The sequence below is a fragment of the Actinosynnema sp. NPDC020468 genome, from assembly GCF_040642015.1.
GTDB lineage: Bacteria > Actinomycetota > Actinomycetes > Mycobacteriales > Pseudonocardiaceae > Actinosynnema.
The window spans coordinates 126,025-171,158 of record NZ_JBFAEO010000009.1; the positions used below are offsets into that span (position 1 = coordinate 126,025).

The window sequence follows — 45,134 nt, forward strand, 5'->3', positions numbered from 1 at the left end:
AGCACGAGGGGGCGCAGGTCCCGGTAGGCCCACTTGACCGGCACGGACCGCGGTTGCGGGTACCAGGGCTCGATCTTGTTCGCGATGGTCCACAGCGCGCCCGCGTCGAGCCGTTCCAGCTTCTCGTAGTAGGCGCGGAGGTCCGCGGTGTCGGTCACGCGAGCCCGGCCGAGCACGTCGTCGCGGTTGGTCATGGCAGCACCTCAGCCACTCGGAGCGATATCTCGTCAGCTTGACGGACGTCACCATGGCGCAATATCGTTCGCGGTGTCAAGAGGCCTGGAGGAGTAGCGATGGCGACACCGGAATCCCGTCCGGAGGTGACGATCGAGCGCCGCGTCGAGTGGCACGACACGGACGCCGCCGGTCACCAGCACCACTCCGCGGTCCTGCGCTGGGTGGAGTCCGCCGAGGCGGAACTCCTGCGCGGCCTCGGTCTCGCCCACCTGTTCGGGCACGCGCCGAGGGTGCGGCACGAGGTGGACTACCGCGCCCGGCTGTGGTTCGGCGAGGTGGTCCGCACCCGGTTGTGGATCGCCCGGGTCGGGCGCTCCTCGCTGCGCTACGAGTTCACCGTGCGCGGCGAGTCGGGCGTGGCGGCGGAGGGCGCGCTGGTGATCGCCCACGTCGAGCCCGGCGCGCCCGGCGCGACGCCGTGGCCCGAGGACGTGCGGTCCACAGTGGCCGGACTCGTGGGGGTGGTCGACCGATGAGGGTCGCGGTGGTCGGCGGCGGGCCCGGCGGGTTGTACTTCGCCGCGCTGGCCAAGCGGCTCGACCCGGCGCGGGAGATCACCGTGTGGGAGCGCAACGCTGCCGACGACACGTTCGGCTTCGGCGTGGTGTTCTCCGACGAGACGCTGGACGCCATCGCGGACGCCGACCCGGTGGTCGCCGCCGCCATGGAGGCCGGTTTCGCGCGCTGGAGCGACATCGACATCCACTACCGCGGCGTGGTGCAGACCTCCGGCGGTCACGGGTTCGCCGCGATCGAGCGCAAGCGGCTGCTGCAACTGCTCCGCGACCGGTGCGCCGGGCTCGGCGTCGACGTCCGGTTCTCCACACCCGCGCCGGAGGTCGGCGAGCTGCGCCGCGAGTACGACCTGGTGGTGGCCGCGGACGGGGTGAACTCGGCGGTCCGCGCCGCGTACGCCGAGGTGTTCCGGCCCGCGCTGGACGAGCGGAGCTGCCGGTACATGTGGCTCGCGACCGACCGCGCGCTGGACGCCTTCACGTTCGTGGTGCGGGAAACCGGGTTCGGTCCGGTCCAGGTGCACGCGTACCCGTTCGACTCCGGCCGCAGCACGTTCATCGTGGAGCTGCCCGAGGAGACGTGGCGCGCCGGCGGGTTCCGCGAGTCGGGCGATCTGCCGCCGGGGCGCAGCGACGAGGAGGGCGTGGCCCGGTGCGCCGCGCTGCTGGAGGACTTCCTCGACGGGCACCGGTTGCTCACCAACAACTCCCGGTGGGTCCGGTTCACCACCGTGCGCAACGCGACGTGGCGGCACGGCAACGTGGTGCTGCTCGGCGACGCCGCGCACACCGCGCACTTCTCCATCGGCTCCGGCACCAAGCTCGCGATGGAGGACGCGCAGGCGCTGGCCGCCGCGCTGGAGACGGGCGAGGTCGAGCAGGCCCTGGCCCGGTACGAGGCCGAACGCCGTCCGGTGGTCGAGTCCACCCAGCGGGCCGCGCAGGCGAGCCTCGAGTGGTTCGAGACGATCGGGCACGCGGTCGGCCAGGAGCCGGAGCAGTTCGCGTTCAACCTGCTCACCCGCAGCCGCCGGGTGACCTACGACAACCTGCGGCTGCGCGACCCGGGTTACGTCGCCGGGCTCGACCGGTGGTTCGGCGGGCAGGACGCGCCGCCGCTGTTCCAGCCGTTCCGGCTGGGGGAGTCGGTGCTGCGCAACCGGGTGGTGTCCGCGCCGATCGCGCTCTACCGCGCCGAGGACGGTGTGGTGGGTGCCGCGGAACTCGTGCACCTGGCCGGGAAGGCGTTGGGCGGCAGCGGACTCGTGCTCGCCGGGATGACGGCGGTCAGCGCGACCGGCCGGGTGACGCGGGCGTGCGCGGGCCTCTACGCGGACGAGCACGTGGCGGCGTGGCGGCGGGTCACGGACGCCGTGCACGAGCACAGCGGGGCGCTGATCGGCGTGCAGCTCAACCACTCCGGCCGCAAGGGCGCCACGGAGGTGCCCTCGACCGGTTCGCTGGGCGGGCCGCTGCCCGACGGGTGGCCCGCGGTGGCGCCGTCGCCGCTCGCCTACGCCGGCCTGCCCGTGCCGCGGGAGTTGACCGAGCGGGACCTCGGCGTGCTGGTCGAGGAGTTCGCCGCGGCGGCCTCGCGCGCCGACGCGGCCGGGTTCGACGTGCTGGAGTTGCAGGCGGGGCACGGTTTCCTGCTGTCCACCTTCCTGTCCCCGCTGACCAACCACCGCGCGGACCGGTTCGGCGGCGACCTGGAGGGGCGGCTGAGCTTTCCCCTGGCGGTGCTGGACGCGGTACGGGCGGTGTGGCGGAAACCGTTGCTGGTCAGGGTGTCCGCGGTCGACTGGGCACCCGGTGGCACCACGCCGGAGGACGCGGTCCGGATCGCCGCCGCGTTCGCCGAGCACGGCGCGGACGGGATCGACGTGTCCAGCGGCGAGGTCGTGCCGCACGAGCGCCCGGCGTACGGCCGCGGCTACCAAACCCCGTTCGCGGCCCGGATCCGTGCCGCGACCGGCGTGCCGACGATCGCGGTGGGCGGCATCTCGGGCTACGACGACGCCAACTCGGTGCTGCTGGCGGGCCGAGCGGACCTGGTCGGAGTCGGCCGGGCACACCTGTACGACCCGTCGTGGACCCTGCACGCCGCCGCCGACCTCGACTACACGGGCCCGGGCGCCCCCTGGCCCGCGATCCACGCCGCAGGCAGTACGAAACCACCCACCGCGAGCCGGAACGGGTCGAGGCCGGGGGAGCACGCGCGCCGTGGCCGCTCGCCGGGGAGGTAGCGGCCCGGCCTGGGGAACGCGCCCAGGGAACGCGCCCAGGGAACGCGTCCGGGGAACGCGCCCGGGGAACGCGCCTGGGGAACGCGTCCGGCACCACCCGGAGGGCACGCCCGGCGTGCCGGTGGCGGTCCCGGGAAGCACGCCCGGCGGCTTCGGCCGGGAGCCTGAGGTTGCGGTGGTGGCTCGGCGGAGCGTGTGGGGTCACCCCGCTCGGGGGAGTGGGCCGGGGGAGTATGCCTGGCGGCTTCGGCCGAGGGGTGGTGGTCCGAGGGAGTGTGCCGGGTTGTGCCTCCTCCGGGAGGAGTGGGCCGGGGGAGCGCGTCGGCGGCTTCGCCGGGGGCGGCCTGGGGTTCCGGTGGTGGCCCAAGGGAGTGTGCCGGCGGAGTGCGCCGGCGGAGTGTGCCGGGACGCCATCGCGCGGGAGGGAGTGCCCGGGGTTGGTTTGGGGCAGCGTGCCAGGTGCCCTCGCCCAGGTGGTGGCTCGGGGTTCCGGTGGCGTCCGGCGAGTGCGCCCGGCGCCGGTGCCCCGGGAGGTGGCGGATCCGGGGTTCCGGTGTCCCTTGGAAGTCCGGGCGAGTCCGTCCGGCTCCGAATGCCGTGCGAAGTGCTGTGTGAAGTGCTGTGCGAGTGCCGTGCGAAGTCAGGAGGATCATGGACGAGTTCCCGCGGTTCACCGCCGCCGCCGTGCAGGCGTCGCCGGTGTACCTGGATCCGGCGGCGACCGTGGCCAAGGCGGCGTCGATCATCCACGAGGCGGCCGGGCGTGGTGCGTCGTTGGTGGTGTTCCCCGAGGTGTTCGTGGCCGGTTACCCGTACTGGAACTGGACCATGAACCCCGTCGACGGCTCGCCGCTGTACGAACGGCTCTACCGGGCGTCGATCGACGTGCCGGGTCCGCACGTGGACGTGGTGCGCGCCGCCGCCGCGGCTACCGGGACGACCGTCGTCATCGGGGTCAACGAGCGCGGCAGGCACAGCCTCGGCGTGCTGTACAACAGCGTGCTGACCATCGGTCCCGACGGCACGCTGATCGGTCGGCACCGCAAGCTCGTGCCGACGTGGGCGGAGAAGTTGACCTGGACGCCCGGTGACGGCAGCACGGTCGTGGTGCACCGCACCCCGATCGGCCCGCTCGGGGTGCTGGCGTGCGGCGAGAACACCAACACGTTGGCCCGGTTCTCCCTGCTGGCGCAAGGGGAACTGGTGCACGCGGCGAACTACATCGCGCTGCCCGTCGCGCCGGCCGACTACGACATGGCCGGCGCCATCGCGATCCGCACCGCCGCGCACGCGTTCGAGGGCAAGCTGTTCTCCATCGTCGCCTGCTCCACCATCACCGAGGAGATGATCGAGATCGCGGCCGCCGGCGACGAGACCACCGCCGCCCGCATGCGCCGCCCGAACAGCGCCCTGTCCGGCGTGTTCGGCCCGGACGGCAACCCGGTCACCGAACCCCTGGTGGACGAGGAGGGCGTCGTCTACGCGGAGATCGACCTGGCCCGCTGCATCCAGCCCAAGCAGATGCACGACATCATCGGCCACTACAACCGCTTCGACGTGTTCCGCCTGCACCACAACACCGCCGAAACCAGCCCACTGGCCCGGGAGCCGATCGCGCCGGGCCCGTTGACGGGTCCGTGGTCGGACGAGCCCTAGCCCAGTGCCGGCGCGACGGTCGCGGTGAGGTCGGTGAGCAGTCGGACGTTCTCCCGCACCCCGAACGCGGGCGGAAGGAAGAGGACGATCTCGTCGGCGGCGGCCAGGCCCGGGTCGGCCCGCACCGACGCGATCACCTCGTCGGGCGTGCCGTGGAACACCGGGCTGATCCGCGTGCCCGCCGGCAGGTCGGCCGTCACGACGGGGCTCAGCGCGCCCTTCGGGCGGGACGCGGCCATGCCCTCGGTCCGGCGCTGGAGGTCGTAGGCGGCGTAGGTGTCGGCCAGCGCGGACGTCGTGGCGGGCAGGATCGAGGCGGCCACGGCCACCGCCGGCGGCTCGGTGTGGTGCCTGTCCCGCCACGCCGAGCGGTAAGCCTCGATGAGGCGGGCCTGGTAGGCGCCGAACGACTCGCCCTCGGCCAGGTCGTGCAGCACGGTACCGGTGATCAGCCCGATGCCGAGTTCGGCCGCGCGCAGCGCCGAGTCGAGGCTCGCCGCGCCCTGCCGGACCCGGGACCGCAGTCCGGGGCTGTGCGGCGTGACCTTCAGCTCGGTGCCGACCGGCGCGCCCTGACCCGGTCCGTCCACGACGTGCAGCGCCTCGCCGCCGACCGCCGCGAGGAACCGCTCCTGCCGGCGCTCGGCCTCGGTCCGCGCGTCGGTGTCCACGCCGCCGAACACCGCGTCGAACGCGGCGTTGGCGCCGGTCGCGACGGCGAGTTCCAACCGTCCGCCCACCAGCAGGTCCGCGGTGCCCGCGGCCTCGGCCAGCAGGATCGGCTCCTGGTAGCGCATCGGCAGCACCGCCGTGCCGAGCGCGATGCGCCGGGTGTGCTGCCCGACGGCGGCCAGGAACGGCAGCGGCGAGGAGAGGTAGTGGTCGAAGTGCCGCTGGTAGACCCAGCCGGACTCGAACCCCAGCTCCTCGGCCGCGGCGAACAGCGCGATGCCGTCGCGGAGGCCGCGCTCCGGGCCGTGGTCGTCGCTGAACGACACCCGCGTGTTGAACCCGAACCGCTTCTTCGGGCGGAAATCGGCGGTCATGGACGTCCTTCCGCGACGGCGGCCCCGGCCGGGACCGACTCGACGAGCGTGCGGGTGTAGGGATCCCGCGGATGGTCGAACACCGCGCCGACCGGGCCGCTCTCCACGATCCGCCCGCGGCGCATGACCGACACGGTGTGCGCGAGCTGGCGCACCAGGGCCAGGTCGTGCGAGACGAACACGTAGGTGAGGCCCAGTTCGGCCTGGAGCGAGAGCAGCACCTCCACGATGCCCGCCTGCACGCTCACGTCCAGCGCCGAGGTCGGCTCGTCCAGCACGATCACGTCCGGGCGCAGCACCAGCGACCGGGCGATCGCGACCCGCTGCCGCTGACCGCCGGAGAGCGCGCCCGGCCGGCGGGACAGCAGGTCCTCGCCCAACCCCACCGAGCGCAGCGCCTCGCGCACCCGCTCCGCCCGCTCGCGCCGGGTGCCGACGCGGTACCGGTCCAGCGACTCGCCGACCAGCCGACCCACCGTCCACAGTGAATCCAACGAGGTGAACGGGTTCTGGTAGACCAGTTGCAGGTGCCGGCGAACGGCCCGGAGCGAGGCGTGCGACCGCCCGGTCACCTCCTCGCCCGCGACCTCGATGCGGCCGCGGTCGGGATCCTCCAGGCCGAGCAGCAGCCGGATGGTGGTGGTTTTGCCCGAGCCGGACTCGCCGACCAGCGCGTGCGTGGCACCGGTCGGCACGCTGAACGACACGTCGTCCACGGCGGTCAGCGGCCGGCCGTCGACCAGGAACGTCTTGGTCACCCCGGACACCTCGATCCGGGGCGGCCCGTCGGGGCGGTCGGCGTCGCGCAGGTGCGCGAACCGGTCCGGGTTGAGCGCCGGCACGTCGGCGTGCAGCCGCCGGGCGTAGTCCGACGCGGGCGTGGCGAACACCGTCGCGGTGTCACCCGCCTCCTGCACCACGCCGTCCTTGAGCACCACCAGGGAGTCCGCGCGCTCGGCGGCGATGGCCAGGTCGTGGGTGATCAGCAGCAGGCTGATGTCGAGGTCCTGCCGCAACCGCGACAGCAGGTCCAGGATCCGCTTCTGGATGGTGACGTCGAGCGCCGAGGTCGGCTCGTCCGCGACGATCAGCGCCGGCCGCGGCAGCACGGTCAACCCGATCAGCACCCGCTGGAGCATCCCGCCGGAGAGCTGGTGCGGGTACGAGTCGTAAACCCGCCGCGGGTCGTCCAACCCGACCTGGGCGAAGGTGTCCAGGACCAGGTCGCGGCGGCCGGCGGGCGACTCCTCGAGCAGCGCCGCGGCCTCCTTCGCCTGCGAGCCCACCGTGCGCACCGGGTTGAGCGCGTTGCCCGGGTCCTGCGGCACGAACCCGATGCGCCGGCCGCGCAACGACCGGAACCGGCGCTCGGGCAGCGACAGCACGTCCTGACCGTCGAACTCGACCACGCCCCTGGCCCGCCCGCCGGCGGGCAGCAGCCGCAGTACGGACCGGGCGATGGTCGACTTGCCCGAGCCGGACTCGCCGATCAGCGCCAGGCTCCCGCCGCGCGGCAACTCGAAGCCCACGTCGGTGACGACCTGGTGGTCCCCGTAGGCGACGGACAGTCCCGCCACCCGCAGCAGCGCCGCCGGGGTGGGCGTGCCGACGCGGTCGAGCGTCAGTCGGTCTTGCGTAGCCATCGGCTGATCCTGTTCACCGAGAGGACGGTCGTGATCGTGACGAGCGCGGGCGCGTAGATCAGCCACGGCGCCAACGGGTAGTCCTTGCCCACCGCGATGAGCAGGCCCCAGTCCGACGCCGGCGGCGGGTCGCCGTACCCGAGGAACGCCAGGCCCGCGATCAGCAGGATCGACAGCCCGAACTGGAGCACCGCGAGCGTCAGCACCGACTTGGAGGCGTTGGGCAGCACGTGCCGCAGCAGGATGTGCCACCGCGACCCGCCCTGGAGGTACGAGGCCTCCACGAACACCGCGCGGCGGATCTTGAGCACCTCCGACCGCATGACCCGGGCGAACACGCCCACCGCCGAGACACCGGTGGCGATGGCGGCGTTCACCGTCTCGAACCCGAGCGCGCTGACCACCACCACCGCGAGCAGGAACGACGGGATCGCCAGCAGCACGTCGACCAGCCTGGCCAGCACGACGTCGACCCAGCGGCCGATGAACCCGGCGAGCAACCCGGCCAGGCCGCCGACCACCACCCCGATGCCCACCGCGATCAGCGCGCTCGTCACCGACGACGCGGCGCCGTGCACGACCCGGGCGAACACGTCGCGACCCAGGTGGTCGGTGCCGAACCAGTGCGCGGCGCCCGGCGGGAGGAACTTGTCGGTCGGCACGCCGGCGGCCGGATCCTGACCGGAGAACAACCCGGGGAACAGCGACCACGCCACCACGACCGTCACCACGGCGAACGACACGACGACCGTCGGCGGCAGCGCGACCCGCCGGCGGCGGGCGAGAGGACGGGTGGACACGATGGCGGACACGCTCACGTCGTCACCTCCGCCCGCTCGCGCGGCCTGCCGTCACCGAGCCGGACCCGGGGGTCCAGCAGCGGGTACACCAGGTCGGCGAGCAGGTTCACCAGGACGAACACGACCGCGGCCAGCGTCACGACCGCTTGCAGCACCGGGAGGTCCTGCGTCGTCACGGACCGCTCCACGAGGCTGCCGATGCCGGTGCGCCCGAAGATCTGCTCGGTGATCACCGCGCCGCCGAGCAGTTCCCCGACGGTCAGCGCGATCACCGTGACGACCGGCAGCGCGGAGGGCTTGAGCAGGTGCCGCAGGAACAACCGGGTGCGGCCGAGCCCCCGGGAGAGCGCGACGGAGGCGTACTCCTGGCTGCCCTCGTGGTCGAGGTTGGCCACCAGCACCTCGGCGACCTGCGCGGACACCGGGATGCCCAGCGCGACGGCGGCGAAGAACGTCGCCGCGCCGCCCTCCGCGTCGATCACCTGGAACAGTCCCACCTGGAAGGCGAAGACGTTGATCAGCGCCAGGCCGATCACGAAGTTCGGCAGCGACAGGAACAGCGACGGGAACGCCCGCAGCACGCCCTGACCGCGGTTGCGCGGCAGGTGCCGCACGCCGAACCCGACGCCGAACGCCAGCAGCAGCGCCACCGCCAGTGCCGACGTCGCGAGCAGCACCGTCGACCCCAGCACCTCGCCGATCATGCGGGACACCGGGAGGCCGGACCTCAGCGAGACGCCGAGGTCGCCCGTCACGAACCGGGACAGCGATTCCCAGAGCTGCTCGTACACCGGTCGGTCGAGCCCGTAGTAGGACACGATCCGGTTGATCTCCTCCTCGGTGAACCCGTTGGACGGGTTGCGCAGCGTGGTGGTCACGGGGTCGCCGGGCAGCACGCTGATCACCACGAACGTGAACACGTACGCCAGCAGGATCACGACGAGCGCCTGGAGGACGCGCCGCAGCGCGTACTTCGCGTAGTCCCGGTTCATGCCGCGGCCGTCAGCCGAGCCAGGCGGTGTAGTAGTTCGCGTACGCCAGGCCGTTGTAGGTGACGTCGTGCAGCTTGGGCGACTGGAGGTAGACGCGCTGCACGATCTGGGTCAGCGGGACGAAGTAGCCCTGCTGGAGGACGTAACCCTGCAACTCGTCCAGCACGGGCTTGCGCTCGTCCACGCTCGCCGCCTTGGCCACCCGGCCCGCCAGGTCCACCAGCTTCTGGTCGCTCTGGCCGAGCCCGAACCAGTTCTCGCCCTTGTTGGCGTCGGTGAGCACGCCCGCCACCGTGCCCGCGTCGATGAAGCTCCGGGTGACCTCGTAGGCGACCACGCTCGGGCTGTTGACCTTGACCCGCTCGCCGAAGGTCACCACGTCGAACGCCTGGATGTCGACCTTGAACCCGATCTTCCCGAGCTGCTGCGCGACCAGTTCGTCCACCGACTTGGACGTCGCGAGGTACGGGTTCGCGTACAGGGTCAGCGTCAACTGCTTGCCGCCCTTGGCCCGCACGCCGTCGGCGCCCTTGGCCCAGCCCGCCTCGTCGAGCAGCTTGTTCGCCTTGTCGGCGTCGTAGGCGAAGTCCGCGCTGCGGTCGGTGGAGCCGGGAACGTTGCTCTGGAACAACGACTGCGCGGGCAGCCAGTCCGGGGTGTAGACGGTGGAGATGATCTCCTTGCGGTCGATGCCGTGCTGGAGCGCCTGCCGCACCTTCACGTCGTCGTACGGCGCGACCTTCGTGTTCAGCGCGTACCCGTTGACGAAGCCGAGGTAGCGCGGCGTCGCGGTGGTGAAACCCTGGTCCTTGAACGACTGGAGCTCCTGCGGCGACGGGTTGTAGGCCACGTCGGCCTGCCCGGACCGGACCGCGGAGGTGCGCAGCGACGGCTGGGCGACCTGCTTGTAGGTGATGGTGTCCAACCGCGCCGGACCCTGGTGCTTCAGCGCCGCGGGCGCCCAGTTGTAGTCGTCGCGCTTCTTGAGCACGACGCTGTCGCCCTGCTTCCACGACGACACCACGAACGGGCCGCTGCCGATGTCGTTGGCGAGGTCGGCCTGCTGTGCCGCGGGCAGCGCGATCGTCTTCGGCGAGATCAGGATCGAGCCGTGGTAGCCCAACGTCGGGACGAAGCCCAGCGTCGGCGCCTTGAACGTCACCTTCACCGTGGCCGGGTCGACCGCCTCGGCGTGGTCGTAGGTCTTCGGGAACAGGCCGATCGGGTTGATGCCCCGCGCCGGGTCGCCCTTGGACCAGATGTCCAGGTTGGCCACCACGGCGGCGGCGTCGACGGGCGTCTTGTCCGAGAACGTGACGCCCTTGCGCAGGTGCAGGGTGAACACCGTGGCGTCGGTGTTCTGCTCCCAGCTCTCCGCGACCCACGGGCTGACCTCGCCCTTGTCGTCCACGTAGACGAGCTTGTCGGTGACGTGGCCCCAGATGTGGCCCTGGAAGCTGGAAATGGCGCTGTTGTTGGGAATCCACGTGTCGCCGAGCGAGTCGATGAGGAACGTGACGGCGCCGCCCGACTTCGGCTCGGCGGAACCTCCCTGCTGCGCCGCGACCCCGGGTCCGCACGCGGCGAGGCCGACGACGGTGGCGAGGCCGACGATCATCCGCAGGGTGCGGCCGGGCGGGCGGACGCGGCGTGCCGCGCGGGAGGTCTTCACGGGCTTTCTCCTCGGGACGGGTGCGAGCCACCGGGACGGGCTCGCCACGAACCTAGGAGCGGGCCGACATCGGGGTCCAAGACGAAATGGGGATCGAATCCCATCGAGGAGTCTTATCGACGCGGACCGCCGCCCGGGCGGGCCCGTGGCTAGCATCGGTGTGGTGAGCCGGGAGACGAGTGCGCACTGGGGTACCTACCTGGTGGACGTGTCCGCCGACGGCCGGGAGGTCGTGGCGGCGCGGCCGCACGCGGACGACCCGGACGCCTCGCCCGCGATCGGCAACGTGGTCGACGCCCACCGGCACCGCTCGCGGGTCGCGAAACCGAGCGTGCGTCGCGGGTGGCTCGACCGCGGCCCCGGTCCGGACACCCGGCGCGGCGACCCGGACGAGGCCTACGTGGAGGTCGACTGGGACACCGCGCTCGACCTGCTCGCCGGCGAGCTCGACCGGGTGCGGTCCGAGTTCGGCAACGCGGCGATCTTCGGCGGCTCCTACGGCTGGGGCAGCGCGGGCCGGCTGCACCACGCGCAGGGCCAGCTGCACCGGTTCCTCAACGCGATCGGCGGGTACACCCGCTCGGTCAACGACTACAGCCGCGGCGCGAGCACGGTGCTGCTGCCGCACCTGATCGGGCCGCGCGCCGCGCTCGACCTGCGGAGCAAACCCGCCTCCTGGACCGACATCGCCGAGCACACCGACCTGCTCGTCAGCTTCGGCGGCGTGCGGCGGTCCAACACGTGGGTGGTGCCCGGTGGGCACGCCCGGCACGTCGGGTCCGAACTCGCCCGCGAGGTGGGCCGCACGACGCGGGTGGTGACGCTGTCCGCGCAGCGCGACGACGCGTTCGCCGACCTGGGCGCCGAGTGGGTGGGCGTCATGCCCGCGACCGACACCGCCGTGATGCTCGCGCTGATCCACGTGCTGGTGGTGGACGGGCTGGCCGACGAGGCGTTCCTGGCCGCCCACGCGGTGGGCGCGGACGAGGTGCGCCGGTACGTGCTGGGCGAGGCGGACGGGGTGCCCAAAACCCCCGAGTGGGCCGCGCGGCTCAGCCTGGTGCCGGCCGAGGTGATCCGGGACCTGGCGCACCGGATGGCGGCGGGGCGCACGCTGGTGAACGTCGTCTACGCGTTGCAGCGCGGCGAACGCGGTGAGCAGGCGATCTTCGCGGGGCTCACGCTGGCCGCGTTCCTCGGTCAGCTCGGCCTGCCCGGCGGCGGTTTCGCGCACGGCTTCGGCTCGATGGGCGACTACGGCGTGGGTGTCGCCGGCCCGCCGCTGCCGACGTTCCCGCAGGGCCGCAACCCGGTGCCGGACTTCATCCCGTGCGCCCGGATCACCGACCTGCTGCTGCGTCCCGGCGAGGAGATCCCCTACGACGGCGGTCGACTGCGGTTCCCGGACACCCGGCTCGCCTACTGGGCGGGCGGCAACCCGTTCCACCACCACCAGGACCTGCGCCGGCTGCGGCGGGGGTTGGCCCGGCTGGACACGTTCGTGGTGCACGAGACGCACTGGACGCCGACCGCCCGGCACGCCGACGTGGTGCTGCCGGTCGCGAGCACGCTCGAGCGCGAGGACGTGGCGGCGGGCGCGGGTGACAGCCGGTTGCGGGCCATGCCCCGGGTCGTGCCGCCGCACGGCGAGGCGCGCGAGGAGCTGTGGATCTACTCGGGGTTGGCGCGGCGGCTGGGCGTGGACTTCGCCGAGGGCCTGGACTCGCGGCGGTGGCTGGAGCGGATCTACGAGACGTGGCGCGCCGCGCCCTCGTCACCGCCCGCGCCGCCGTTCGCCGAGTTCTGGCGCGACGGTGGCGTCGACCTGCCCGGGATTCCCTACCGGGACACGGTGTTCGCCGCGTTCCGGGCCGATCCGGTCGGGCACCCGCTGGACACGCCGAGCGGTCGGGTCGAGCTGTTCTCGCCGACGCTGGCCGGTTTCGGGCTGCCGGACGTGGCGGGGCACGCGCAGTGGCGCGAGCCGACGCAGTGGTGGGGTTCGCCGCAGGCCGCGGAGTTCGACCTGCACCTGCTGTGCAACCAGCCGACGCACCGGTTGCACAGCCAGCTGGACATGGGCGCGGCCAGCCGCTCGACCAAGGTGGCCGGCCGCGAACCGGTGCGCCTGCACCCGACCGACGCCGCCGCGCGCGGGGTGGCCGACGGCGACGTCGTGCTGGTGCGCAGCGCGCAGGGGAGCCTGCTCGCGGGCGTGGTCGTCACCGACGCGCTGCTGCCGGGCGTGGCGTCGATGCACACCGGCGCGTGGTTCGACCCGAGCGCGCCGGAGATCGCCGACTGCGTCAACGGCAACGTCAACGTGCTCACCCGCGACGTGGGCACCTCGACGCTGACCCAGGCGACGAGCGGCGCGCACGTGCTGGTGTCGGTGACCCGGTACGACGGCCCGCTGCCCCCGGTCCGCGCCTACGACCCGCCGCCGCTGGAACCACGCTAGACGCCGGACACCCGGTCCCGCCACGGCCGGATGTCCTTGCGCCACAACGGGGTCACGGGTCAGCCGCCGAGCACCCGGCGGCCGGCGGCGAGCAGGGCGGTGTCCTCCTGCGGCGGGTGGACGCGGACGCACAGCACGTTGCGCAGGTGGCGCTCCAGCGGGTGGTGGCGGGACAGCGCGGGGTTGCCCAGGGCGGCGACGGCGGTCTGCACGGCGGTGACCACCGAGCGGGCGATCGCGACCTTGATCACCGACAGCTGCGGCAGCACGGACTCCTCGCCCGCCTCCAGGCGCAGCAAAGCGCCGTGCAGCAAGGTTTCCGCCTGCGCGATCCACAGGTCGACCTCGCCCGCGACCGACTGGATCCGCTCGGTCGTCGCGATGGGCCTGCCGAGCGCGGCGGGCACCCGGGAGTGGGCGAAGTCGGCGAACGCGCGCCGGGCCGCGCGGGCCACGCCGACGTAGAGCGCCACGTGGCCGAGGCTGCCCGGTCCGGCGGTGGCCGCCGGGTCGCGGTACACGCCGTCGGCGCCGCGCGGGATCTCCACGAACGCCTCCGGCGGGAGTTCCACGCCCTCGTAGGTCACGTCGTGGGTGTTCGACGCGCGCAACCCGAGGTGGTCCCACGTGTCGTGCCACGTGATGCCCGGCCGGTCGCCCGGCACCAGCACGTGGCCGACGCGCGGCGCGGCGGGATCGCCGTCCGGCTCGTCCGCGACCGCCCACACCACGTGGTAGGCCAGGGCCGTGCCGCCGGTCGCGTAGGCCTTGTGGCCGTCGAGCACCCAGCCCGACGCGGTGCGCCGCGCCGTCGTCTTCGGCAGGCCGCCGCGCGCGGGCGCGCCCAGGTCGGGTTCGGCGCGGATCGCGTTGACCGGCGCGGGTCCGACCGCCGAGCGGGCCAGCAGGTCGTCGTGGAACGCGGCCGGCCAGTGCGGGTTCGCGGCCTGGGAGGCGTGCGCCATCAGGGTGTTCGCCGCGATCAACGCGACCGACGGGTCGCCCTCGCCGAGCGCGGCGAGGATGCGGGCGGTGTCGCGCGGACCCGTTTCCGCGCCGCCGTGCCGCCGGGCGACGGTGGCGGTGAGCAACCCGGCGCGGTGGGCGACCGCGAGGCCCCGCACCGGGACGCCGGCGGTGCGGTCGTACTCGGCCGCGGTCTCGGCGATCTCGGCGGCGACCGCGGCCAGCGCGTCGTCGGTGAGGTCCGGCACGGGCAGGCGCACGTCGGTGTTCGTCACGCCCGACCCGCCGTCGCGTGCCGCCGGTACTCCTCGCCGTAGTTGCCGAGGTGCTCGGCCTGGAGCGTGCCGCGCCGACCGGTCGCCTCGCGGTGCGCGATCTCCTGGCGCACCAGGGGAAGCACGTGCCGGCCGTAGTCGACGGCGTCGGCGAGCGTGTCGTAACCCCGGATGCTGACGAGGTCCGCGCCGCGGTCGACGTAGTCCAGGATCGCGGCGGCCACCGTCTCCGGCGAGCCGACGAGCGCGGTCGACGCGCCGCCCGCGTTGGTGACGGCGGCGGTGCGGGTCCACAGCGCCCGGTCGTACAGCTCGGACTTCCGCGCGAACGACAGCGCGCGCTGCGAGCCGACGTTCTGCGGCGCGCCCTGGAGGAACCGCTGCTTGCCGTACGACGCCTTGGCGAACGTGTCCGCGATCTTGGCGACGTACTCGTGCGCCTTCTGCCAGGCCAACTCGTCGGTTTTCGCCACGATCGGCCGGAACGTCACCCAGATCCGGGGCGGCGTCGTGCGACCGGCGGCCCGCGCGATCCCGTGCACCCGCTCGATCTCGGCGCGCAGGTCGTCCAGCGGCTCGCCCCAGAAGCTGAAGATGTCCGCCTTCTCGCCACCCACCTGGAAAGCCTCGTCGGACTGGCCGCCGATGGAGATCGGGATCGGCGAGTCGTAGGGCGCGAAGCCGGGGCCGAAGTCGTCGAACCTGTAGAACTCGCCCTCGTGGCTGAACGGCGCGGGCTCGGTCCAGGCCCGGCGGAGCAGGTCGATGTACTCGGACGTGCGGGCGTAGCGGCGGTCCTTGGGCAGGTAGTCGCCCTGCCGGGCCTGCTCGGCGTCACTGCCGCCGGAGATCAGGTGGACGACCGCGCGGCCCTCGGTCAGCTGGTCGAGGGTGGCCAGCTTCTGCGCGCCGACCAGGGGGAAGGTGGTGTTGGGCCGCAACGCGACGATCGGCCGGATCCGCTCGGTGAGCTGGCCGACCGCGGAGGCGACCACGAACGAATCGGCGGAGTTGGCGCCGTAGGGGAGCAGCGTGTAGTCGTACCCGCCTTCCTCGAGGGAGCGGACGTAGGTGCGGAAGTACGCGAGGTCGATGCCCCGGGTGGGAATCGGGTTCAGCTCCGTCGACGGGTTCAGGTGCGACAGGCTGATGAACTCGACCCTGGACGAGGCGGTCTCGGGGATCTGCTGGTCGAAGGCGGGTGCGCTGGTCACGGCTCGAACGTAGGTCCGCGCCGACGCGGCCGTCCAAGACAAGAGCGCGATGGGTTCCGATAGCGCCGCGTTATGGACTCCCGCGGCGGGGGCGGGTCGTGGCGGTCGGAACGGGTCCGGGTGCCGACGCGCCTCCGGCCACCTTCGCGGTGCGGTGCGGCCGGGCCGTGGTCGAGGCTCAGTCGCCCTGGTCGGCGTGGTGCGGGCGCGTCGCCTTCGCGGTGGGCGGCCGTGGCCGACGCGCCTTTCCCCGTCGGCCACGACGAACGGCGGCGCGGGAGTGGTCACGCGCCCTGCGCGGCGTTGCCGGTGGCCGGCACGAGTTGGAGGTGCGGGCGTTGGGCGAAGAACTCGACGCCGGCGGCGAGCGCGGTCCGCTCCACGTCCGCGTCCAGCCCGCGGCGGGCGACCATGCGCAGGTGCGTGGTGCCCGCGTCGGGCAGGTCGCCGCACACGTTCAGCCCGGACGGGCGGCCGCCCGCGCTGGGCAGCAGCGCCACGCCCAACCCCGCGCGGACGCCCGCGAGCACACCCTCCAGGGTGGTCGACTGCGCGGCCACGTCCACGTGCCTGCCCTCGTCGGCGAGGATCGAGAGCGCGCGCTCGCGCAGGCCGCACGGCTCCTCGAACGCGATCAGCGGCCAGGTCTCGCCCGGCGTGGGCTGCGTCCAGCCGCGCGCGGTGTACCAGACCAGCGGCAGGCGGCCGACCAGGTGACCGGGACCCTGGCCGCTGGGGTCGAGCACGAACGCGAAGTCCACCACGCCCTTGCCGACGGCCTCGGCGAGCTGGGTGGACCGGCCGATCTCGAACCTCGTGGTGCAGTCCGGGAACGCCGACTGCAACGCCCTGATCAACTCGGGCAGGATCTGGCCCGCGCTGTGCTCGGTCGAGCCGACCACGATGGTGCGGCTCGGTTTCGCCTCCAGCCTGCGCAACGACGAGTCGTGCACCTCGATGATCCGCCGCGCCTCGGCCAGGACCCGCTCGCCCTCGTGGGTGAAGCGCATGTTGCGCCCGTCCCGCTCGAACAGCTTGCGCTTGAGCCCGCGTTCGAGCAGCCGGACGTGCTGGCTCAGCGCCGGCTGGCTGATGTGGCGCACCGCCGCGGCCTTGCCGAACCCGCCGCACTCGGCGATCGCGACCAGCGTGCGCAAGTGTTCGAGGTCGAGCGAGTTGGTCATGCCCCGATTAGAGCCGATCGGCCCCGGTTTCGAGATGCCTGACCGGCATGTGAGAACGCGACGTCACCGCTCTTGCCAACCAGCCGCGAAGCCCCCGGGCCTACCCCTCCAGTTCCGGCAGCGTCGCGCGGAGGTCGTCGTCGGTGAGCGACCTGGCGGGTTCGCCGACCGCCGCGGCACGGGCGATCCGGGCGAGCACGGCCGCGTTCGCGGGCGCTTCACGTCCGTGCAACCGGGCCAGCAGGACGATCTCCCCGTTGAGGAACTCCGACTCGACCGTCGCGCCGCGCACCAGGCTCTGCCACGTCGACCCGCCGCCGCGCTCGTGACCGGGGATCGGCCGCGACGCGAAACCCGACAGGTCCCGCGCGGTTTCCCCGACCAGGTCCGCGACCCGGATCCCGGCCGCCGCGAACACCTCCCGGGCCTCCCGCCGCAGCAGTTCGGCCGCCCGGTCGCGCAGCGGGCTCGCCGGGAACAGCGCGTCCAGCGCGTTGGGCAGGATCGACACCAGCTTGCCCGCCTTGAACGGCACGACGTCCGGCACGATCTCGGTCAGCAGGTCGGCGTCGGCGAAATCGGCCGCGAGGTCCGCCAGCGCCGGGTGGCCGCCGGTCGGGTAGCGGCCGATCCAGAACACGCCCGCGATCGGCGCGGCCGGTGACACGACCTCGCCCGCCGCCACGTGGCTCGACGGCGACCACGACACCGCGCCGAACACGGTGCCGAAGCGCCGCAACGCGCTGCGCTCGGCGTCGAGCCCGTTCTGCACCGTCAGCACGGGCAGCTCGCCCGCCGCCACCCCGCCGCCGACCGGTTGCCACGCCCACGCCGCGAGCGCCGCGTCCGCGTCCTGGGTTTTCGTCGCCAGCACGAGCAGGTCGTCCGGCTTGAGCCCCAACTCGCCCGGCTCGCCGACCACGGGCAGTCGCACGGTCGTCACGCCGTCCGGCCGGATGTAGCGCAACCCGTTGGCGCGCAACGCCTCCAGGTGCGCGCCCCGAGCCGCCAGCACGACCTCGCGGCCGGCCAGGTGCAGCTGCGCGGCGGTGGTGGCGCCGACCGCGCCCGCGCCGATCACCACGTAGCGGGTCACGACACCTCCACCCGTTCGACGGCCGGCAGGTCCGCGCCGAGCCGCAGTCGTTCCAGGAAGCGGACGACGAGCGCGGCGGCGGTGCGGTGGGTCTGGTTGTTCAGCGCGTCGTGCGCGGTGCCCGCGAGGCTGACCAGCTCACCGTGCGGCAGCCGGGCGAACCAGTTCCGCGCGTCGTCCACTGTGGACACCACGTCGTCCGCGCCGTGCACGCCGAGCACCGGGACGTCGACGAGCGACGGGGTCGCGCGGTCGGCCCAGCCCTCCGGCGGCGCGGTCCACAGCGCGCCGCGCCGGAACTCCGGGTCCTCGGCCAGCCGGTTGCGGTGCGTGGGGCACGTCGTGCGCGCCTCCAACTCCGCCTCCCAGTCGGGTGCGTCCGCGGGCGCGGACCCGGCCGGCAACCCGGCGAGCACCAGCCCGGCCGCCGGCACGGTCCGCTCGGCGACGAGCAGCGCCGCGAACAGCGCGCCGGTGTCGGAACCCAGGAGCACGTGCGGCCCGGGCGCGTCCTCGGTGAGCAGGTCCCGGACGGCCGCGGTGGCCGCCTCCGGGTCCCGGGTCGGGTCGTCCAGCACCCGGACGCGGTAGGCGTCGAAGGCCAGCCGCAGGCCGAGGCGCTCGTAGACGGCGGCGTCCTCGCCGCGTCCGGGCAGCACCACGACCGTGCCGCGGGGGGCGAGGTGGGGCGGGTTGTCGTAGGAGGTGGTCATGCGGGGGCTCCGGGTTCGGTGGAGGTGCGCCGGGTGTCGGTCATCGGACGGCTTTGCCGGGATTGAGCACCCCGGCGGGGTCGAACACCGCTTTGACCCGGCGGTGCAGGTCGAGCAGCGGCTCACCCAGTTCGGCGGCGAGCCAGGGCCGTTTCAGCACACCGACGCCGTGCTCGCCGGTGAGCGTGCCGCCGACGGCGAGGGCGTGCTCGAAGATCGCCGCGACCGCGCGGTCGACCTGCTCGGGCGGCGCGCTGTCGGCGGCGACGATGGGGTGCAGGTTGCCGTCGCCCGCGTGCGCGAAGACGAAGATCCGCACCCCGGTGCGGTCCGCGATCGCGCCGATCTCGGTGATCGACTCGGCCAGGCGCGACCGCGGCACGGCGATGTCCTCGATCAGCACCCGCCCGTGCCGCTCGATCGCGGGCAGCGCGGCGCGGCGGGTCGCGACCAGGCGGTCCGCGACCTCCGGGTCGGTCGTGGTCTCGAACGCGGTGGCGAGCGGACGCACGACCCGGTCGACCTCGGCCATCTCGGCCTCCGCGCCGTACCCGTCGGTCTGCACCAGCAGGAACACCTCGCCGCGGGTGTGCAGGTCGGTGCCCCGGGCCTGGTCGATCGCCACCAGCGTGGCCTGGTCGAGCAGTTCGGCGGTGGACGGCCGCAACCCGCGGCGCTGCACCGCGGTGACGGCCGCGACGGCGTCCCGCGCGGTGGCGAAGAACGCGGCGGCGGTGGCGGTCGAGGTCGGCAGCGGCGACAGGCGCACGGTCGCGCCGACGATCACCCCGAGGGTGCCCTCGGAGCCGACCAGCAGGCCGGTGAGGTCGTAGCCGGTGACGCCCTTGATGGTGCGCCGCCCGGTGCGGACCAGGGTTCCGTCGCCCAGCACCGCGTCGACGGCGAGCACCGCGTCCCGGGTCACCCCGTACTTCACGCAGCGCAGCCCGCCCGCGTTGGTGGCGATGTTGCCGCCGATGGTGGAGAACGCGGCGCTGGCCGGGTCGGGCGCGTACCGCAGCCCGTGCGCGGTCGCGGCGGCGTCCAGGTCGGCGGTGATCACGCCGGGCTCCACGACCGCGATCGCCTCGTCCGGCAGCAGTTCCACGATCCGGTCGAGCCCGGACAGGTCCAGCACGATCGACCCGGCGCCTGCGAGCGCGCCGCCCGCGACACCGGAACCCGCGCCCCGGGGCACGACCGGCACCCCGTGCCGCGCGGCGTGGGCCACCGTGCGCCGCACGTCCTCGACGTTCTTGGCGAACACCACCAGGTCCGGCACCCCGTCGGGCACCGCGCCCGAGCGGTCGACCGACACCCTGGCCAGCTCGTCGGGATCGGTCGACCAGGCCGCGAGGCCGGCGGTGAGCGCGGTGAGGCTCACCGGGACCCCGTCGCGACCGGGCGGTCCGGGTCGCTCGACCACTGGGACCACGAGCCGGGGTAGAGGGCCGCGTCGATGCCCGCGATCCGCAGCGCCGCCACGGTGTGCGCGGCCGTGACGCCCGACCCGCAGTACACCGCGACCGCCTCGCCCGCCCGCACGCCCAGCGCGGCGAACCGCTCGCGCAGCGCCTCGGGGGCGAGGAACGCGCCGTCCGCGCCGAGGTTGTCGCCCGTGGGCGCGCTGACCGCGCCGGGGATGTGGCCCGCCCTGGGGTCCACCGGCTCGACCTCGCCCCGGTACCGCTCGCCCGCCCGCGCGTCGAGCAGCACCCCCGGCCACGCCGCCGCCTGGTCGATGTCGATGGCCTTCAGCCCGCCGCCGGTGAGCGTCGCCGTGCCCGGCTCGGGCGTCACCGCGCCGGTTTCCAGCGGGTACCCCGCCGCGACCCACGCGGCCAGCCCGCCGTCGAGCAGCCGCACGTCCACGCCCGCGTCGCGCAGCAGCCACCAGGCGCGCGCGGCGGACAGGTTGCCGATGTCGTCGTACGCCACGACCACGTCGCCGTCGTGGACGCCCCAGGACCGGACCGCCTCCTGCAACGCGGCGCGGTCGGGCAGCGGGTGCCGGCCGTCGCCCGGACCGGGGTGCGCGGCCAGGGTCGACTCCAGGTCCACGTAGACCGCGCCCGGGACGTGGCCCTCGGCGTGCGCGGGACGGCCGTCCGGGACGCCCAGCCGCCACCGGACGTCGAGCAGTCGGACGTGGTCGAGCCGGTCGTGCAGCTCGGCTGCGGAAATGGTGACGGTCACGCCCGAAATGCTAGGCGCGACCCACCCCCGAGCACCGTTCGCAATCTCCGATCGCGACCGATCAGGAATCGTGATCCACCGGCGGCGGGGATGCGGACGAGGTCGCGGTGGTGGAAGGTGCAAGGGGGTCCTGACGGGTGGGAGTGCTCGACAGGCGATCACCGGATCGATACTTTCCGTGATCGAACTGGGGGTGGGGCATGGTCAAGGAACTGGATCGGCGGTCGTTCCTCGTGGTCGCCGGACTTCTCGGGCTCGCGGCGTGCGGGTCCGACACGGGGCGCGGCGGATCGGCCAAGGGGACGCTGAGCCACTGGTACCACGCGTACGGCGAGGACGGGGTGCAGGAGGCGGTGCGCCGCTACGCCGCCGCGTACCCGAACGCCGAGGTCGAGGTGCAGTGGAACCCGGGCGACTACGACTCGAAGGTGCTGACCGCGTTGCAGAACAGCGCGGTGCCGGACGTGTTCGAGGCGCAGGTCAAGGTCGACTGGGTGCGGCAGAAGCAGGTCGTGCCGCTGGACGACGTGCTCGGCGACACCCGCGACGACTTCGTGCGCACGCTGCTCGACGCGCAGACCGTCGACGGCAGGCTCTACGGGGTGCCGCAGGCCATCGACACCCAGGTGCTGTTCTACCGGCCGAGCCTGCTCGCGAAGGCGGGCGTCACGCCGCCGAAGTCCGTGGACGAGCTGGTCGACGCGGCGAAGCGGCTCACCTCGGGCGGCGTCCGCGGCCTGTTCGCCGGCAACGACGGCGGCGTCGCGGTGCTCACCGGCCCGCTGCTGTGGGCCGCCGGGTTGGACTTCCTGTCCCAGGACGGCAAAGCACCCGGTTTCGACGACCCGCGCGCCGCGACCGTGTTCGGCAGGCTGCGCGACCTGCACCAGGGCGGCGGGCTGCTGCTCGGCGCGCCGACCGACTGGGCCGACCCCGGCGCGTTCGTGGACGGGCTGGTCGCCATGCAGTGGACCGGGTTGTGGAACCTGCCGAAGATCACCGCGGCCCACGGCGCGGACGTCGGCGTGCTGGCGTTCCCGCGGCTGGACGCGAACGGCGCGGACTCGGTGCCGGTCGGCGCGTTCAGCGCGATGGTGAACGCGCGCAGCGCCGACGTGGAGGCGGCCAAGGCGTACGTGAAGTGGCTGTGGGTCGAGAAGACCGACTACCAGACCGAGTTCGCCACCGCGTTCGGCTCGCACCTGCCCGCCCGGGAGAGCCTGGCGGCCAAGGCCGAGCCGCTGCGCTCCGGTCCGGGCAAGGAGATCGTCGGCTTCGTCACCGCCGGCGGTCGCATCGCGAGCCCGGCCCGGTGGTCGGCGCGCGCCAACACGGCGCTGTCCGACGCGGTGTCCCGGATCGCCCGCGAGGGCGCGCAACCCGCGGGCGAGCTCCGCGCGGCGCTGGACGTGGCGCGGGACGAGATCGCGCGGCTGGATCGGTGAGCCGCCGGCGCGCCGCGCTCGCGTTCTGGCTGTTCGTCGGCCCGTTCGCGGCGGGCCTGCTGGTCTTCACCTACGTGCCGATCGGCTGGAGCGCCTACCTGAGCCTGTTCGACGCGCGCAACACCGTGACGCCGACCGAGTTCGTCGGGTTCGCCAACTACGCGGACGTGCTGACCGACCGGGCGTTCCTGGACAGCATCGGCACGTTCACCGTGTTCGCCGCGGCGATCATCCCCACCACGGTGGTGCTCGCGCTGGTGCTGGCCCTGCTGGTGGACCGGGTCCCGGTGGCGCGGGCGTTCTTCCGGTCGGTGTTCTTCCTGCCGTTCGCCTGCTCCTACGTGGTCGCCGCGCTGGTGTGGCGGATGTCGTTGTTCTCCGGCCTGGACAGCGGAGTGGCGAACACCGTGCTCGGCTGGTTCGGAGGGGAACCCCAGGCGTGGATCGGCACCGTGCACCCGCCGCTGTACTGGGTCGTGCTGGTGACCGCCCGGCTGTGGCTGCAACTGGGCTTCTACCTGATCCTGTTCCTCGCGGCGCTGCAACGGATTCCGGCGCACCTGTACGAGGCGGCGTGGACCGACGGCGCGTCGCCCGGGTGGCAGACCTTCCGGCACGTGACGCTGCCCGGGTTGCGCGGCGCGCTGGTGGCCGTGCTGACGCTGAACCTGATCAACGCCTACCAGGCGTTCGACGAGTTCTACAACATCCTCGGCGACTCGCGCGGCTACCCGCCGTTCGCCCGGCCGCCGCTGGTCTACCTGTACTACACCTCGCTCGGCTCCGGCGGGCAGGACCTGGGTCGCGGCAGCGCGGGCGCGGTCGTCCTCGCGCTGGTGATCGCGCTCGCCACCCTGCTGTCCGGCCGGGTGTTCCGGAAGGCGGACTGATGCTCCCCGTCGGGTACTCCCGCACCACCGCGGGCAGGCTGGCCGCCGTCGCGCGCTGGGCGGCGCTGCTGGTGGCCGCGGTGCTGTTCCTGCTGCCGTTCGCGCTGCTGGTCCGGGACGGCCTCGGCACCGGGTGGTCCACTGTGGAGGGTGTGTTCGCGGACGACCGGGTGCCGTTCGCGCGCAGCCTGCTGAACTCGACGGTGATCGCCGTGCTCCAGACGGCGGGCCAACTGCTGCTCTGCTCGTTGGCGGGCTACGGGCTGGCCCGGGTGCCCTACCGGCACTCCTCGGCCGTGCTCTACGCGGTGGTGGCGACGCTGATGGTGCCGACCTCGGTGACGTTCGTGCCGAGCTTCGTGGTGGTGTCGAGCCTGGGCTGGCTCTCGGACCTGCGCGGCCTGGTGGTGCCCGGCCTGTTCAGCGCGCTGAACGTGTTCCTGTTCCGGCAGTACTTCCTGGACTTCCCGGTCGCGCTGGAGGAGGCGGGCCGGCTCGACGGCCTGTCCCGCTGGGGGGTGTTCTGGCGCGTGGTGGCGCCGAACTCGGGCCCGTTCTTCGCCGCGATCGCGGTCATCGACTTCATCGGCAGCTGGAACCAGTTCCTGTGGCCGCTGATCATCGCCCAGGACTCCTCCACCTGGACGGTCCAGGTCGCGCTGTCCAGCCTGCTCACCGCGCAGAACCCCCGGGTGACGCTGCTGTTCGCGGCGGCCGCGGTGTCGCTGCTGCCGATCGTGCTGGTGTTCGTGCTGCTGCAACGCCACCTGGTCCGCGGTGTCACCGAAACCGGTGTGACCGGCTGACGTCGTGCCCGCGTGGCACGTCCGCGCCGGGTCGGCCCGTGGGAGACTGGAGGGGCCGGCCCGACGCGGACGTGGTCAGACCGCGGCCTTCGCCGGTGCCTCGTGCACGCCGCGCTCGTCGGGGCCGTTCGTCGTGCCGGTGCGCGCCGGGCTGCTCCAGAAGCGCTGGACCGCCGCGCGCTCGGCCGCGTTGGGGTTGGGGTTGTCGCAGCGCCCGCCCGCCATCACCTTGTCGCAGTTCCCGATGTCCGACGGGTGGTTCAGGCTCAGGATGTGGCCGAACTCGTGCACGATCACCCGCAGCGTGCCCGCGCCGGACTGGGTGATCTGGTTGCGGTAGAAGTAGATCTGGCCGCGGGTGCAGCCCACGCAGCTCGCGGTGCCCGGCGCGGAGCCGTTCTGCGCGGTGGTCACCGTGACGCCGCCCGAGCCCTTGACCAGCCGGACGCTGGTCACGCCGTTGTTCCAGATCTGGGCGGCCTGGTCGACCTGGGGCGCGAGTTCCGCGGCCCGGGACGAGTCGTAGTAGATGGTGCGGACGGCCTGCGCCGGCGCGGCGATCGCGGTCGGCGCGGCGACCGACCCGATCGCGACGCCGAGCGCGACCAGGGCAGGGACGAGTTTCAGTCGGAACACGGGGTGACTCCCTCCGCCGTGCGGCGGTCGGATGTGCAGGGGACGGACGCGCGCGGGGGAGAGGGTCCGGCGCGTCCGGTCACCCCACCGTAGGGCACGCGGTGATCGGCCCGGGAGATCACACCAGCGCATAACACCGCGGCCGACGGCGCCCCGCACCCTCCACTGTGGACGCTGCGGGGCGCGACAGGGGGCCGGTGCTCAGCCGGTTTTCGCCTCGAGCGCCGTGCGGCGGGCCGTCACGTCCTCGGGGTCGTCGCCGAACACCAGCAGCTGCACCGTGCTCTGCCGGACCGGGTTGTCGGTGCGGGTGGTGTCGTGCCCGGAGGTGACCAGCAGTCCGCCGGCGGCGAGCGCGGGCGTCAGGTCCGCGAGCAGCTGCGCCATCGGCGCGGCGACCGCGAGCTTGACCGACTCGGCGTACCCGGCGAGCGCGTCGGGACGGGCCGATTCCAGTGCCAGCAAGGGGATCGAGCCGCCGGTGATCCGGAAGTTGAGGTCCAGCATCACCAACCGGCCGTCACCCGTCTGCGCGCAGTCGAGGCTGCACATGCCCCGGTAGCCCACGTCCGCGGCGCGCTGGGTGATCGCCAGGCACTCCGCGAGCAGGTCCGCGGGCAGCGGCGTGACGTCGCCGAACAGGCCGCCGACGTAGATCCCGCTCCCGTCGACGCGCTGCTCGGTCACGGCCAGCAGCCTGGCCACCGCGTCCGGGCCCACGTAGAGCTGGATGCCCCAGTTGCGCCGGATGTGCAGGTACTCCTCGATCACGAACTCGCCGAGCAGGTCGGCGAACGCGGGCAGGGCGATCGGATCGCCCGCCTGGTGCAGGTACACGTCGAGGCTGGCGCCGTGCGCGTCGTCCGTCGCGGCCTTGAGCACCCACGACTTCTCGGCCGGCGCGGCGTCGGCCAGGTCGGCGCGCGACACGACGCTGCGCCGGGCCTGGAAGCGCGGGTCGACGAACGTGCTGATGCTCGCCTTGTTGTTCAGGTAGCCGACCAGCCGCGCCGTTTTGACCGCGCGCTCGTCCGGGCACAGCGCGGTGGGCTGCGGGTACTCCATCGAGAGCAGCAGACCGTCGGCCATCGCCTCGGCCACCCGCGCCGTGAAACCGGCCTCGCTGTCGAAGGCGCGCAGGTCCGCGCCCACCGGCAGGCCGCCGTCGTGGAACCGCGCCAGCAGTTCCGGGTCCGTTCCGCCCGCGCTACAGATCAACGTCGTGTCGCCGGCGATCGCGATCGGTCGCGCGGAGAGCGCGTCGCGGGTGGTGCGGTGCCGCGCCGTCGGCACGGCGGGCTCCTGGGCCGGGCGCGCGCACACGGCGACGTCGGAGGCGTACACGTCGGTGAGCGAGCGGGGAGCGTGGACGGCGGGCGGCAGCGGGGTGGAAAGGCTGATGGGGATCCTCCGTGCGGGGTGAGTCGGGTCGGCCGCACCCGGTGGTGAGGACGGAGAGAGCAGCGTGCACCGCGCGGCGCGGAGCGCACCGGGAAGCGGCGGAACGGGCCTGGTCGCGGACGCGCCGAGCCGGGCCGGGATCGGTGGCCGCGCGCGGAAGGTCGCGGAACCACGGGTGAGGACGGCCCGAACCCGGGCCGTGTGACACCACACTCTCACGTTTTCCCGAACTCACCAACCGGCGGCACGGACGTCGATCTTGGGGGCGCCGTCCACTGTGGACCGATTTCGGTCGGAACGGGTGCGTCGAGGCCTCTTTCCCATTCCAAGATATAGCAGGGTGGGGCACTTGCGGCAAGGCCCCGGTGCCGGTCCAGAATTCCGTTCCTGGTTCCGGGAAGGGGAATTGTCGATGCGGGTGTTGCTGTCCACGATCGGGTCGCGCGGCGACGTGCAGCCGGTGCTGGCCCTGGCCTGCCGGCTGGCCGCGCTCGGTCGGGAGGTCCGGGTGTGCGCACCGCCGGACTTCCGCGCGTGGGTCGAGGACCAGGGGATCCCGTTCGTCCCGCTGGGTCCGCGGGTGCGCCCGACCGCGAAGGCCGGCCCGCCGGTCGCGCCCTCGCCGGAGATGATGCGGCGGATCGCGGAGGCGACCGTGGCGACGCAGTTCGAGGTGTTGCCGGCGGCCGCCGAGGGGTGCGACGTGGTGATCGCGGCGGGCGCGTTGCAAATAGCGTTGCGGTCGATCGCCGAACTGCGCGGAATTCGCTACCACTACGCCGCCTATTGCCCGATTTCCTTGCCGTCACCGCACCACGCGCCGCCCGCGTGGCGGGGCGAGGGGCCGAATGCCGACGCCGAGGACAACACCGAACTCTGGGCTCGGGACGCGCGGCGGTGGCGCGATTCGTGGGGCGTGGCGCTCGACGCCCACCGGACCGCGCTGGGTCTGCCTCCGGTGCCCGACGTGCGCGGCCACATCGTCACCGACCGGCCGTGGCTCGCCGCCGACCCCGTGCTGGCGCCCTGGCCGGGCGCCGCGGACCTCGACGTGGTGCCCACCGGCGCGTGGCTGCTGCCCGACGGACGACCGCTGCCCCCGGAGGTGGAGGCGTTCCTCGACGCGGGCGAACCACCCGTCTACTTCGGCTTCGGCAGCATCCGCACCCCGTCGGGCCTCGGCGAGGCGATGCTGCACGCGGCCCGCGCCCACGGCCGCCGCGCGATCGTGTCCCGGGGGTGGGCGGACCTGGTCGCGCCGGAGGACCCCGACTGCCTGTCGCTGGGTGAGGTGAACCACCCGGCGCTGTTCCGCCGGGTCGCGGCCGTCGTGCACCACGGCGGTGCCGGCACCACCACCGCCGCCACCCGGGCGGGCGCGCCCCAGGTCGTCGTGCCGCAGCACTACGACCAGCACTACTTCGCCCGCCGGGTCCACGACCTGGGCCTGGGCGCGGCCCACCCGGCCATCCCGCCGACCGCCGACTCCCTCTCCGAGGCCCTCGCCCACGCCCTCGCCCCGAGGACGGCCGCCACCGCCGAGCGGGTCGCGGGCACGATCCGCGGCGACGGCACCGACGTCGCGGCCCGCCTGCTCGACGCCGCCGACCGCGGCTGAACGGCCCGGACCTGCGCCGCGGGCTCGGGTGGTTCGACCGAGGGTCGGCTCGTGTCGGACCGGTGCGGCCGGCGCGGTGATCACCACCGCGCCGGCCCGGTGGTCAGGACCGGTCGCGGCGCAGCGGGAGGCCTGCCAGGAGGCGGTCGCGCAGTGCCTCGTCGTCCACCCGGCCCTCGTCGTCGAGCACCTCGGGCACCAGCACGTCGGCCGGCACGCCCTCGGCGGGCTCGACCTTCGCCGCGCCCAGGTACTCGGCCGGGTCGGTGGCGTACGGCGGCAGGTCGAGGTGACCCGCCAGCGTGCCGCCGACCAGGTCCGGGTAGCACTCGTCGGTCCACTTCTGCGCCGCGGCGCGCAGGTCGCCGTGGAAGACCAGGTACTTGTCGGTGTTCTGGCCGAACACGACGTCCGCCGTCGTGTTGCCGGTGACGACGATCTTCGGGTCGCAGGTGAGGTGGACGCCGGACACCGTCAGGTTCCCCAGCACCACCAACGCCGCCGAGCCGTCGTCCTCGTCGTAGATACCGCCCGACACCGTCAGATCGCCGTCCACGACGTAGCCGATGTCCCGTTCGGGCGTCTCCTCGTCCCACGGGTGGTCCTCCGCCGTGAACAACGGGAAGTTCCCGTCCACGACGGCGTTCCCGGTGTGCAGGACGTACTCGCCCTCGTACAGGCTCTCCCAGGTCGACCGGGGCAGGCCGCGCCGCTCGAACAGCTCGGTCGCCTCGTCCCATGTGATGTTTCGCGTGCTCACGCCGGCACCGTATCCCGGAGCACCGACAACGGGAGGGGTGTGGGTCACAGGGGAGGCGGGATGACCGGGGTGCGTGGCAGTGTTCTGGGGAACGGGTGCCCGAACACGGGTACCGACCACAGTGCAGGAGGGAGCCGGCAGATGGGCGCGGTGACCGAGAAGGCCGTCCTCGCGGGCGGGTGTTTCTGGGGCATGCAGGACCTGTTCCGGCGGCACCCCGGCGTCGTCTCCACCCGGGTCGGCTACACGGGTGGCCACGTCGCGAACGCGACCTACCGCAACCACGCGGGGCACGCCGAGGCCATCGAGATCGTGTTCGACCCGGAGCTGTTGGGCTACCGGCAGATCCTGGAGTTCTTCTTCCAGATCCACGACCCGACGACCGTCGACCGCCAGGGCAACGACATCGGCGACAGCTACCGCTCGGCGATCTTCTACGAGACCGACGAGCAGAAGCGGGTCGCCGAGGCGACCATCGCCGACGTCGACGCGTCCGGCAGGTGGCCGGCTCGGGTCGTCACGCAGGTGACGCAGGCGGCCGAGTTCTGGCAGGCCGAGCCGGAGCACCAGGACTACCTGGAGCGCTACCCGAACGGCTACACGTGCCACTACGTGCGGCCGGAGTGGCAGCTCGGCGAGCGCTGAGCGCCGGTGCCGTCGAGGGGGACGCGCGCGTCCCCCTCGGACCGCGGCTCGGCGCGCGACGAAGTCCGCGATCAGCGGTTGGGCGAGCGCGGTCGGGAGGTTGTGGTCGACCGCGCCGACCTGGGTCACCGACGCGGTGACACCCCGAGCCGCGAGCCGGTCCCGACGGTGAACAGCGCGACCGGCACCCGCGGCGTCCACCCCGCGCGACTGCCGTCCGACGCGGCGCGCAGCGCGTCCGGCGGCTGGAGCAGCAGGTCCCGGGCCGGGCGGCGTGGTGCAGCCCGTCGAACAACCCTTCCACCATCGCGTCGTACGGCGCGGTGAACGCCGTCGCCGGGTCCGGGTACAGGTGGCGCACCCGGTTGGCGGCGACCAGGTGGTACGCGGTGGAGAGGGTGGCCGGGCGCGGTGCGACCCGGCCCGCGAGCGCCTCCGGGAACGGGGTGCCGAACAGGTCGTGCACGCCGCTGACGCCCGCGACCGCGCCGAGGGCGGACCGCCGGTCGACGCCCTCCTGGAGCGCGCGGCCCAGCGCGAACGCCGCCGGGCCGCCCTGGGAGAACCCGGTGCTGAACACCCGTCGCGCGGGTGTCCGGCCGAGCCGGGCGGTGATGACGGTATCGGCGGCGCGCAGCAGGTCCACCGCCGACGCGGTCTCCGCCGGCAGGTCGCGGTACGGGTGCGTGCCCTCCCCGGTGCGCAGCCCCGGGTAGTCCGGCGCGACGACCGCGTTGCCCGCCGCCGCGAACGCGATCGGCGCGATCCGCCGCGTGTCCGGACCGACTGAGCCCGCCTCGTACCGCGCGGCGATCGTGCCGTGGGCGAACGCGACGGTGCGCGGTGTCGTGGCCCGGCGGGGCAGCGCGAGCGCGCCGCTCGCCCGGACCGGCCGCCCGTCCGCGCCCACCGTGCGGTACTCGAGGCGGTAGGCGTCGACGCCGTACCGCGCCATCCGGGTGTCGACCCCGGCACCGGCGAGCAGCGTGCCGACCTCCGCGCGGGACAGCGCGGTGATCACCGCCGAGGACCGCACCGCGCCCCGTCCGGTGTCCGCGTGGGCGGGAGTGGCGACCGACAGCGTCACGATGATCGACGCGAGGAGCGGTAAGCGGATTCAGGGTGGCAGCGCCAGGAAAGCGGCGTCGGGTCGGGCCATGGTGCGGGCCCGAGCACCGGTCGGGGGACGGTGGCCGAGCGGGTCGGCGCGAGGGCGAGTGCGCCGGCGTCGAGCACGACCGGGTCGACGCCGACCCCGAGCGGCGGCACGAAGTGCGCGGCGTCGCCCAGGAGCGTCGCGGTGGGCGGGTGCTCCCGGGTGTGCGGCGCGGACAGGGCGAAAGGCGGTCCACATACGGGCCGTCGTTGGTGGTGATCAGCCGGAACAGACCCGCGACCACTCCGCGCACTCGGTCGGCGGGTGCGCCCGGATGCCCTCGGGCCGCATCCCGGCCGCCGCGAGCCGGGCGGCGGATCACCTACACGCGCAGGTGACCGCCGCCGGCGCGCCGCGCGAACCCGGGAGGACGCGCCGTCCGCGCCGATCACCAGGTCCGCGGTCGCGGTCGTCCCGTCGGCGAAGGTCGACGCCCGCGGCCCACCGAGACCAGAGCGTGCCTCCCACCGGACTGTGCCCGGCGCGAGCGAGCGGAGCGGCAGGTCGCGGTGTCACCTTCGGCCGGCACGTGGTGCGCGAGCAGCCGACCCGCGTCCCACCCGCGCCACTCCTGCCCCTCGGGCCGGGCGAAGAACTCCGCCGGCGCGCCCGCCTCGCGCAACGCGGCCCGGAGTCGCGGCCCGATGACCGGGCACGGCACCTTCTCGGCCGCCGTCCGGCCCCGAACCTCAGACGCTGCGGGGCCGCCAGCCGGCGGGCGGGTCCTCACCGACCCGGCCGTCCACGGCCTCGCGGATCAGGTCGGCGTGTCCGGTGTGCCGGCCGTACTCCTCGATCAGGTCGCACACCAGGCGGCGCAGGCTCGGGTGCCGGCCCTCGCCGTCGGACAGGTGCGCGGGCTGGTCGAGCCCGCCCTCGGCCACCGCACGGGCCAACCGTGCCCGGGAGCGGGCGATCGAGGTGTCCCACTGGGCGTAGAGCTGCTCCGGGGTGTCGGCGGCGGCCGAGGTGAACGACCACGTCCGGAGTTCGGCCCGGTCCACGGCGGCCCACGGCGGCCCGATCGGGGTGCCGTCGAGCTTCACGCTGAACATCAGGTCCTCGGCGAACGCCAGGTGCTTGAGCAGGCCGCCCAGCGTCAGCGTCGACGCGCCCACGCGGGTGCTCAACCCGGCCGCGTCCAACTCGTCGGCCTTCCACCGGAACGTGGTGCGCAACCGGTCGAGCGCGCCCAGCAGGTGTTCCGCCTCGGTGCCCGCGAGCGGTGGCTCCCACGGGTAGTCGTCATCCGTCATGCGGGTCACCGTAACGCCGACCACCGACACTCGCGGTCAGCCGGCGCGCCGGGACCGCTCCACGGCGGCGAAACCGTAGTCCAGCATGGCGTTCTCGTAACCGCGCACGGCGTCCGACAAGGACTCGCCGCTCGTCAGCCCGCGGCACAGGGTGGCGGCGTCGCGCAGCGCGACGGCCGCGCCGATCCCGGCCGGCACCATCGTGTGCGCGGCGTCGCCCATCAGCGTCACCGGGACGGTGTCCCACCGGGGCGGTCGACGGGCCGAGCGGATCGTGGTGGCGTACAAGGAGTTCGGCTCGCTCAACCGCACCAGGCCCGCGAGCGGGGCAGGCCAGTCGGCGACCAGGTCGGCCGCGGTGTCCCGCAGGCTCGACTGGTCCAACGCGGCCAGGTCGGCCGGGAACCGGGACCGCGGCGCGCCGATCACCCACATCAGGTAGTCCTCGCCACCGGACCGGTACTCGTGCGCCGCCAACGGCATGAACCGCCCGTCGTCGCCCGCGACCGCGCAGAACCCGTCCAGCGCGGCGGCCGGCACCAGCGGCCGTGAGCGCTCGGTCAGCGGGGTCCGGCCGAAGATCGTGGCCTGCCCGGTGTCCTCGACCACCGCGTGCGGCAGGAGTTGGCCGCGCACGGGGGAGTACGTGCCGTCCGCGCCCACCAGCAGGTCCGCGTCGGTGACCGCGCCGTCGGCGAAGAACGTCCGCACCCGACCGTCCGGGAGCAGCTCGTAGCGCTCGAACGACGCGCCGTCGCGCAGCTCGAGCCCTTCCAGCAGCAGGCGGCGCAACGTGCCGCGGTCCACGGTGCGGTGGTGCCCGGTCTCGTCGGTCTCGGCCGACTCGGGCACCAGGATCTCGTGCACCACCTCCAGACCGGGGGACAGGATCCGGACTCCCGTGCCGCGCTTGCCGGACGTGGCCACGACCTGCTCGTAGCGGTCGGGGGACAGGCACTCGCGCAACGCCAGGTCGCCCTCGGGCTCCAGGTGGACGCGGTAGCCCTGGGCCGGCCGGTCGGCGCGGTCCCGCTCGTACAGCTCGACGGTGATCCCGGCGCGGGTCAGGCCCTGGGCGAGCAGGGGCCCGGCCAACCCGGCGCCCACGATGACAACCTTCATGCTGGAAAAGCTATCTGAAAACAGACGATCTGTCATCGGTCATAATGGCCCGGTGGACGACTCCGACGACCGGCTCGGCGCGCAACTCGGCGGGCAGCTGTACCTGGCGCACCGCTACGCCCGCGCCGCGACCAACCGCGCGCTCCAGACCCACCGGCTCGAACTGCGCCACCTGGGCGTGCTGACCTGCCTGGCCGACGCCGGCCCGCTCAGCCAGCGCGCGCTGGTCGACCGGCTCCAGATGGACAAGTCCTCGATGGTCTACCTGATCGACGAGCTGGAACGGCGCGGTCTGGCCGACCGCCGCAAGGACGAGCGGGACCGCCGCAGCCACGCCGTGCACATCACGCCGGCCGGCCGCGACCGCCTGGCCGCCGCGACGACCACCACCGAGGAGGTGATGACCGACCTGTTCGCGCCGCTCTCACCCGCCGAACGGCGTCAGCTGCACGACCTGCTGGCCCGGTTCATCGACCACGCCGCGGGTCGGGACTGACCGGCTCCGCGCCGATGTCGCGCAGGTCCCGCCGCCGCGTCTCGCCGGAGGACAGGAACGCGATCACCGTGCACGCGAGCGCCGCGCACAGCAGCAGCGCCACCGGCACCGTCGACGGGAACCGCTGGAGCAGCGCCACGCCGGCGATCGGCACGACGGACCCGCCGACGACGGTCGCCGACTGGTAGCCCAGCGACGCGCCGGTGTAGCGGACCGCGCTCGGGAACAGCTCGGCGAAGAACGCCGCCTGCGACCCGGTGAGCAGGCCGTGCAGGGTCAACCCGACCGCGACGACGGTCACCACCGAGCCGAACCGGCCGTCGTCCACCAGCGGCAGGCCGACCAGCGCCCACCCGGCGATCAGCACGGCGAGCACCAGCGAGCACGGCCGCCGGCCGACCCGGTCCGACAGCAGGCCGCCCAGCGGGATCGCCACGACCTGGCACACCGAGGCGATGGTGATCGCGGGCAGCACCGCGTTCTTCGGCAGGTGCACGACCTGGGTCAGGTAGGAGATCAGGAAGATGCTGAACGTGTAGTAGGTCGCCTTCTCGCCGACGTTGGCCAGCGCCGCGATCACCACCGCCCCGAGGTGCCGGCGCAGCACCACCGCGATCGGCGCGCGGGCGGGCGCGGACCCGCGCGCGGCCAGGAACAGCGGCGACTCCTCCACCGCGTGCCGCAACCACACCCCGAGGCCGACCAGCACCGCGGACAGCAGGAACGGGATCCGCCACCCCCACGCGAGGAACTCCTCGTCGGTCACGCCGAGTCCCAGCAGCGCCAGCACCCCGGTCGCGATCAGGTTCCCCAGCGGCCCACCGGTTTGCGGCCAACTGCTCCAGAACCCGCGCCGCGCCGCCGAACCGTGCTCGGCCACCAGCAGCACCGCGCCACCCCACTCACCGCCCAGCGCCAACCCCTGAACCAGCCGCAGCACGGTGAGCAGCACCGGCGCGGCGACCCCGATGGCGGCGTAGGAGGGGACCAGCCCGATCGCCACCGTCGCGCCGCCCATCACGACCAGGCTCAGCGACAACGTCCGCCGCCTGCCGACCCGGTCGCCCAGGTGCCCGAACACCACCCCGCCCAACGGTCGCGCGAGGAAGCCGACGGCGTAGGTCAGCAGGGCCAGCAGCACGCCGGTGAGCGGGTCGCCGACCGGGAAGAACACCTTGTCGAACACCAGCGCGGCGGCGGTGCCGTAGAGGAAGAAGTCGTAGTTCTCTTCGCCCGGTCGGCGGACCTGGCTCGACTTCTGCGGCCAACCCATCTGAGCTGCTGGTTTGTTCTCGTTCGATCCGGTTGCATCTGGGTGCGTCGGGATGTCTGACGGCCTGTGCACGGCCTGGAAGATGATCACAGTCGGCCTCTGGCTCCACTGTGGATGATGGGTCGGGGGCGGGTTGGAGTCCGGACCGGGGAGAGGAAGACAGGGGTGCAGTCCTCTCCGGTGAAGAAGGCAGGGGCCAGCGATGCCCTAGGCGCCGGACTGGGGAACACGGGGGTTGGCTCGGGCTTGGGCCGGTGGTGAGCAGCGGCGCGGTTGACGTGAGCAATCGCGATGTTGTCGAGTTCGTAGATACCCCAGAGCGCTACCTGTCCGGGCTGCCTGGTCCGCGTTCCCCGCATTGCCGCCTCGCTTTCAGGCTGTCGACATCGGTTCCGTTGGGTCCCGCGGGCTTTTCGCCCCCGTTCCCCCGGCCCCTGCCGCAGTTAGCACCGGGACGGCGGTGTCAAGGGTGGCCGTAGGCCATCGCGCAGCGACGCGAAGCGCCCTTGATGCCGTTGGCCCGGTGTTAAACAATCCCAGGGCCTTCGCGGGGACAGCCTGCGTTTGCCGTTCGTGCGGGCTGGGTGCCAGCCAAGGGAGTAGTGGTGGCCCGTCGGAATCGGACACCGTCAGTTCGATTCCGAGACTGTCATGCACCGAATGAAAACCCAGGTGTAGGGTGGAAAAATACCAGGTCAGGAAGTGTGTTCCCCGCGCACGCGGGGGTGGTCCCTCGACGGCGGGCTCCACCTGGTCCTGCTCGACGGTGTTCCCCGCGCACGCGGGGGTGGTCCGCTCTTGTGGTCCCCGACCGGCGGGTGGAGCTAGTGTTCCCCGCGCACGCGGGGGTGGTCCCGCGTGGTGCCACGGCGGTGCGATGTGGAGCGTGTGTTCCCCGCGCACGCGGGGGTGGTCCCGCGACCGGGCAGCCGTGCTGCCGACGCTGGCGTGTTCCCCGCGCACGCGGGGGTGGTCCGCAGCGGCGGCTGGAGCGCGAGACCCGCGAGTTGTGTTCCCCGCGCACGCGGGGGTGGTCCGGTGGAGGCCGACGAAGAGCGCTGGATCGCCGGGTGTTCCCCGCGCACGCGGGGGTGGTCCGTCGGGTTCCCCGACCCGGCCGACCGGCGCGGAGTGTTCCCCGCGCACGCGGGGGTGGTCCCTTCGCCCCCGATTTCCCGGGCTGCTGGAGTGGTGTGTTCCCCGCGCACGCGGGGGTGGTCCCGGCGAGTGGGGACTGCTGCACCGGCTCGACGCGTGTTCCCCGCGCACGCGGGGGTGGTCCGACGTTCTACTTCGTGTTGATGGTGGTGATGGCGTGTTCCCCGCGCACAGCGGGGGTGGTCCCCAGGGGACGTGATCCTCCTTCGCGACCGTGACGTGTTCCCCGCGCACGCGGGGGTAGTCCCGTGGAGTGGACGACCACGTACGGCGTCTCCTTGTGGTCCCCGCGCATGCGGGGTGGTCCGTACCTCCGGCACCTGGGCCTCACGCTGTGTCTCTGGGCGGAGAATCCATCAGCTGGTGAGTCGTTGATGTGCGCGTCGCCGCCCGACCGGGTGCGGCGGCTCCGCGCGCGGTCGCCGGGCGGAGCGGAGCGGGAGCTCGGCGTGCCGCGATGCGGGGGGCCGGCGCAACGCGAGCCAGGCGGGTGTTGCGCGGCGCCGCAGGCGGCGCGCCTTGATCTCATAAAGCTGAATTCTTCAACGACTCGTTCGTCACTGATGGCCTGCGGTACGGCTCGCTACGCTCGGCGGCGGGTGTACGCGAGAGAGGGACGACGTGACGGATGAGCATGTGGTGGTCATCTCGACCACCGACAGCGCGGAGCGGGCTGCTGAGTTGGCCAAGGCCATCGTGGGGGCTCGGCTTGCGGCGTGTGTGCAGATCAGCAGCCCGATCCGGAGTGTCTACCGGTGGGACGGCGCTGTTCAGGATGACCAGGAGTGGCAACTGTGGATCAAGTCGGCTCGGGATCGGCTTGAGGAGTTGACGGCGTTCATCAAGGCGAACCACTCGTACGACACACCCGAGGTGGTCGCGCTGCCGATCCTCGGCGGGAACCCGGACTACCTGCGGTGGATCACCGAGGAGACGCGGGCCGACTCGGGGAACTAGTGGAGGGCGGTCGCGATCTGGTTGCGCAACGCGCGTTCCGGGCCGCCTTTCACGGTGGGCAGGGTTGAGGCCAGGGTGAGAAGGCGGGTCTTGGCCAAGCTCGCCTCTGTCCGCACGGCCAGCCGGCCCGATTTGGTCGCCAGTTCACCCGCACGGTCGTAGTCCTGAGTGGACGCCGCGGAGGTCGCCAGGTCCGCGAGGATGAGGGCGCGGACCTTGTTGTCCCTGGGGGACAAGGAATCCAGCAGCGATGAGGCGACCTCGTCGGCTTCCCGGTGCTGCAACGTGGTGTAGGTCGACACGGCCAGGCTCCCCAAGCGGCTCGCGGAGAAGAAGCTCGTCCACGGGCGTTCGGTCCGCGGCTGGGCGAAGTCGAACGTGGTCATGGCTCGCTCGATCGAGCGGAGCGCGCCCGTGTCGTCGCCGAGTCGGGCGAGTTCTTCGGCTTGGCGGGCTGCGATCCACGAACGCGTTGCGGGAGCGGACGATCCAGGAACCAGGTCGTGTGCCTGCTGGAGGAGTTTCGCGGCTGGTCCGGTGTCGTTGCGCGACGACGCGAGGTAACTCCAGTACCCCAGCGCACACGCGGCAAGTGCGCCGTCGTCCACGGCCTTGGCGATTTTGAGGGTTTCGCGCCACGCGTTCGCGGCCTCGTTGCCCCTGCCGGTGTCGAACAGCACCCAGCCCGTCAGGACCTTGGTTTCTCCTAGGGACACCGCCAGGTCACGGCGCGCGGTCTCCGACCTGACGTTCTTGAGCAGTGAGTGCAAGGTGCGGTCGTGGCTCTCCAGCGAGTCTAGGAGTTGGCTCGCGGGCACGGTTTCCTCGGTCTGGAACAGGTCGGCGGTGCGGTCCTGCATGAGGCGGACCGTCGCGTCGTCCACCGGGCGGTCCCGGTCCACCGAGTCCTGTAGGCGCTGCCACGGTGAGTTGGTGATGAGGTCGACGCTCGCGGCGGTGGCTGCGATTCCTGCCGCCCTGAGCAAATCTCGGCGTCGCACTTCCTGTCCTTCCGCTGTCGTGTCGATGTCGGCGGGGGTTTCGGGCTCCGAGGTTTCCGCGGGCACCACTTCCGGCCACGTGAACCACAGGAGGTGTCGGGGGATCTTCATCGCCTCGGCCCACGGGAGGAGCTTCGCCAGATCGGTCACCGCGACTGCGGAACGCTCGACTCGGCTCAACTGCCCCTGGCTGAGGCCGATCCACCGGCCTAGGTCGACCTGCTTCACCTCCGGGTCGTGCGCCCTTCGGTAGGCGCGCATCACCCGGCCGATGTGGCGTTCCCGCAATGCCTGCACCAGTGCCGGCTGCGACCAGAACTCGTCGTCGTTGAGTGGAGCGTCCGACATTCATATCCCCCGATGAGTCGGCCAATACATATGAGTGTACCTGCTAAGCAATTCGCTGACCAGCACGTATGCGCGGGGCACATACGTGCAGACCACAGCGTTGCGGCGTATGCGCGCTGTTCCGACAGGGATGCCGCCTGGTGGCCGAATCTATACGTGGCAGACCGGCCACAAACGGAAAGGGCGTTGGATGGCAACCACGGCGGGCCAGGGCTCCGGAGACGCGGAGCGGCCTTCCGTGTCGCCGCCGGAGACGGACGGGTCCGAACAGTACGGATGGGTCTACACCGATCGTGACTCGGTCGTCCTGTCGGTTCCGGGCGAGCGTGACTTGAAGTTCTCGGGAGATGACGCACGAGTCGTCGGGGAACTTCTCATCAAAAACGCGAGCGACACAGACCAGTGGACCAAGTCGCACAAGGGCGACACTGACAAAACGGGGAAATGACATGGCGATTCCAGGTGGGCACAGGTTTCCGATTACGTTCGACGAGTTGTTCCCGGACGGCTTCTTCGTGCTGAGCGTGGAGCGCGCCTCGGAGTACTCCGAGGGGAAGTCGCCCCGACCGGCCGTCGACAAGGTCACCGGGCTGCCGGTGTGGACGATCCAGGGAACGGACCCGTCGGCTCGTGGCAAGAACACCGGTCAGGTGGTGAAGATTGCCGCGGAGCACCAGCCGATTCCGCCGGAGACGTTGGCGGGGACGCCGTTCCGACCGGCGGTGTTCCGTGGACTGAAGGTCACGCCGTACGTGCGTGACGGGTGGATCGCGTACACGATCTGGGCGGAGGAGATGGTGTCGCCCCAGCAGGCGGCAGGGCGCGGCGGGAAGACGTCGGCAGGTCCCGCTTCGGCGGCGGCCTAGTGGTGGCCGGGACCGTGCGGGCCATGTTCACCCTCGGGCCTGACCCGAAGGTTGAGGTGATCGGGTGGCCGGACTCGGGCAGCCACGCGTTGCGGCTGAACCTGGGCGACGGTCAACAGGTCGTTCTGGGGCCGGAGGACGGTCCGGACGGCGCGGCGGAACTGGCGGACTACCTGGTGGCGGTCGCCCACCAGTGCGCACTCCTGGCCGCGGTGTTGGACCCGCACACCGGGCGGCACGGGCTGCGGGCCGTGTCCTGGCCGGGACACCCCGAGGACTCGGGGGAAGACCTTGGCGAGTCGGGGCCGGGGAGGTTGCCCGGATGAGCGTGATGACGTTCGACCTGTCCGGTATCCGAGGGGCAGGCTCGCTTGCCGGAAGTCCGGCGACCCGGTGGTACTCGGTGGAGGTGTTCATCGAGGTGGTGGAGGAGCTGATCACGGGTCCGGTCTTCCCTCGTCGCATCTCCGAACTGGCGTTGCAGTTGTTCCGGCACCGGCACTCGGTGCGCTACGTGGTCGAAGATCTGGCGGCCATCGGACACCTGGAGGTGGTCACCGGCCCGGTGCGCTGTGACGGGAAACCTTCGTGGAAGGCGTACCGGATGACGCCGGACGGTCGCGACAGGTACTGGCCCGAGGTGGTCGCGTGGAGGGCACGATGACCGGTGCCGATCGCGGCGCGCTCGTCCGTGCCTGGAATGCACTGAACCAGGCGCTCACGCTCCAAGAGGCACGCGACGCGCTGGAGCGGCTACAGCCCCGGCCTGACGCGGGAGCCGAGTTGTGGATCGGCTATCACGTGCGTGCGGCGAAGGTCTACCGCCGCGTTGCGCGGACGGACCGGTATCACCACCACGAAGCGTTGGCGTTCGCGCAGGTTGAGGAGAACTCGGCGGAGAAGCTGAAACCGCAGTAGGCGGTCCTTCGAAAGTCCTCATTGGACATATCGGTGAACCTGGCCGATGTGGTGATGACGCACGTCTCTACAACTGAACAGCTCCGTGCCGGTTGGTGTGGATCGCGGAGGGACGGAACCAAGTCTTGGCGGGCTCTGGCTGTCTCTCCGCGATCCACCCGACTGGCATGTCATCCACTTTGTTGCGACACAAGGGATTCCAGTCATGTCAAGGGTATCTGTGCACGGGGGGCGTGCGTCAAGTCGGCACGTTGGCCCGTCTGAGTGGAAATCGTTCCGCGCCCGTCCGGGGTGGCTACCGGCGCAAGCGTCCGGGGGTGCTGCCTGATGGGGCGGTGGGTTGATCCGGCGCCGTTCGAGGGCGGGCGTCCCCGGCTGCCGTGGTGGGTTCTGGTGCCCGGCAGGCTGAAGTGGTTGGCCGCGCTGCTGGTTCTGGTGTGGTTCCTGGTCGTCGGCTGCGTGCGTCTGGTGCTCGTCGTCGTCCGCTATCCGCTGGTCACGATGGCCCCGTTGGTGACGGCCTGGTGCTCGTTGAGCTTCGGCCTGGGACCACTGATGGTGGCGGGGTTGTCAGCCTCGGGAGTGCTCGTGCTGTGGGCGGGTTACGACCGGCCGTCGTTCCTGCGGCACGGCTGGTATCGGCTGGTGACGGAGTTCCGGCGGGCGACGGTGTACGTGCCCCGGTGGCGGATGGTCATGAGGTTGGCCGACCTGACCAAGGAGGGTGGCGGGCGCGAGTACCGACCGACCCTTCGTCGGGTGCGGTCCGAGGGGTGGCGGGACCGGGTCCGGGTGCGGATGGTGCCGGCCCAGTCCCCGGAGGAGTGGGAGCTGCGGCGGGAAGGGTTGGCGCACTCCTTCGGCGCGCAGTCGTGCCGGGTCCGGGTGGTGCGGCCTCGGGTGATCGAACTCGACTTCGTGCACTCCGATCCGCTGGCGCGTGTGCTGCGGGTACCGGCGTTGAGCGACGACGCGGACTCGGTGGACCTGAGGCGGGTTGTCGTCGGCCGCACGGAGACCGGTCGACCGTGGCGGATTCGCTTGCAGGGGAACCAGGTTCTCGGTGTCGGGGTGCAGGGGTCCGGGAAGGCCTCGGTGTTGTGGTCGATCGTCTGGCATCTCGCGCCCGCGGTGAAGGCTGGGATGGTGCGGTTGGTCGGCATCGACCCCAAGGGCGGGATGGAACTCGGGCAGTGCCCGGACGCGTTCGCACGGGTCGTGTACGACAACGGCCCCGACGCGGTCGAGTTGCTGGAGGAGTTGGCGGCTGAGGTAAGGGAGCGTGCCGCGCGCTACCGGGGTGTCCGCCGGTTGTGGGCGCGGTCCAACGGTGAGCCGTTCACGGTCCTCGTGGTGGACGAACTGGCCGACCTGGTGGCCTACCAGCAGGACAGGCAGCTCCGGGAACGGGCGGCGCGGGCGGTGCAGACGATCACCTCCCAGGGTCGCGCACCCGGGTTCTGTGTAGTCGGATTGGTTCAGGACCCGCGCAAGGAGGTCGTGGGATTCCGACACCTGTTCGGCACGCGGGTTGCCTTGCGACTGGACGAGACGACGCAGGTGGACATGGTCCTCGGCGACGGCGCCCGTGCCCGTGGTGCCGCCGCGCATGAGATCAGTGAGCAGACCCCGGGCGTGGCGTGGGTGAAGACGGACGGCAAGGCACAGCCCGAACGCGTCCGCGCGTTCCACGTGACCGATCAGGATCTCGTGGAGCTAGGCGTGTTCCTCACCGCCGGTGACGCCACCGTGCACGCCTTCCCGACCCGTCCTGACGGTGACGCGAGCGGAGGTGCCGCGGCGTGAACGAGTCCACTATGGATTTACAGGAAAATGTTGGTGTCACTGAAGTTCCGACGGTTCCGCTGGACGTGGCGGGCATGAACTCCGCGGAACGGGCGCGGATGCCGTTGAGCCTGGACGTGGTCAAGGCGGCGGCCGAGCAGCACGGGGTGTGCACGCGGCCGGTCATGCGTGAGGTCGTGGACCTGGACAGCGGCGAGGTTCGGATCGTCGGGATCCGTTGCAACGCAACACAAGCGTCCAAGTGCCCGGCCTGCGCGGACCGCAACCGCAAGTCACGCATGGCCCAGTGCCGAGAAGGCTGGCACCTCGACCACGAACCCGTGGCCGAGCGGCACGCGCCCACCGCCGATCAGGTCGCCCTGGTGACCTACCGGTCGGACCTGACGGCGGAGTACCGGCGGGCACAGGCAGAAGGCGCGGAGGACCAGATCGAGGACCTGAGGGAGGGCATCCGGGACGCGGACACCGACCTGCGTGGTGAAGGAGTCCGCGGGAACCTCCCCGCGGTGGAACGCCCCAACCGCCGAGCCGCCACCCGTTCCACTCGGCGCCGCCAGGATGCACCCGACCTGCCCCGCCGCAAGGTCGCCAAGCGCACCGTGGGCCGCGAGTTCGCCGGCGGCTACCGCCCGTCCACCTTCGTCACGCTCACCCTCGACACCTACGGCAAGGTCCGGTCGGATGGCGCTCCCGTCGCCCCCGACACCTACGACTACCGGCGGGCTGCCCGCGATGCCGTGCACTTCGCCTCCCTGGTCGATAGGTGGTGGCAGAACCTGCGCCGTGTCGTGGGCTTCGACGCCCAGTACTTCGGGACCGTGGAGCCGCAACGCCGGATCACCCCGCACGCGCACTTCGCAGTACGCGGCTCGATCCCGCACAAGGTCGTCCGACAGGTGACGGCCGCGACCTACCTCCAGGTGTGGTGGCCCGACCATGACCGGCCGACCTACGGCGGTGCCCGGATGCCGGTGTGGAACATGGGCACCAAGGGTTTCGTGGACCCCGACACCAACGCGCCGCTCACCTTGTGGGCCGACGCGATCGCCGGGTTGGACGCTCCCGCCCACACGGCCCGGTTCGGGGCACAGGTCCACTCGAAGGGCATCCTGGGCGGCACCGAGGAGTCCGGGCGGCACATCGGCTACCTCACCAAGTACCTGACCAAGTCCATCACCGAAGTAGTCGACGCCGACGCCTCACCCCGCTTGGCCGACCACGCCGAACGGCTCGCGGCGGAGCTCGCGGTCACGCCCTGCTCGGACCGGTGCGCGGTGTGGCTGCTCTACGGCGTCCAACCCAGGGGCGCCACCTCCCGGACCACGCCGGGCCACTGCAAGGGCAAGGCCCACCGCCGAGACACCCTCGGCCTGCCAGGAAGACGCGTCCTGGTCTCGCGGCGCTGGTCGGGGAAGACGCTCGCGGAGCACAAGACCGACCGCGCCGCGTTCGTCCGCGAAGCCCTCGCTGCCGCCGGGATCGCCAAGCCCGACACCGACCGCGCCCGACTGGAGTGGAACCCGGTCCGACCCGGCGACCCGCACACGCCCAGTCGGACCGAGCTGTTGATGCACATGATCGCGCAACGCCTTGCGTGGAGAGCCGAGTACGACCGGGCGCAAGCGGTGTTACGACCGGCGCCCGATGTTTCAGCAACTCCGTCCGCGGCGGCCTGACGAGGGGAATCAGGGGGAGACATGACCGACCGGCCACGACACGTCACGGTGGAAGTCCTCTGGACCCCGGAAGACCTCTCGACCTTCCTCGGGATCCCGGAGAAGACCCTCACCGACTGGCGATACCGGGGAAAGGGCCCTGCTTACAAACGCCTCGGAAAGCACATCCGGTACCGCCCGGAGGATGTCCACGACTGGTTGGACGAACTCGGTAACGCTGCCTGAGTGCAAATAGCCACCTGAACGCTGCAATGAAGGGGTCATCGGTATGGCTGGACACGTGGAAGACCGTTGGTACCGGGACAGCTTCGAGTCGGACACCGGGAAACCCGTGCTCAACGCGAAGGGTAAGCCGGTGCAGGAGAAGACTGACCTGCACGGCAAGGGGATGCGCTACCGAGTCAGGTACTACAACGCTGAAGGGAAGGAGCGTAGCAGGAGCTTTCCGGACAGGAATTTGGAGAAGGCGAAAGCGTTTCTCACCAAGATGCAGCATGACGTCTTGGCAGGCGTTTTTGTGGACCCTACGGCGGGGGATGAGACGTTCCGGTCCCACACCGAGAAGTGGCGTCGGGGACAGTCGCAGGATGTCAGCACGAAGCAGACTGTGGACAGTCGGCTCAACGCTCAGGTCTACCCATTTCTTGGGGACAAGCCGCTACGCGTGGTGGAGAAGCCCGACACCATTCGTGAGTGGTTGGAATGGATGCGCAGCAAGGGGACGAAGACGTCCTACCGATCGCAGATATTCGATCTCGTCGCTGCCATTGTCCAGGCGGCAAGAGACGAGGACAAGATCCGGAGCAACCCGTTCAACGCCAAGAGCATCAAGAAGCCGAAAGCCGACTTTCAGAAGATCGTGCCATGGCAAGAGTGCAGAGTGCACGCTCTCATGGCGGCGCTGCCTGGCAACTACAAGATCATAGTCCCGCTCGGCGCGGGCACCGCGTTGCGGCAAATGGAGATCTTCGGACTCGGTCCGGACGACCTGGATGCGGAAAACATGGAGCTGCACGTGGTCCGACAGATCCGCTGGATCGGAGGTCAGGCGGTATTTGCGCCACCCAAAGGAGGTAAGAATCGGGTGGTCCCTCTTGCCTCCGGCGTGTTGCGCCAGGTGCAGGAATACCAAGAGAACTACGAGCCGGTCGAATTGACGCTGCCTTGGTTGGAGCCAGGGGGTGACCTGCTGACGGCGCGGGTATTGGTCAACTTCAAGGATCAAGGACTCACCCGGCTGGGCCGACCACGCGAACGTCAAGTCTGGCGTGGAGGCAACTTCACCAGCGAGATCTGGCAGCCCGCGTTCACCGCAGCAGGGCTGACCTATCGCGGGCGACTCGACGGAATGCACGCCATGCGTCACTTCTGTGCGTCCTACTGGCTCGCGCACGGTGTGTCCATCAAAGAAGTGGCCGAGTACTTGGGCCACCACGACCCCGGCTACACCCTGCGCATCTACACCCACCTCGTCCCCTCCAGCCATCGGAGGGCTCGCCTCGCCATCGACAACGTGTTCACTCCTCGTGCAGGCAGTCCGGACGCGGACGACTCCTCGGCGGCCTGACCTCGGCGCGGTTCATCTCGCACGGCCTGTGTACGGCCTGGCAAGATCAGAATCGGAGAAAATACAGGTCAGGGCGTTGACGGTGAAGATGTCGTAGAACTCGACCGTCGTGCCGGCCACGCTCGCGGCGAGCACCCGGGCGAAGGGGCCTCGCGACCGTGGCGTGGTCGCCGCATCCGCGGACATCGCGTCTCCAGGGTTCGATCACCGAACCGGTCTGGTCACGCAACGTAGGGCGGATCGCGACGCACCGTCAAGACCGGAACGCGCCGCGGGGCCCGGGGTGGGGGGGGGGCGGCACGCGGCGCGGGGGGGGGGTGGGCGGGGGGGGGTGGGGGCCAGGCCCCGGCCCCGCGCCGGGCCCGCCGGGGGCCCCCCCCGCCGGCGCCCCCCCCCCCGACAACACCGCAGGAGCCTGGCC

General features: G+C 72.2%; 39 protein-coding genes and 1 CRISPR repeat array (1 of these 40 running past the window's edge). Of the genes, 19 read left to right on the top strand and 20 right to left on the bottom strand.

Annotated elements, in window-relative coordinates:
* Positions 1-194, bottom strand: the beginning of a protein-coding gene (locus tag AB0G50_RS09890; protein ID WP_360104575.1) for a cupin domain-containing protein. It extends 913 nt beyond the left edge of the window; only the first 194 of its 1,107 coding nucleotides appear in the window; it begins with the start codon at positions 192-194; its stop codon lies beyond the left edge, outside the window.
* Between the two features lie 99 nt (positions 195-293).
* On the opposite strand from AB0G50_RS09890, the gene AB0G50_RS09895 reads away from it, so the two are divergent.
* The 3 genes from AB0G50_RS09895 to AB0G50_RS09905 all read left to right on the top strand — a co-directional run bounded on the left by AB0G50_RS09895 (position 294) and on the right by AB0G50_RS09905 (position 4,654).
* The gene (locus AB0G50_RS09895) at positions 294-713 is read left to right on the top strand and encodes a thioesterase family protein (RefSeq protein ID WP_360104578.1); all 420 of its coding nucleotides are present in this window, start codon (positions 294-296) and stop codon (positions 711-713) included.
* Positions 710-2,998 carry an FAD-dependent monooxygenase gene (locus AB0G50_RS09900; RefSeq protein WP_360104581.1) on the top strand — a complete coding sequence of 763 codons (2,289 nt, stop codon included), beginning with the start codon at positions 710-712 and terminating at the stop codon, positions 2,996-2,998. The genes AB0G50_RS09895 and AB0G50_RS09900 overlap by 4 nt, the downstream gene beginning before the upstream one ends.
* A gap of 651 nt (positions 2,999-3,649) precedes the next feature.
* Complete coding sequence (locus AB0G50_RS09905) at positions 3,650-4,654, top strand: carbon-nitrogen hydrolase family protein (RefSeq protein WP_360104584.1); 1,005 nt, start codon at positions 3,650-3,652, stop codon at positions 4,652-4,654.
* Here AB0G50_RS09905 and AB0G50_RS09910 read toward each other — a convergent pair.
* The 5 genes from AB0G50_RS09910 to AB0G50_RS09930 are packed head-to-tail and all read right to left on the bottom strand — an operon-like array spanning position 4,651 to position 10,807.
* Complete coding sequence (locus AB0G50_RS09910) at positions 4,651-5,700, bottom strand: LLM class flavin-dependent oxidoreductase (RefSeq protein WP_360104587.1); 1,050 nt, start codon at positions 5,698-5,700, stop codon at positions 4,651-4,653. The genes AB0G50_RS09905 and AB0G50_RS09910 overlap by 4 nt on opposite strands.
* Entirely contained in the window at positions 5,697-7,343 is a 1,647-nt protein-coding gene (locus tag AB0G50_RS09915; RefSeq protein WP_360104590.1) for an ABC transporter ATP-binding protein, read from the bottom strand. The genes AB0G50_RS09910 and AB0G50_RS09915 overlap by 4 nt, the downstream gene beginning before the upstream one ends.
* Positions 7,322-8,161: an ABC transporter permease gene (locus AB0G50_RS09920; RefSeq protein ID WP_360104593.1), complete on the bottom strand. Its 840-nt coding sequence runs from the start codon at positions 8,159-8,161 to the stop codon at positions 7,322-7,324. Before AB0G50_RS09920 ends, AB0G50_RS09915 begins: the two co-directional genes overlap by 22 nt.
* Positions 8,158-9,135, bottom strand: coding sequence for an ABC transporter permease (locus AB0G50_RS09925; protein WP_360104596.1), 978 nt, complete (start codon positions 9,133-9,135; stop codon positions 8,158-8,160). The genes AB0G50_RS09920 and AB0G50_RS09925 overlap by 4 nt, the downstream gene beginning before the upstream one ends.
* Positions 9,136-9,145: 10 nt before the next feature.
* On the bottom strand, positions 9,146-10,807 hold the full coding sequence (locus AB0G50_RS09930; RefSeq protein WP_360104599.1) for an ABC transporter substrate-binding protein: 1,662 nt from the start codon (positions 10,805-10,807) through the stop codon (positions 9,146-9,148).
* A gap of 163 nt (positions 10,808-10,970) precedes the next feature.
* Here AB0G50_RS09930 and AB0G50_RS09935 point away from each other — a divergent pair, with 163 nt between their 5' ends.
* Positions 10,971-13,268, top strand: coding sequence for a molybdopterin-dependent oxidoreductase (locus tag AB0G50_RS09935; RefSeq protein ID WP_360104602.1), 2,298 nt, complete (start codon positions 10,971-10,973; stop codon positions 13,266-13,268).
* Between the two features lie 59 nt (positions 13,269-13,327).
* Here the strand turns inward: AB0G50_RS09935 and AB0G50_RS09940 are convergent, their stop codons facing one another.
* The 7 genes from AB0G50_RS09940 to AB0G50_RS09970 form a co-directional block, all read right to left on the bottom strand.
* Positions 13,328-14,509: an acyl-CoA dehydrogenase gene (locus AB0G50_RS09940; protein WP_360104605.1), complete on the bottom strand. Its 1,182-nt coding sequence runs from the start codon at positions 14,507-14,509 to the stop codon at positions 13,328-13,330.
* A complete protein-coding gene (locus AB0G50_RS09945) occupies positions 14,506-15,723 on the bottom strand; it encodes an LLM class flavin-dependent oxidoreductase (protein WP_360104608.1) in 1,218 nt (405 codons plus the stop codon). Before AB0G50_RS09945 ends, AB0G50_RS09940 begins: the two co-directional genes overlap by 4 nt.
* Positions 15,724-16,007: 284 nt before the next feature.
* Positions 16,008-16,907: a LysR family transcriptional regulator gene (locus AB0G50_RS09950; RefSeq protein ID WP_360104611.1), complete on the bottom strand. Its 900-nt coding sequence runs from the start codon at positions 16,905-16,907 to the stop codon at positions 16,008-16,010.
* Between the two features lie 100 nt (positions 16,908-17,007).
* Entirely contained in the window at positions 17,008-18,003 is a 996-nt protein-coding gene (locus tag AB0G50_RS09955; protein ID WP_360104614.1) for a 2-dehydropantoate 2-reductase N-terminal domain-containing protein, read from the bottom strand.
* The gene (locus AB0G50_RS09960; protein ID WP_360104618.1) at positions 18,000-18,716 is read right to left on the bottom strand and encodes a lysophospholipase; all 717 of its coding nucleotides are present in this window, start codon (positions 18,714-18,716) and stop codon (positions 18,000-18,002) included. The genes AB0G50_RS09955 and AB0G50_RS09960 overlap by 4 nt, the downstream gene beginning before the upstream one ends.
* A gap of 40 nt (positions 18,717-18,756) precedes the next feature.
* The gene (locus tag AB0G50_RS09965; RefSeq protein WP_360104621.1) at positions 18,757-20,100 is read right to left on the bottom strand and encodes an FAD-linked oxidase C-terminal domain-containing protein; all 1,344 of its coding nucleotides are present in this window, start codon (positions 20,098-20,100) and stop codon (positions 18,757-18,759) included.
* Positions 20,097-20,912, bottom strand: a complete 816-nt coding sequence (locus AB0G50_RS09970; protein ID WP_360104624.1) for a sulfurtransferase — start codon at positions 20,910-20,912, stop codon at positions 20,097-20,099. The genes AB0G50_RS09965 and AB0G50_RS09970 overlap by 4 nt, the downstream gene beginning before the upstream one ends.
* Before the next feature lie 200 nt (positions 20,913-21,112).
* Here AB0G50_RS09970 and AB0G50_RS09975 point away from each other — a divergent pair, with 200 nt between their 5' ends.
* From AB0G50_RS09975 to AB0G50_RS09985, 3 genes are read left to right on the top strand one after another with little or no spacing between them, the layout of a single operon-like run.
* Positions 21,113-22,357, top strand: coding sequence for a sugar ABC transporter substrate-binding protein (locus tag AB0G50_RS09975; RefSeq protein WP_360104627.1), 1,245 nt, complete (start codon positions 21,113-21,115; stop codon positions 22,355-22,357).
* Complete coding sequence (locus tag AB0G50_RS09980) at positions 22,354-23,247, top strand: sugar ABC transporter permease (RefSeq protein WP_360104630.1); 894 nt, start codon at positions 22,354-22,356, stop codon at positions 23,245-23,247. The genes AB0G50_RS09975 and AB0G50_RS09980 overlap by 4 nt, the downstream gene beginning before the upstream one ends.
* A complete protein-coding gene (locus AB0G50_RS09985) occupies positions 23,247-24,053 on the top strand; it encodes a carbohydrate ABC transporter permease (protein WP_360104633.1) in 807 nt (268 codons plus the stop codon). The genes AB0G50_RS09980 and AB0G50_RS09985 overlap by 1 nt, the downstream gene beginning before the upstream one ends.
* Before the next feature lie 75 nt (positions 24,054-24,128).
* Here AB0G50_RS09985 and AB0G50_RS09990 read toward each other — a convergent pair whose 3' ends face one another.
* Positions 24,129-24,689 carry a snapalysin family zinc-dependent metalloprotease gene (locus tag AB0G50_RS09990; protein ID WP_360104636.1) on the bottom strand — a complete coding sequence of 187 codons (561 nt, stop codon included), beginning with the start codon at positions 24,687-24,689 and terminating at the stop codon, positions 24,129-24,131.
* Positions 24,690-24,890: 201 nt separating this feature from the next.
* Positions 24,891-26,033 carry a hypothetical protein gene (locus AB0G50_RS09995; RefSeq protein WP_360104638.1) on the bottom strand — a complete coding sequence of 381 codons (1,143 nt, stop codon included), beginning with the start codon at positions 26,031-26,033 and terminating at the stop codon, positions 24,891-24,893.
* A gap of 469 nt (positions 26,034-26,502) precedes the next feature.
* Here AB0G50_RS09995 and AB0G50_RS10000 point away from each other — a divergent pair, with 469 nt between their 5' ends.
* Positions 26,503-27,708, top strand: coding sequence for a glycosyltransferase (locus tag AB0G50_RS10000; RefSeq protein WP_360104641.1), 1,206 nt, complete (start codon positions 26,503-26,505; stop codon positions 27,706-27,708).
* A 103-nt stretch (positions 27,709-27,811) separates the two neighbouring features.
* Here the strand turns inward: AB0G50_RS10000 and AB0G50_RS10005 are convergent, their stop codons facing one another.
* Positions 27,812-28,468, bottom strand: coding sequence for a hypothetical protein (locus AB0G50_RS10005; protein WP_360104643.1), 657 nt, complete (start codon positions 28,466-28,468; stop codon positions 27,812-27,814).
* A gap of 141 nt (positions 28,469-28,609) precedes the next feature.
* On the opposite strand from AB0G50_RS10005, the gene msrA reads away from it, so the two are divergent.
* A complete protein-coding gene (gene msrA / locus AB0G50_RS10010) occupies positions 28,610-29,113 on the top strand; it encodes a peptide-methionine (S)-S-oxide reductase MsrA (RefSeq protein WP_360104646.1) in 504 nt (167 codons plus the stop codon).
* A gap of 1,845 nt (positions 29,114-30,958) precedes the next feature.
* On the opposite strand, the gene AB0G50_RS10015 is transcribed toward msrA, so the two are convergent.
* A complete protein-coding gene (locus tag AB0G50_RS10015; protein ID WP_360104649.1) occupies positions 30,959-31,525 on the bottom strand; it encodes a DUF664 domain-containing protein in 567 nt (188 codons plus the stop codon).
* Positions 31,526-31,561: 36 nt separating this feature from the next.
* Positions 31,562-32,647: an FAD-dependent monooxygenase gene (locus AB0G50_RS10020; protein ID WP_360104652.1), complete on the bottom strand. Its 1,086-nt coding sequence runs from the start codon at positions 32,645-32,647 to the stop codon at positions 31,562-31,564.
* A gap of 52 nt (positions 32,648-32,699) precedes the next feature.
* Here AB0G50_RS10020 and AB0G50_RS10025 point away from each other — a divergent pair, with 52 nt between their 5' ends.
* Positions 32,700-33,143, top strand: a complete 444-nt coding sequence (locus AB0G50_RS10025; RefSeq protein ID WP_360104655.1) for a MarR family transcriptional regulator — start codon at positions 32,700-32,702, stop codon at positions 33,141-33,143.
* Here AB0G50_RS10025 and AB0G50_RS10030 read toward each other — a convergent pair.
* Entirely contained in the window at positions 33,115-34,416 is a 1,302-nt protein-coding gene (locus AB0G50_RS10030) for an MFS transporter (protein ID WP_360104658.1), read from the bottom strand. The genes AB0G50_RS10025 and AB0G50_RS10030 overlap by 29 nt on opposite strands.
* A gap of 704 nt (positions 34,417-35,120) precedes the next feature.
* A CRISPR array of direct repeats spans positions 35,121-35,882; the repeat unit is 28 nt; unit sequence GTGTTCCCCGCGCACGCGGGGGTGGTCC.
* 313 nt (positions 35,883-36,195) lie between these two features.
* Here AB0G50_RS10030 and cutA point away from each other — a divergent pair.
* Complete coding sequence (gene cutA, locus AB0G50_RS10035; RefSeq protein ID WP_360104661.1) at positions 36,196-36,531, top strand: divalent-cation tolerance protein CutA; 336 nt, start codon at positions 36,196-36,198, stop codon at positions 36,529-36,531.
* Here cutA and AB0G50_RS10040 read toward each other — a convergent pair.
* Positions 36,528-37,880, bottom strand: coding sequence for a hypothetical protein (locus tag AB0G50_RS10040; protein ID WP_360104664.1), 1,353 nt, complete (start codon positions 37,878-37,880; stop codon positions 36,528-36,530). The genes cutA and AB0G50_RS10040 overlap by 4 nt on opposite strands.
* Positions 37,881-38,329: 449 nt before the next feature.
* On the opposite strand from AB0G50_RS10040, the gene AB0G50_RS10045 reads away from it, so the two are divergent.
* The 8 genes from AB0G50_RS10045 (at position 38,330) to AB0G50_RS10080 (ending at position 44,713) form a co-directional block, all read left to right on the top strand.
* Positions 38,330-38,746: a hypothetical protein gene (locus AB0G50_RS10045; protein WP_360104667.1), complete on the top strand. Its 417-nt coding sequence runs from the start codon at positions 38,330-38,332 to the stop codon at positions 38,744-38,746.
* Positions 38,747-38,769: 23 nt separating this feature from the next.
* Entirely contained in the window at positions 38,770-39,072 is a 303-nt protein-coding gene (locus AB0G50_RS10050; RefSeq protein WP_360104670.1) for a hypothetical protein, read from the top strand.
* Positions 39,069-39,410, top strand: coding sequence for a hypothetical protein (locus AB0G50_RS10055; RefSeq protein ID WP_360104673.1), 342 nt, complete (start codon positions 39,069-39,071; stop codon positions 39,408-39,410). Before AB0G50_RS10050 ends, AB0G50_RS10055 begins: the two co-directional genes overlap by 4 nt.
* Complete coding sequence (locus tag AB0G50_RS10060; RefSeq protein ID WP_360104676.1) at positions 39,395-39,664, top strand: AMED_5909 family protein; 270 nt, start codon at positions 39,395-39,397, stop codon at positions 39,662-39,664. The genes AB0G50_RS10055 and AB0G50_RS10060 overlap by 16 nt, the downstream gene beginning before the upstream one ends.
* 327 nt (positions 39,665-39,991) lie before the next feature.
* The gene (locus AB0G50_RS10065; protein ID WP_360104679.1) at positions 39,992-41,470 is read left to right on the top strand and encodes an FtsK/SpoIIIE domain-containing protein; all 1,479 of its coding nucleotides are present in this window, start codon (positions 39,992-39,994) and stop codon (positions 41,468-41,470) included.
* Between the two features lie 74 nt (positions 41,471-41,544).
* Positions 41,545-43,146, top strand: coding sequence for a replication initiator (locus AB0G50_RS10070; protein ID WP_360104682.1), 1,602 nt, complete (start codon positions 41,545-41,547; stop codon positions 43,144-43,146).
* Between the two features lie 21 nt (positions 43,147-43,167).
* Entirely contained in the window at positions 43,168-43,371 is a 204-nt protein-coding gene (locus AB0G50_RS10075; RefSeq protein WP_360104685.1) for a helix-turn-helix domain-containing protein, read from the top strand.
* A 43-nt stretch (positions 43,372-43,414) separates the two neighbouring features.
* Complete coding sequence (locus AB0G50_RS10080; protein ID WP_360104688.1) at positions 43,415-44,713, top strand: site-specific integrase; 1,299 nt, start codon at positions 43,415-43,417, stop codon at positions 44,711-44,713.
* Positions 44,714-45,134: the final 421 nt, after the last annotated feature.

Bases quoted from the DNA above. Each gene is read 5' to 3' on its own strand.
- AB0G50_RS09895 (WP_360104578.1), top strand. From the start codon at position 294: ATGGCGACACCGGAATCCCGTCCGGAGGTGACGATCGAGCGCCGCGTC.
- AB0G50_RS09900 (WP_360104581.1), top strand. From the start codon at position 710: ATGAGGGTCGCGGTGGTCGGCGGCGGGCCCGGCGGGTTGTACTTCGCC.
- AB0G50_RS09905 (WP_360104584.1), top strand. From the start codon at position 3,650: ATGGACGAGTTCCCGCGGTTCACCGCCGCCGCCGTGCAGGCGTCGCCG.
- AB0G50_RS09910 (WP_360104587.1), bottom strand. From the start codon at position 5,700: ATGACCGCCGATTTCCGCCCGAAGAAGCGGTTCGGGTTCAACACGCGG.
- AB0G50_RS09915 (WP_360104590.1), bottom strand. From the start codon at position 7,343: ATGGCTACGCAAGACCGACTGACGCTCGACCGCGTCGGCACGCCCACC.
- AB0G50_RS09925 (WP_360104596.1), bottom strand. From the start codon at position 9,135: ATGAACCGGGACTACGCGAAGTACGCGCTGCGGCGCGTCCTCCAGGCG.
- AB0G50_RS09950 (WP_360104611.1), bottom strand. From the start codon at position 16,907: ATGACCAACTCGCTCGACCTCGAACACTTGCGCACGCTGGTCGCGATC.
- AB0G50_RS09960 (WP_360104618.1), bottom strand. From the start codon at position 18,716: ATGACCACCTCCTACGACAACCCGCCCCACCTCGCCCCCCGCGGCACG.
- AB0G50_RS09975 (WP_360104627.1), top strand. From the start codon at position 21,113: ATGGTCAAGGAACTGGATCGGCGGTCGTTCCTCGTGGTCGCCGGACTT.
- AB0G50_RS09985 (WP_360104633.1), top strand. From the start codon at position 23,247: ATGCTCCCCGTCGGGTACTCCCGCACCACCGCGGGCAGGCTGGCCGCC.
- AB0G50_RS10000 (WP_360104641.1), top strand. From the start codon at position 26,503: ATGCGGGTGTTGCTGTCCACGATCGGGTCGCGCGGCGACGTGCAGCCG.
- msrA (WP_360104646.1), top strand. From the start codon at position 28,610: ATGGGCGCGGTGACCGAGAAGGCCGTCCTCGCGGGCGGGTGTTTCTGG.
- AB0G50_RS10015 (WP_360104649.1), bottom strand. From the start codon at position 31,525: ATGACGGATGACGACTACCCGTGGGAGCCACCGCTCGCGGGCACCGAG.
- AB0G50_RS10020 (WP_360104652.1), bottom strand. From the start codon at position 32,647: ATGAAGGTTGTCATCGTGGGCGCCGGGTTGGCCGGGCCCCTGCTCGCC.
- AB0G50_RS10030 (WP_360104658.1), bottom strand. From the start codon at position 34,416: ATGGGTTGGCCGCAGAAGTCGAGCCAGGTCCGCCGACCGGGCGAAGAG.
- AB0G50_RS10040 (WP_360104664.1), bottom strand. From the start codon at position 37,880: ATGTCGGACGCTCCACTCAACGACGACGAGTTCTGGTCGCAGCCGGCA.
- AB0G50_RS10045 (WP_360104667.1), top strand. From the start codon at position 38,330: ATGGCGATTCCAGGTGGGCACAGGTTTCCGATTACGTTCGACGAGTTG.
- AB0G50_RS10050 (WP_360104670.1), top strand. From the start codon at position 38,770: ATGTTCACCCTCGGGCCTGACCCGAAGGTTGAGGTGATCGGGTGGCCG.
- AB0G50_RS10055 (WP_360104673.1), top strand. From the start codon at position 39,069: ATGAGCGTGATGACGTTCGACCTGTCCGGTATCCGAGGGGCAGGCTCG.
- AB0G50_RS10065 (WP_360104679.1), top strand. From the start codon at position 39,992: ATGGGGCGGTGGGTTGATCCGGCGCCGTTCGAGGGCGGGCGTCCCCGG.
- AB0G50_RS10070 (WP_360104682.1), top strand. From the start codon at position 41,545: ATGAACTCCGCGGAACGGGCGCGGATGCCGTTGAGCCTGGACGTGGTC.
- AB0G50_RS10075 (WP_360104685.1), top strand. From the start codon at position 43,168: ATGACCGACCGGCCACGACACGTCACGGTGGAAGTCCTCTGGACCCCG.
- AB0G50_RS10080 (WP_360104688.1), top strand. From the start codon at position 43,415: ATGGCTGGACACGTGGAAGACCGTTGGTACCGGGACAGCTTCGAGTCG.